Below are 57671 nucleotides of genomic sequence, written 5' to 3'. Positions count from 1 at the left end.
CCCAGTATTCCGAGACCGAAGGCTATCCGCAGGGCATCGTGCCCGGCCTGTCCGAAAAGCTCTCGGTGCCGCACCGTATTGGCACGCCGGCTGGAAGCCTGTCTGAGGCATGGCGGGCGCGCACCGGAGTCGGCGGTCGCGCGATCGTCGCGGTGGCGGTCATTGATTCACACGTCGTGCTGCCCGCGGTTGGGGCCGTGTCGTCCGGCTGTCTCGTCGGTGCGCTCGGGACTTCGGCTGTCTATCTCTTGTTGAACGAACAGTTCCGTCCTTTGCCGCCCGGCATTGAAGGCGTGGCCAAGGATGGATCGGTTCGTGATCTCTGGTGCTACGAGGCCGGGCAGGCCGGGTTCGGCGACACGCTCGCCTGGTTCGTGAAGGCCTTTCCGCGTGGTGCCGACGAAGCAGAAAGTTTCCGTGTCTACAATCGCGAGGCGGCCGGGCTCGAACCCGGCGCTAACCATCTCGTAGCGCTCGACTGGTGGAACGGCAACCGCGTGCCGCTCGCGGATTCAGACCTCAGCGGCATGCTTGTCGGCCTCACCACCGAGACCACGGGCGTCGGCATCTACCGCGCACTGATCGAGTCACTGTGTTTTGGCGCTCGCACGGTGGTCGACCTCTTCGAGGCCGGCGATTTTGCTATCAACCGCGTGATCCTGACGAGCGGGCTGGCTCAGAACAATCCATTGCTGGTGCAGATCATGGCCGACGTGCTGGGGCGTGTCGTAGAGGTTCCAAGCATTGCCCATGCAACGGCCGTCGGCGCGGCGGTCCATGGTGCGGTCGCGGCCGAACTGGTGAACGGTTTCGCCGAGGGCACGGCCCGGTTCGGCGCGCGCACCTTCACGCCCTATCGGCCCCGTCGCGAAAGCGCGGCCGCCTACCGGTCTCTCTACAAGAATTATCGGCAGCTCAGCGACAGCCAGGCCGTGCGCAAGGCCATGCACGATCTGAACAGGGCGGCGTCTCTCGACCGGCCGGCGGAAGAAACGAAATCGGTGGCCTGAAAGGACGATTGCCACCCCGTCGATTTCTGTTGCGGAATCGCATCCTCGTCATGCAGAGCGCGCCCGAGGCGCGGCTAACACCTACAATAATGTATAAAAACATACATAATCATGGATATAATGTTTGACGGTATGCAAAACGTATGCGTTACTCAGTGGGCCTTTGGGAGAAGGGTTCAACAACTCGGGAGGAGTTTCATGTCCACTTTGCCTATGTCGACCGGCACCAAATCCGGAACCGTCGTGAGATCAACCGTTGCGGGCCTTGTGTTCTTCGGGACTGCCTTTGCAGTGACCGCCCATGCCTCGGCCGAGGAAGTCATTGTTGGCCTCGTCACCAAGACGGAGGTCAACCCGTTCTTTGTAAAAATGCGTCAGGCTGCCGAAGAGGCGGCCAAGGCCAAGGGCGTCAAGTTGATCGCCCGCGCCGGCAAGTTCGACGGCGACAATGAAGGCCAGGTCACTGCGATCGAGGATCTGATCAGCGCGGGCGCCAAAGGCATATTGGTGACGCCGAACAATTCGACCGGCATGCTGGGTGTCATCAAGAAGGCGCGCGATGCAGGGGTCCTCGTGATCGCGCTCGATACCGCGACCGAGCCGGCCGATGCCGTCGACGCGACGTTTGCCACGGACAATTTCGAGGCCGGCGTGGAGCAGGGCGCCTATGCCCGCAAGGCGCTCGGCGACAAGAAGCCGGTGCTTGCCATGCTCGATGGAACGCCTGGCGGCACGGTCGATACGTTTCGGCACAATGGATATCTGAAGGGCTTCGGGCTCGCCGAAGGTGATCCGGCTATTGCCGGCTCGGCCATTACCAACGGTGCGCAGGACAAGGGCCAGGTCGGCATGGAAAACCTGCTCTCGAAGAATGGCGAGATCAATGCCGTCTACACCATCAACGAGCCAGCCGCCGCCGGCGCCTACGCGGCGTTGAAATCCTTCGGCAAAGAGGCCGATGTCATGCTGACCTCGATCGACGGCGGCTGTGCCGGCGTTCGCGACGTCAAAGCCGGCAAGATCGCCGCGACCGTTATGCAGTTCCCCTACAAGATGGCGGCCATGGGTGTCGATGCGGTCGTGGACTATGCGACCAACGGCAAGAAGCCGAGTGGGTTCGTCAATACGGGGTCGTTCCTGATCACCGACAAGCCGGTTGAAGGGATTGACTCCAAAAATACCGAATGGGGCCTCAAGAACTGCTGGGGCGACTGATTTCTGAATCCTCCCGGCGGGACCATGCTGGACAGGCCGTCGACAAGGCGGTGTATCTGTATCGGCATGGTCCCGTTCGTTTCCGGCCCAACCCTTGAGGTCGGGAAACGTGGCGACCGTTCCAGAGGGCGAGGGCACTATGAATTCGGCATCAGCACTCTCTTTCGGCAGGATGTCCAAGATTGCCGCGAGGTTCGTCGGCACGCCATCGGTTGGTCCACTGCTTGTACTGCTCGCTTTCGGCCTGATCTTTTCCCTGACCAATCCGCGTTTTCTCGCCACACAAAACCTGTCGATCATTCTCCAGCAGACGGTGATCATCGGTACCTTGGCCATTGGCCAAACCTTGATCATCCTGACGGCCGGCATCGACCTCGCAGTGGGGGCGATATGCGTATTGGGCACCATCCTTGCCGGAAAACTGGCCAACAGCGGCTATGATCCGATTGCGGCCATGGGCTTGGCCGTTCTCGCCTGCTCGGCGGCCGGTGTCGCGGCTGGAAGCCTGATCAGCGGTCTGCGCCTGCCGCCCTTCATCGTGACGCTCGGTATATTGGGCATCATCACCGCCGCGCTCAGGCTGATTTCGGCGGGCGGGGCATTTCCGGTCACCGACGAATTTCTCGGCTGGACGGGAAACACCGTCCGCCTGAACGGCTTCATCGTCACCTACGGCGTCATCATCATGCTCCTCCTCTATGGAATGGTCTGGTTCCTTCTCAACCAGACCCAATGGGGGCGACATGTCTACGCGGTCGGCAACAATCCGGAAGCAGCCAGGCTTGTCGGCATACCGGTCGGCCGACTTCTCCTCTCGGTCTACGTCCTTGCGGCGTTCATTTATGGGATCGCGGCCTGGCTGGCGCTCGGCCGGATCCCCAACGCCGACCCCAATGCCTTGCAGACCGCCAATCTCGATTCCATCACCGCCGTCGTCATCGGCGGCACCAGCCTGTTCGGTGGCCGGGGCGGATTGATCGGCACACTGATAGGCGCGCTGATCGTCGGCGTCCTGCGCAACGGGCTGACGCTCGCCGGCATTGATCCGCTCTGGCAGGATCTGGTCACAGGCATTCTCGTGATCGTGGCGGTCGCGCTAGATCAATTGACCAGAGGGAGGCGGTGATGACGCCTGTCGAGCCGAGAGAGCCGGTGGCGACCGCTCCAGTTGGCGTCGTCCTCGAAGCGCGCAACGTGATCAAACGCTACGGGCACATCACCGCTCTCGACGGTGTCGATTTCGAACTGCGCTCCGGCGAAATCCTGGCGGTCGTCGGCGACAACGGCGCTGGAAAGAGCTCGCTGATCAAGGCGCTGACCGGAGCGATCGTCCCTGACAACGGCGACATCCTGCTGGACGGCCAACCCGTCCACTTCAAGGGTCCGCTGGACGCACGCAAGCTGGGCATCGAGACGGTCTACCAGGATCTCGCCGTTGCGGCCGCGCTCGATATCGCCAGCAATCTGTTTCTGGGTCGGGAACGCCGCCGCCCCGGATTCCTCGGCAATGTCCTGCGCATGCTCGACAAGAAGGGCATGCGAGCAGAGGCAGAACGCAGCATGGCGGAACTGAAATTCCGCCTGCCGTCGATCGGCAGCGCCGTGGAAGCGCTGTCAGGCGGTCAGCGTCAGGGCGTCGCTGTTGCCAGAGCGGCACTATTCGCCAAGAAGCTTGCGATCATGGATGAGCCCACAGCAGCACTCGGCGTGCGGGAAACTGGCCAGGTTCTCGACCTGATCCAGGCAATCCGGCAGCGTGGACTGCCGGTAGTCCTGATCAGCCACAACATGCCGAACGTCTTCGAAATCGCCGACCGCATCCACATCATGCGGCTCGGCAAACGTGCGGCCGTGGTCAGTCCGAAAACCCACACCATGGCCGATGTCGTCGCCATCATGACCGGCGCGGCGAAGTTCGAAGAACCGGCAGCATCAGCTTCTCGGTAGGACCGCCGTCATAGGTCTCATCGGCAGGTATAGCCGCCATCGATGGGTAGCGACACGCCGGTGATCATCGAGGCCGTATCGCTGAGCAGGAACACGATCGGGCCGGCGATTTCGTCCTCTGTTGCCCACCGGCCGAGCGGCATCTGCTTCAGGAACGGTTCGGCGACATGCGGCTGGCTCCAGTGGCCGGATGAGATTGGTGTCATGACGACCGTTGGATTAACGCTATTGACCCGAATTCCGTATTTGCCCAACTCCAAGGCCGAACAGCGCGTGATGTTTTCGAGCGCCGCCTTCGAGGAGCCGTAGGAAATGTGCCCCTCGAGCGCGACCAGCGCTGCCTGGCTGGAGACGTTGACGATCGCGCCGCCCTTGCCGATGCGCACCATTTGCTGCGTTGCATATTTGGTGACCAACAACGCGCCACGCGCATTGATGGTGATGGCCTTGTCGAAAATCGCGATGTCGGTGTCCATGGGCGTTGCGATCTCGCCGCCGAAACCGCCGCAATTGACCACTCCCCAGAGTTCGAGGCCTTCCAGGGCAGTTCGGATATCGTCTTCCGAGGCAAGGTCGAAGGTCACGGTGCGGCAACCCGTCTCCTTGGCGATGGCATCAAGCGCTTCGCGGGAGCGTCCGGCAGCAATCACGTCGGCGTTCGCCCGCGCCAGGTGCCGAACGGTGGCGCCGCCGATGCCGCCGCTGCCGCCCGTCACCAGAATCTTTCTTCCCTGAAAATCCGTCATGATTTCCTCTTAGCCCCTGTTTGAAGTTTTAAGCTTGTGTCGCGGCAGCCCGATCAGTTGACACGCTCCTTGAGCAGGACGCGTTCCGCATGCGCGGCGGCTGCATTGGAAATTCTGTCTCCGGCCTCGTTGAAAAGGTGGCAGACGTCAGCCGGCAGCGTGATTGCGATGCGTTCGCCCGCCCGCACGATCCGGCCGCGGCTGTCACGAATGATCAGGCTTTCCTCGCGTTCATTGGCATGTATGAATGTGTCGCTGCCAAGCAGTTCGACCATGGAAGCCTGCACGACATGGGCATCGGCCTGTCCGTGGCCCGCAAGCACGACATGTTCCGGCCGAATGCCCAGCGTAACGCGATCGCCGGGCTCGACATGCCGCTCGACCGGAATGTCTAGTACCGGTCCCCAGGAAAGAGCCACGGTCACGACCATCTCGCGAATGGCAGCAACCTTGCCGTTCAGGAAATTCATCGCCGGCGAACCAATGAATCCGGCAACGAACAAATTGGCTGGCCGATGGTAAAGCTCGAGCGGTGTGCCGACCTGTTCGATGCGCCCGCCATTCATCACCACGATGCGGTCGGCAAGCGTCATGGCTTCCACCTGATCGTGCGTGACGTAGACCATGGTGGATGCCAGTTCAGCCTTCAGCCGCGCGATCTCCACCCGCATGCCGACACGCAATGCCGCGTCGAGATTGGAAAGTGGCTCATCGAGCAAGAAGAGTTTCGGCTTGCGTGTCATGGCGCGGCCGATCGCGACACGCTGGCGCTGTCCGCCGGAAAGCTCTCGTGGCTTGCGCTTGAGATAGGAACCGAGCCGCAGTTTCTCGGCAGCACGCCTTACGCGTTCAACGATTTCGGCGGCGGGCGTCCGTGCGATCTTCAGGCCGAAACCGATGTTGCGGCCGACATCCATGTGCGGATAGAGCGCGTAGGACTGGAACACCATGGCCACGCCTCTTGCCGGTGGCTCGGCACCGCTCATATCCGCGCCATCGATCAGGATACGGCCGGAGCTGATCGGCTCCAGCCCGGCGATGATCCGAAGCAGTGTGGACTTGCCGCAGCCCGACGGTCCCACCAGGACGCAGAACTCACCGTCCTCGATTGTCAGCGACAGTTCCGGAATGACGGTCGTATTGCCGAAGGCCTTGGTGACTTTGTCGATCGAAAGCGTTGCCATGGGTCTAGCCTTTGACCGCACCGGCGAGCAGGCCCCGCACGAAGGCGCGCTGCACCAGCACATAAAGGAGGATGAGGGGAAGTGCGATGAGCGTCAGGATTGCGAAGAGGGCGCCGGGATTGGCCATATAGAGGCCGGAGTACTGCATGGGCACGATGGTGAGCGTCTTCATCTCGCTCTTAGTGAGAACGATGAGGGCGAGGAAGAACTCGTTCCACGTCACGATGAACTGCCAGATCGTGACGAAGACCAGGGCCGGCCGCACCAGCGGCAAGGCCACGTGCCAATAGGTTTGCCAGGCGTTGCAGCCATCTACCCGCGCCGCCTCGAAGAGTTCACGCGGGGCATCTTCCATGAAGGACTTGAGGATGACCATGGCAAACGGCACGCCGAGCGCCGCGTAGGGCAGGATGAGTCCGATATAGGTGTTCACCCAGCCGAAATTCTGAAGGAGGATGGCGAGCGGCAGGACCATGGAGGCGAGCGGAACCATCAAGGTCGTGAGCAGCGTGGTGTAGAGGAAGATCGAGCCCTTCAGCCTCAGGATTGCGCAGGCGAAGGCGAACAGCGAGGAGACCGCGACCACGATCACCACTGTCGCAACCGTGATGATCAGGCTGTTCAGAAAAATGGCCCCCAGCGGATTGTCGCGAATGACGGTGACGAAGTTGTCGAAGGTCACCGGCCAGGTGAAGAGCTCTGCGTCGAAGGCCTGAGCCGGGGTGCGCAGCCCGATCGACAGCATGTAGATCTGGGGCACCATCCAGAAGCCGAGCACGATGAAGAGGACGGCATGGATGAGCATGCCGCGGATTCGGAGGCGGGTGAGGGGCATCATCACGGATGCTGCCTTGCCGCGGGCGTCAGGCGGGCGCCCAGCGCTGCGATCTGGATCAGCGAGAGGGTGAGCGCGATGACCAGCACGATGACGGAGAGCGCGGCCCCGCTGCCTGTGTCGCCCAGCACGAAGCTCTGCTTGAAGATGAATGTGCCGAAGACCTCGCTGGCCCGGTTCGGTCCGCCGCCGGTCATCAGGTGCACGATGGGGAAGGTCTGCAATGTGCCGATAACGCCCAGGAGCAGCAGGGATTTCGTTGCAGGGGCAAGCATCGGCACGATCACATGCACGGCAAGCCGCCAGCCCTTCGCTCCGTCTATGCGGGCGGCATCGAGCACTTCGCTCGGCAGGTTGGCGATGCCGGCGATGTACATGAGCATCGAGAAGCCGGTCCATTGCCAGATGTTGACGATGATCAGCGCATAGATCGCCGTCTCCGGGTCGCCGATCGGTGACGTCGCCATGACGATGCCGACGCGCTTCAAATACTCCTGGGCAATGCCATAGTAGGGCGCGTAAATTTGCACCCAAACCAGGCTGATGACCGAAACCGAGGTCACCACGGGCAGGAAGAACATGGTGCGAAAGAAGCCGCGAAGGGCGTGGGTATGGCGCTCGATGAAATAGGCGAGCAGCCCGCCAATCAGCATCTGCACCGGTATGGTGATGACGCCCCACAGAAACATGTTGCGCACCACGGTCCAGAAGGTCGGATCGCCGAGAACCGTCCTGTAGTTGGCAAGTCCGGCAAAGACCGCTCCGGCGCTTGTGCCGACATAGAGGCTCTGCCCGGCGACCCAGAGAATCGGATAGGCGATGAAGACGACAAACAGAAGCGTCGCCGGAAGCACGAAAAGATAGAGCCGCGAAGCTCTGGATGCCGATCGCCGCCCGACCTTCGCGATGGTGGATCCGGCTCGCATAGCTTCTGTGCTCATGATGCTTGCCATTTCAGAATGAAGCGACCGGGCGCGTCTGCGCCCGGTCGTTCGTCCCAGGTTACTTTGCAGCAAGTGCCTTCTCGGTCGCCGCCTGCACGGTGGCGAGCGCTGCTTCCGGCTCGATGCTGCCAGCCGCGACGCCGGCAAGCGCATTGTCGAGCGCCTCGGCGACTGCCGGCGAGGCAAAGCGCTGGTTTTCCGCCTTGGGCAGGTCTGCCATGAAGCGGGCCGACATCTCCTTCACGTGATCGGTAATGTCGCCCTTCGGCGAATAGCCCTCGAACGCCGGGAGGTCGTTGAGGTCATTCAACGCCTCCTGAAGGCCAACGCCGTTGGTGAGTTCGGCAAGAAAAGTCCAGGCTTCGGGGTTCTTGCCACCATTCTTGGTCAGGCCGTAGCCGATGTCGATGCCGCCGACGGGCGGGCTCGCTGGATTGCCGTCCTTGACAGGAGGCAGATAAAAAAAGTCGAAGCCGTCCATGTTCTGGACAAACTCGGACAGTGGGGGAGGGAACTTGCTTTCCTGCATCCACCAGGAGCCGAGCGCCATCATGCCGACCCTGCCCTGTGCAAAGAGCTGAGCGCCCGTCGGATAGGCATGCGCCCCAAGCGCTCCCTGTTGGAAGATGCCGTCGTCGAAAAGGCCTTTCCAGGCCTTCATCGCCTCGACGAGTTCCGGTGCTGTCCAGGGCGTTTCGCCCGCCTGGGCCTTGTCGACGATGCCCGGCGAGAACTGGTTGGCGAGCATGAGGAAAACGTTCTCGTTCTGCCAGCCGTCGGCCGCGCCCTGGAACATCGGAATATAGCCGTTGTCGGTCAGCGCCTTGGCCGCAGCTTTCAACTCGTCATAGGTCTTTGGTGCCGAAAGATTGAGCTTTTCGAAGACCTTGCGGTTGTACCAGATGCACAGAACCTGGGATTCCTGGGGGATGATGTAATAATTTTCGTCGCCCTTCGGATTGCCCATCAGCATCTGCTTGCGGTTGACCGGGAAGATCTTTTCCGCCCACTTGTCGCCCCACTGCTTGGCGGCGCGCTCGTTCACCGCTTCAAGATTTTCGCGATATTGTTGGGTGAGCGATCCCGGCTGCAGGCCGATCACGTCAGGCAGGCTCCCGGACGCCGCCGCCGCCTTCAGGGCCGTGATGTATTCAGGCGAATAGTTGTAGTAGGTATATTTCACCTTGACGTCCGGATGTGCCTTCTCGAAGGCGGCGATGGACTTGTTCATCGTGCTCTGCACGAACCATGACCAGACGGTCACCTCTTTCTGCTCGGCATTCGCCGAAGCAGAAAGAGCGGCGGCGAGGATCGTCGTCGCAAGAAACAGCATCTTCCTCATAGTATTCCTCCCTTTTTCTACCACGTAGTGAGCGTCGCGAGCCTCCTACTCGCGGGCGCAATGACCCATTGGAGGGTCGCTTTCCTAACCGACAGCGTTTTGCATGCGCCGCTCACCAGTTCCGGCGTCAGGCGGCCTTGGCGGCTGCGACCGTCAACACGTCTTCCGTGATCACCCGGTCGTCCGCGAGCGGGCGGTTTGGCGTCAGGCCGAGCTTCTGCAGGTCGCCGTGATAGGCGCGCACGGCTTCCTCCGGGCCAATTGTGCCGTCAGCAACCGCCCGCATCAAAACGATGAGGTGAAGCGGCGCCTCGGCGAGGTTGATCTTGCGGCCGAAGAGCGCCAGGCGAGCGCCATGGCGCTGCGACTGGGCGACGAGCTCGAACGTGTCGCGGGTGGTGCCAGCCCCGCCGCCGAGCACGCCGACGATCAACTCGGAATCGAAATTGGCGAGTTCTTCCATCGCCTTCGGCCCGTTATACGGTGTCTTCAGGAACAGCGGACGCTCGGCCTTCGGCACGCTCGCCAATGACTTGATGATGTTGTCGTTGACGAATTCGCCGATTTGCTCGCTGCTGAGACCGATATCGACGCTTGGATTGAAGACCTCGTAGAAATATTTGAAGTTGGTCCGAGCCGCCTCGGCGCGGAACTCGGCAAAGGCATTCAACGTGCGGATGTCGAGTTCGACATCGTTGCTGAAGGAAACTGAATAGAGAGCAAGGTCCGTGCCGCGCGTCGGATAGTTGGCGATAGCGCGCGAAAGATTGGCATCGCGGAATGGCGCCGACGGCTTCTGGGTATAGACGCCGTGACGCACGGCGCCCCAGCACATCGTTTCCAGATTGCCGCGGATCGCCGGTTTCATCTCACTGCCGAAGAAAGCGCCACGCTCGTCGAGAAGATCAAGGTTGGACTGCGACACCAGCATGATGTCGACGATGTCCTGTTTGATGATCTCCTCGATCTGGGCGATGAACTCCTGGCGGCTACGGCGGCGCGGCGGCTTGACCGAATAGTCGAAGCCTGTAGCGGTCACGCCGGCGCCAACGTCGCTGTCCTTGGCATCGGCAATGACGAAATCGGTCGGCTTGTAGCGGCCGGCGCGAATGTTTGCCAGCTTCCTGTCGAGTCTCGTGACCATAGTTGTTCCTCGGTGGACATTTTGGGCGGCTCTGTTGCCGCGCTCTTGCTTCGCCGTTCCAACGTCATAGGCAGATATTTCTCACAATCTGTCAATAGCTACCTAAATCTTTCTAATTTGCGTGATGAGGGCACGTGGCGGCGCGCCAATCTCATTCATCTGCCATAAGTTAGGATTTGCCTAGAATTAACACGTTGTTTTCATTATAAAATATTCAGAAGCCCCAACGAATGGCGCACTCTGAGCATTTGCACGAATTGCGTGCTGCGATGCCCCATGAGCGGCTCCGCAACGCCATTTCTGCGCAATTCCGGCGCGAAACTACAGAATTGCATTGACGCTGTGGAAGATAATGATAGCAATTGGCAGTGTCGGCAGAGGTGAGGAGGAGCGCGGCCGTGAGGGATGGTTTCGTCGCATCGTGCGCAGAACGCTATCGCGCCCTGATCGATCCGCGGTCCGGTTCGCTTGGCGCGGATGCCCTTTCGTGGGCGGGCCTGTTCCTGTGCGGCATCAGCGCATGCATCGATGCGCGGGTCGAGATGCACGACATGCAGCCGCTTCTGGGCGCACCGAACGGCAGCCCTGCGGCGCAACTCGCCGATCTTCTTCTTTCGCGTGCCGCGCGCGGGGTGGGCGGCGAGGTGCGGTTCGACTGGCCGGAAGGCCCGGCGTGGCTGCGCGAGCGCTTGCCGCTGCGCTATGCACTGGGCGGAACCGGTCCTCAGGCGGCTTGGGTGCTAGGGCAACTTGGGGTCCGCTCCCTGGTCGCCATCGAGGATCGTCACGCGGCAATGCTGCGGTTGATACCGGCCGGCGTTCTGCTGGCGGAAAGCGGGACGCTCAAGACGCCGGATGCAGTGTCCCCGGCTGGTCCGCACATCCCGGAAATCTTCATCTTCGAATTCACCGCCGGCCGCGCGATCGGCGCCGTCGTGCCGACCCGCTCCTCACGTGTCATCGTGCGCTTCTGCGACCGCGGAATTCAGCATGACCAGGATTTCGAGACCATGTCGCGCCGGCTGGCGCCGTCAGCCGCAGCCGGGCTTCTTGCCGGGCTGAACGACGAGGCGGTGGAGAATGTCGGCGCCGCCAGCCGGCACGTCTTCGCTCTCAGCCGCGACTGGAAGGCAGCCGGCCTCAAGACGATCCATTTCGAGCTGGCGGGCTATGCCACGCAGCAGGCAGTCGAGGAGCTTTTTTCCCATTCCCGCGGTGCGATCACCTCGCTCGGAATGAGCCATTCCGAACTGCTCGCCATGAGCCCGTCCGCCCACCATCCCATGGAGGCTCTTGTGGCGCTAGGCGAGCGTCTCGATCTCGAGCGGGTGTGCGTGCATGCCGATACATGGGCCGCCGCCGCAACCTTGAACGATCCAAAGGAAGAGGAACGCGCACTGATGGCAGGCTGCGCTATCGCCAGCGCCAGGGCGGCGAATGGAGAACCCGCGCGAACCATCGCGATCGCACCGACGGCCGAATTCCATCCACTTCCTTTCGAAACGCCCGTCCGCAAGGGACGCTGGACCTTCGTTGCCTGCGCTTCTCCCTACTTGGAGAAGCCAGTGACGACGCTCGGCCTGGGTGACAGCTTCACCGCAGGCTGTCTGCTCATCCTCGGACAACACCGTCACGCCGACGCCGGTCCCGCACTCCAACGCGCCTGAAGGACAAATTCCATGTTTCTCGAACGGTTCCGACTTGACGAAAAAACTGCCTTCATCACCGGCGGCGGCCGCGGCATCGGCCTGTCGACGGCCGAAGCGCTCGCGGAGGCTGGCGCACGGGTTACCATATCGGACATGGATCCTCAGGTGTTGGAGGCGGGGCGTGACGAGCTAAAGCGGAAGGGCCACCAGGTCGAAGCGGTACAGCTCGACGTAACCGATTCCAAGGCCGTTGCCGCAGCCGCTCGATCTGCCAATGAGCGTCACGGCGCGGTCGATATCCTGATCGCCAATGCGGGGATCGCCTGGCCCGACACAGGCGGGGAGGATATGAGCGACGACGTATGGCTGAAGGTGATCGACGTCGACCTGAATGGCGCCTATTGGTCATGCCGGGAATTCGCAAGACCCATGCTCGAACGTGGCCGTGGCGCGATCGTCACGCTGGGTTCCATGTCCGGATTGATTTCCAACAAGCCGCAGCGTCAGGTGCACTACAACACCGCAAAGGCCGCCGTTCACCACATGACACGCAGCCTTGCCGGAGAATGGGCCGAGCGCGGCGTGAGGATAAACTGTGTCGCGCCGACCTATGTCGATACTGTCATGTCGCGCGGCGGCTTCACTGACAACAAGCTGATGCCGGTGTGGATGGAGATGACGCCGATGAAGCGCGTTGCGCGCCCCGACGAGATTGCCGCTTCCATCCTCTTCCTTGCCTCGGATGCTGCGAGCGCTATGACCGGCGCGGTTGTGGTTGTGGATTGCGGCTATACGATTTGGTAGAGATTGAACGATCTGGCCTGAAATCCGTCGCCGTCGGCTACCGAGCGGGTGAAGCATGGACTCTCCAAGCAGACGCGTCGAGATGCTTCCCGCCAAGCGGCGGGCTCTCATCCTGGAGCACCTGCGGGTCAGCGGGGCGGCCAGCATCCAGGAGCTCGCCGACACGATTGGCGGATCGCAATCAACGGTAAGGCGCGATCTCGAACACCTGGTGGAAAAGGGGTATCTCGAACGCACCCACGGTGGCGCACATTTGCTGCAGCCGATGCGCGCCACCTTCGAACGCGAGATGACCGTCAATGCGGAACTGCAGCACGCCGAGAAGGTAGCGATCGGGCGCGAGGCCGCGCAGCGCCTGAGTGCTCGCGACAGCGTCATCTTCGACAGTTCCTCGACCGTCATGGAGGTGGTGCGCGCCGCCGCCGAGCGGGATTTGCCGCTGACCGTGGTGACGAACAGTCTCCAGATCGCCGATTTCGCGGCCGACATCAAATCCTGGCGCATCATCCTGCCGGGCGGCACTGTCCGTCCTGGCTATCGGCACCTTGCCGGTGAGCCGGGCGAGAGTTTCATCAGAACGCTTCATGCCGACCTCTGCATGACCGGCGCTTCGGCCGTCACGGGCACGCTGCTGACGGAAACCTCGCTCGAGGTGGCGTCGCTCAAGCGCGCCATGATCTCTTCCGCCCGCAAGACGATCCTGCTCGTCGACAGCTCGAAGTTCACCGCACCTGGTTTCTGCACGCTTTCGGATATTTCCGAAATCGACGAGGTGATCACCGACGAGGGCATTTCCCAGGACGCACTTTCGTCCTTGCGCTCCGCTGAGCGAAAAGTGACGGTGGTTAGCGCCAGCTCTTTGCCGGCTTCAGGGCGTTCCAAATTGTGATGGCCTGACGACGGGACGCTCGGTTGATTCGAGTGCATCCGACGCGGCAAAGTGAGCGTTGGCGGTCGCGACCTGTTCGCTGCAGGCAGGAATTTCGTTGTCCCGTAGAGTGCGCCTCGCCGCGCGCAGGCGTAAGTTGCATGTCGATTGGCACATTGAAACGACGCGGGAAATTCGCCGCGCTTCTCCATCTCGTAGTTGTTGAGGCTTGAAATGGCGCTGGTCGGTTTCCACACCGTCGCCGGGCAGCTGCAGCCCGTCTCGCGGACCTTCGAATCCTTCCATCCTTTCATCGGGAAGGCTTGTCATCGGGAAGGCTTGGGCGCTGATCCCCCGCGATGCTATAGCGAGGCGGGTTCGCGCATCACGGCAACATCTCTGGCCGCGAGGAATGCGATGATCTCGTCGTCGATCGCCTCCATGTTGGCTTCGCGAAACTTGTCGTGCGTGCCCGGGACGACAACGGTTTTTATCCTGGTTTTTTCAGACGCCCAGCCCCTGTATTGCTCCACCGTTGCGGCGCTCCATTCCGAACTGGCGAGAACCAGGATATCGCAGGGGTAAGACGAAGGCGAGAATCCGGCAGCGGCGCGGACGAGGGCGCTCTTGAATGCTTTCTGCCGGGTGTGACGCCCGATGCGCGTTTGTCCCAGCCCAGCGGCATGCAAGCCGTCGCGAAGCAGGCGCCAATAGACGACCTTGCGCGTGATCTGGCGCCGCCTGCTGGCGGTCATGCGGTCGTCCGGTATCGGCTTCAGCCAGGCCGAACCGAGCGGCGGCGGATCGATGAGCAGCAGCGCAGGCCGCTCGCCAGTCACTTCATAGGTGAGGCGCCCGACCTCGATCGCAAGCAAACCGCCAAGGCAGATGCCGCCGATTATATGTGGGTGTCGGCCTGTCACTGAGGTCAGGCCTTCAAAATAGTTGGCGCTTATTTCGTCCAGATTGGAATACGGTGTTTCGCCGGGCTCAAGACCCATGCCGCGCACGGCCATCACCGCGTATTTCTCCTTGAGGCGCTTTCCGAAGCGATTGGCGAACAGCGCCGATCCCGAAATGCCGTGGATCATTGCGATCGGCTCATGGCCGGAACCGCCGGATACCGGCACAATGAGTTGCCGTGCGGGGTGGGTTGGCGTCAAGGACGCGACCAGCCTGCCAAATTCACGCGGCGTCGGCGCCGCCAGCAGGACCGAAGTCTGGAGCTTGATGCCGAACCGGTTTTGGACGGCAAGAACGAGAGTTTCGGCGGTCAGCGAATCGCCCCCGAGATCGAAGAAACTATCGTCGATGTCCGCGGTCGGAATTTGCAGTTCCGTGGCGAAGATGCCGGCAATAACATGCGCGGGACCGTCGCTAGGTATCGCACGGATAGGCTGGATAATTGGCCGCACGTTCATCGGCAAGCCCCCTGGATCGATGATCGTCCGCCTTTTGGGAAGCGTGGCGGTACATCGAATGCTTGCGTGCTTTTAACTCACAGCCTGTGCGGCTAACAAGGACTCATCGCAGCGACCAAGCGGGCGCTGTTCCTTTGATCGAGAGACGCAGCAGGTATGCCGATCCTGAATGGTCGCTCGCCTTTCACCGAATACCAGCCCAGGCAAAAAGCCCTTTCCATCTCTTGATCAGTTTTGCAGTTGGCCCGTTCACTTTCCTGTCGGACGATTGCGCGGTCTGGCCGTTGTTGGTGGGGCCACTAGGTGCCTGCAAATATTGCTGCAGAAGCAGCCTGTCTATCTTGCCGGTTGGCGTCAGCGGCAACGACTCGATCGCGTGGATTCGGCTCGGAATTTTCCACTGTGGGAGGATCGACCTCAAGCTGGCCCTTAATGCGTCAGTCTGAAACAAGGCTCCCTGTTTTATCACGACGAAGGCGGCAAGGGAGTGCGCATCCTGGCGAAGTTCGGTGATGACCGCGACTTCATTCACCATTGGAAGCAGCAGGAAAGCCTGCTCGATTTCCCGCGTTTCAACGCGATACCCGCGAATCTTGACCTGGTCGTCGCGCCGTCCGAGGAATTCAAGACCGTTGCTCGATAAACGCCCGATATCGCCGGTGTGAAACACACGCTGGTCGGGAAAATTGAGGTCGGTGCCGAAATGCTTTGCCGTTTCGGACGCCTGCCGCCAATAACCGTCTGCCAGGAAAGCGCTGCGGACGACGAGTTCGCCGACGCCTCCCTGTTCGACCGGCTGGCCATCTTCATCGACGACCAGGAGAGACTTGTCCGCGACTGGTCGCGGCGCCGGTACCGTGCCTGGCGCGAGCAACTCGCCCGGAGCTACCGAAGCCACCGCGATGTGACCGGCTTCGGTGGAAGAGAAGCGATGGCGCAAGGCACAGGACGTCGCGAAGTGATGGCGCCATTGCTCGACGTCCGAGGCAACGACCGTTTGACCCGCCAGCGCCACCAAGCGTACCGATGGATGCAGGCCCGAGCCCGCGAGCATCGACAGATACTTGCGAAACAACATCACCGGAGGGTGCAGTAAGGTTACGCGACGCTTATCAATCCACGCCCCGAGACCACCGAGACCACCCGATGCAGCATCGTAGAGTTCCAGCGTGGCCCCGTTGAGAAGCGCGCCGAAGACGTCCGCCTCCGATGAGGCGAAACTGCAATATGTCAGGAGGGACTGCCGGTCTGTGGAGTTCACCCCGTCATACCGGGCACAAAGCCAGGCCCGATGCAGCACGGTGCGATGGCTTTTCACGACCCCCTTCGGCCGCCCGGTGCTTCCAGAGGTGTAGAAGATTGCGGCCGGGTCACCCGGGTCCATCGGAATATGCAACGCATCAGCCGAATAACGCGCGTCGATGTCCTCAACCAGGAGAACCCGCCTGTGGTCATCGACAAGGTCATGCGCGGCAGGCGCGTGAGACGCATCGGTAAGCAGCAGATCCGGCGCCGCATCGCTGAGTATGTCGCGCTGTGCTGCAAGCGGCATACCAGGATGGACGCAAAGGAATGCCTTTGCCGCCTTGAGCGCCGCCAGCGCGCAGATCACCATGTCCGGCGAATGGTCGACAAGATAGGCGACGCATCCGCGCCCGGGCTGCGTGTGCTCGAGGATTGCCCGGGCCAGCTGATTGGAACGTCGTTCAACGTCGTCGTATGTCCATCGATGCCGGTCGCCGCCAATCGCCACGTGCGAGCCATACCTGCGGACCACTGTGTCGAAACGCGCCGGGATGGTCTGCTCCAGCTCGGCCCGGTCGAACGCCATCATGCGACCATTCAGATCGGGCGCGGGATCGTGCAAGTGTTCAGCCATGGCCCTCTGCAAGCTGGTTTTCGGTCACGGCACTCAGTTCGGCGTCGAGCTTTGCCTTCCGTCCATAGGCGACGAGAGCCCTGTAAGTTGATGAGCGCAACTGCACTCCTTCCCTCAGGCTCTCCTCGCGGGCGCGCAATTCCATTTCGCCGGGGATCAGGATTTCGGTGGCGCCTTCGGCACGTTCGCCGTTCCTGGTCTGCTCGATCAGGCGGTCGACGCGCTCGGTGAATTCCGACGCCGGCATGAATCGCTGTGGATCCAGCGCCATGAAGAAATGGCCGTAGTCGGGCGCCTGGGCGCTCTCGCGCAATCTGTCCTGATGGTGATCGCTGCCAAAACCCGCGCCGCTGAGCACGCCCGCAAGCACCTCCATCACCAGGGCCAGGCCATATCCCTTGTGTCCGCCGATCGGCACGCCAAGCCCTGCGGCGAGATCGCCGAGATCGGTCGAAGGGCGCCCCGACCGGTCGAGTATCCAGCCCGGCGGCAACGGACTGCCTTCCGCCACGGACAGGCCGATCTTGCCGCGAGGCGCGACGCTCATGGCGACGTCGAGAAGGATAGGGAAATGTCGCCCTGCCGGAATGCCGACACCGAGCGGATTGTTGCCGAATGTCGGCGTGACCCCGCCCGTTGGTGCCAGGATCAGCGGTCCGTTGGTCGTGCAGAGCCCAATGAGACCGTTCTTCGCTGCCTGCCAGACATAGTGGCCGGCGGCGCCGAAATGGTTGGAGCGGCGGACGCCGACAATTCCAACGCCGTGCCTGCCCGCCTTTTGAATGGCGAGGTCCATCGCCACCGTGCTGACCCACTGGCCCGGGCCGTTGTCGCCATCGATCCGCGCGATGGCGGCGGTCTCGTGCTCGATCCGTATTTGAGGATCGGCGTTGATCTTGCCCGAGGCAATCCGCACGGCATAACGCGGAATGCTGACCATGTCGTGCGTCGGCTGTCCGCGCAGGCTCGCCTCGAGTTGGACTTCCGCGACGATTTCCGCACCCTTGAGGCTCAATCCAGCCCGTGTCAGCGCTTCGCGACCGTAGGCGCGAAGGCTTTCAATCGTCACCAGAATTTTCCCGCCATTTCCGCTCGATGCCGGTGCAGCCGCGACGGTTGGCCCGATGTCATGCCGCGCCTGGGCGACTGCGCGAGCCAGATCGGTGATCGTCTGATGCTGATAGAGCTGACGCAGATCGACGTGCAGACCGGCCCTGCTGGCTTCGACAACAACATTGATGCTCAGGATGGAATTGCCGCCTAGGTCGAAGAAGTTGTCGTGTAGCCCAACCTCATCGAGCCGCAACACCTTTTTCCAGACCCCCGTCAGGATCGTCTCGTCATCGGTTGGCGCGACCACGCGCAGATCGACCCGGCTGGAGGGATGCGTCGCGACAGTTGACCGAGCCGTCTGCGCCTCCTTGGTGAGCAGTGCCCGTCGGTCGACTTTTCCGTTCGACGTGCGAGGCAAGCGCTGCAGCATGACGATGCGTTGCGGCAGCATGTATTCCGGGAGCTGCTGCTTCAGAAATTCGCGCAGGCGCCCGGACAGAGCAGGCACTGGCGCATCATGCTGCTCATTGGCCGCAACGAAGGCCACCAGACGTTTGCGATCGCCGATATTATCGTCTGCGGCAGCATCCTCCACCACGCCGACGACACATTCGCGCACGTCCTGGTGTGTGTGAATCGCAGCCTCGATCTCGCCCAGTTCGATACGGAAACCGCGAATCTTCACCTGTTCGTCGGCGCGGCCGAGAATTTCGATCGTCCCGTCAGGCCGGTATCGGGCCAGATCGCCGGTTCGATGGAGCCGCGCGCCGTCATGCGGGCTGAACGGATTTCGGACGAAGTTCTTCGCCGTATGCTCCGGATGATTGATGTAGCCGGCTCCTATACCGGCGCCGCCGACATACAAGTGACCGCCGATGCCAACCGGCACCGGGCGGCGGGACGTGTCCAGCACATAGGCCTGCGTATTGGCAATCGGCCGACCGATCGGGACGACCTTCGCCGCGCCGCCCTCGGCCGGGACGGGATAGATCATCACGATCCCTGTCGTCTCGGTCTGGCCGAACATATTGACGAATCTTGTCCCGGGTCTGCAGAGGTGCCGCCATTTTTCGATCAAGGCGCTGGGCAAGGGCTCGCTGGCTGAAAGCACGAGCCATAGCTGATTGTCGAGCAAGCTTGCCCGCACGGGTTGATCGAGCGACATCAAGACCTGCAGGCAGACGGCCGAGAATGATGGAACAAGGTCCAGCACTGATACGCGCTGGTGGCGTACCATCTCGAACAGCAAATGCGGATCGCGGAGTTCCTCGGCCGAAGCAACGGCCACGGCCGCACCGCAGGAGAGCGGAACGGCAAACTGCCGTATCGAGGAGGAAAACGAGAACGAAGCCGTGTGCAGGTAGATGTCGTCCGGACGGATTGCGACAGCGCGGACCATCGCCTGCGCATAGTGGCCGACATTCGCCTGCGTGATCATCGCGCCTTTGGGTTTGCCTGTGGAGCCTGACGTGTAGATCACGTAGGCAAGCGCGTCGGACGCAGGGATGGTGCCAACGTTGTGACTGTCCTGCAGCGCTAGGGAAGCATGGCAGGCGTCGATGCAGATGGTTCGGGTGTGGTCGGAGCTGTCGATGGCCATCGACTGAAACGTGGAGGGGAATTTTGGCAGCAGCGATGTCTCGGTGATGAGCAAGCTCACGCCGGCGTCACGCAGCATAAAAGCAATACGTTCGGACGGATGTTCGGGGTCGAGGGGCAGAAACGCACCGCCGGCCTTCCACACCCCGAGCAGCACCGCCAGCATCTCGGCAGACCTCGGCAGGCAGATCGCTGTCAATGTCTCGCGGGCAACGCCGCGGCTGCGAAAATACCGCGCGAACCGGCTGGCTCGCTCGTTGAGCTCCCGATAAGTGAACTGCCGGTCCCCGCCCAGCACGGCTGTGGCATCAGGTGTTCGCTCGACCTGCGCCTCGAACAGCTGGACATAATCCTGCCCCAGCAATTCGCTGGCTTCGGTGTGGTTCCAGTCGATTTCGATCTGGCGGCGGTCGACCTCAGGCAACAGGGACAGTTCCGACAGTCTTTGCCCGGGATCGCTTCCTATGCTTTCGAGCAAGGTCTGGAAATGCCGTGCCAGCCGGTCGATCGTGGCCGGCTCGTACAGATCAGCGTTGAATTGCCAAGTCGCGGACATCCCTTCCGGGGTTTCCGACAGGTACAGAGTGAGGTCGAACTTCGCCGTCACTTTGTCGATGCGCACAGGTTGCGCTGAGAGACCTTGCGCGAGATCGAAGCAAGGTCCCGCCACGTGATCAGTTGCCGACTGAGCGGGCAAGACCGAGCCTGGCAACCCCGGGATGTTCTGAAACGCGAACATGACTTGGAACAACGGCGCGCGGCGGGGATCGCGCGGGATATTCAACTGTTCAACGATGCGCTCGAGAGGAACATCCTGGTGCGCGTAGGCGTCAAGCGCCGTCGACCGGACGCGGCCGAGCAATTCCAGGAATGACGGGTCGCCCGCAAGCGGCGTTCGCAAAACCAGCGTGTTGGCGAAGAGCCCGATCAGCGGCTCCAACTCCTTGCTCGGGCGGTTTGCGATCGGCACGCCGACGGCGCAATCGTCTTGCCCGTTGTAGCGATGGAGCAATGTCTTGAAGGCCGCCAGAAACGTCATGAACACGGTCGCGTTATGGCTTTGACCCAGCGCCTTCAGTCGATCCGTCGTTTGACGGTCGATCAGGGCCTGTATGGTGCCGCCGCGATAGGATTGAATGGCCGGGCGAGGGCGGTCCGTCGGAAGCGTGAAGGCCGGCGGCATCTCGTTGAGCTGCCGGATCCAGTAACCAGTCTGGCGCTCGAATTCGCCGGCCTCGACGCCGTGCTGCTGCCAGGCTGCGAAGTCGCCGTACTGAAGCGGCAAGTCGTCGAGCGGCGACGCCCTGTCGTCATAAAATGCTTCGTACAGTTGCCTCAACTCGGTGTAGAGCACGCCGATCGACCAGCCGTCGGAAACGATGTGGTGCATCGTCAGAAGCAGGACGTGCTCGTCGGATGTCAGCCGGATCAGCTTGGCGCGAAACAGGGGACCTTGCGCCAGGTCGAACGGTTCGCCAGCGTCCTGGCTGGCGAGGTGCTTTGCCTCGGCGGTTCGTGCGTCCGCTTTGTGGCCGGACAGATCAATCGTCACCAGCCTGGTTTCCTGAAATTCGGAAACCACTTGCACTGGTCCGCCCTCGCGCATGTAAAAGGTCGTGCGCAGGATGTCGTGACGTCGGCGAATTTCATCGAGGCTCTGTGCCAATGCACGCTCGTCGAGCGGTCCTGTCAGCCGGAGCGAGGCCGACATGTTGTAGGCGCCGCCGGCACCCATTCGATCGAGAAAATAGACGCGCTGTTGTGCGGAGGAGAGCCGTGCGAGCGTGCCCTCTTGGCGCCGGGGAATGTGTTTCGTGGCCTGCGCACGGGTCGTCGATCCTTGCTCCAGTCGCGCTCTGCCATCCGCGACGAGATCGGCCATCTGCTCGCCGATGCGCTCCGAAAGTCGCGCAGTGGTCGGGCGTTCAAACATGCAATCGATCGGCAACGTAACCTGGAATATCTCCTGCAACCTGGCGAGAACCTGCATGGCGATAAGTGAATGACCGCCCAGGTCGAGGAAATCGTCATGAATGCCGGGCGGTTCGATTCCCAGAACTTCGGCAAAAACCGCCGCCACCCGGCGCTCAGTGGCGGTTCGGGCAATCACTTTGCCAGTCTGTGGCGGATCGCGTTGAGCGTTCTGTTGTTGCGGATCGAGCGTCAGGGCCAGATGTTTGCGATTGACCTTTCCGCTGGAATCGGCGGGGATCTCATCCACCACAACGATCCACTGCGGCACCTTCGAGCGTGCCAGCCGCTCGGCGACAAAGCCGCGGATCTGCTGAACCGGCGTAAATTGTTTCTGCCCCGCCTTGAGCACGACCGCTGCGGCGACCGTCTCGCCGAGCACCGGGTGGGGAACGCCGAAAACAACCGCCTGTCCGATCGCGGCATGCTGGAGCAGGATCTGCTCCACCAGCCGCGGCGAGATCTTTTCGCCGCCGTGATTGATGATATCCTTCAGGCGGCCGGTGACGAACAGATAACCTTCGGCATCGAGGTGGCCTATGTCGCCTGTCCGCAGCCAGCCATCGATGAAAGCGGCTTGGTTGTCAGTGCGATCATCATAATCGTGCATGACATTTGGGCCGCGAATGACCACCTCGCCACTCCCGCCGGGCGGCAACAGACGTCCGGCTTCATCCATAATGGCAATTTCTGGACCGGCAGCCTTGCCCACGGAGCCTGGCTTGCGTTCGAACGGCGGAAGGCGATTGCTCGCAATCTGCGGCGCCGCCTCGGTCATCCCGTAGGCTTCGACAAACGGTACGCCGAACGCGCTTTCGGTATCCGCGATCAGCTGTGGCGGCATTGGCGCCGAAGCCGAGCGAATGAAGCGCAATCCGCTCTGACGCGGGTCTTCGCGGCAGAGACGGATCTGATCGAGGATCGTGCGATGCACGGCCGGGGAAGCCGTATACCAGGTCGGCTTGAGGTCGCTGAGACAGCTAAAGAAGCGGTCGGCGGAAAAGCCCTCCACGCTGATATAAGAGCCTCCGCATACCAGCGATGACAAAAGGCTGCTGATGCCATGGATATGAAACAGGGGCATCATGCCCAAGCACCGGTCGGTGTGCCGGAGATCCACCGCCGCGCAAATGTTGCGCGCCGAAACGCAAAGGTTTCGATGTGTCAGCGGTACCAGCTTGGGCCGCGCAGACGTGCCCGATGTGAACAAGAGCAGTGCGGCATCGTCAGGCGCAGCCAACGGCTGGTCACCGCGATGCCCTCGACCAGCGGCTGTCAGCGAGAAGGTCCCGGCCGCCGCATCGGGCTGCGAAACGAGTTGCAGGATCCGGATGTTCAGAGACGCCGCCAAGGCGAGCAACGGCGATTCCCAGCCGTGCGGCACGATCAGGACTTGGGCACCTAGCGCGCTGAGCTGTGCTTCAAGCTCAGATGCGGGCCATGCCGGGTTCAGCGGAGCGCATGCCGCATTGGCTGCCACCGCCACGATCGCAACCGCTGCTTCCGCTCCTTCGGGCAGGATGAGCGCGACGCGGCCCGTTGGCCCGACAGCTTCCAGCGCCAGCTTTTCGCCGACATAGTGGATCTGGCGCCCCAGCCCTTCATAGGTGAGGGGTGGGCGTCCCGCGGCCAGAACGGCCACCGATTGCGGATTGTGTCCGGCATGGCGGTCCACATGGCCACGTATAGTGTCCATCAGATACCGCTCCGGGATCGAGGTTGATTAGGAATAGAGCCCATGCCGGGTTCACTGAGTGCTGGCTGGCTGCGTGGCTGTCAATGCGCAGAGACGTCAAAACACGAGAACAAGGTTCCATCGCTGTTGCCGAAGCGGCCTTCAAAGCAGCCATTGTCGGCCGCCGCCAGGCGGCTTGATCGAATGACCATGGCTTTGGCGTTCTCCACATCCAGTTCGATACGAACATCATGAAACGTCAAAAAGCGCCGGTTGAGCGGGAAATGCATTTTGTAGAAGGCTTCCTTTATCACGAACAGAAGCTTTGGCAGGTCGTAGCCTAGGCGCCCTTCGATCACGTCCCGCTCTTTCAATTCCGAAGCAAGCGACACCAGTTTTGTCAGTTCGTCGGAAAGCGGAGAATCTTCCTCGATGTCGATTCCGATGCCGAGGCAATCGGCGGACAATCCGACGGCGACAGCGCACAGGCTTCGGGTATGAGAGATTGAACCGACAATACCTGTCGGCCAGACCGGCGCCCGATCGTGTCCAATCGGGATGACGCTTTCAGGAATGCCCAGGCCCCGCAATGCCTGCCTTGCGTAAATGCGTCCGGCGCGAAACTCACGACGTCGCGCCGGCACGACATTGCCCAGAGACAGTTCTTCTTCGAGCAGCCAATCTCGATCTGCTGGTTTGAAATCGCCGCCCTCGATGACGATGCCATCCGCAACCAATTGTCGAATGGCTGCTATCAGGCGGACTGGCGAAGAGTCGTCGCGGACTTTCGGTTCACCAGGCAATACCACTCCTTCACCGATCCAAACTGCTGCTGTCTTGCGTTGTAACAGAACGTCGACGAACCGGGCAACGCCAGGTTGCCCAGGGCACCCGTTTAGCGAGGCCCGCCCGCCAAGGTGCGCGTCATCGTAGTGGATCGGTTATGACGCAATCGGCCTGTCGATGCTTTTCATCGCCCACGATCTTCGCGTGGCGTCGGTAATCGCCAGCCGCGTTGTCGTCATGCAAGGTGGAAAGATCGTGGAGAACGGGTCCGTGGAGCGGGTGCTTGCGCATCCTCAATCCGACTACACGCGTGCCCTGCTGGCTTCGGTCCCGGGACTTTCCTGGGAGCGTAGCCGCAGGGAACCAAGCCGGGATACTGCTCTCCACGCGAACCTGCCGAAAGCGAGCCAACTGCCAAACGACCACATAAGTTTATTCGTTTTTGACCAATACGCGCCGGCGAATTCCTGTAATCTTCAGAAAAACACCGGGCTAACCGGGCCAACCAGAAAGGTCGGGGAATGAAATACGTCGTCGATACGATCGGCGGTCCCGCAGGCGGTGATGCCTGGCAAGCCGCTGTTACCGAAGCCTATTTTCCGCTCGACACCGAGTATCGGAACCGTCGCGAATTTTCAGGCACGCTGGAAACCTTCTCTCTCGGGCTCGTCAGCGTGTCTAAAATGCGCTGCGATGCTGTAAGCTATCGTCGCCATCGCCGCCACTTCCTCAACGAGCGTGACGCCAGCCTGCTCATCACCATCCCGGAGATATCGGAGGTGAATTTCTCGCAAGGGTCGAGGACCGTCAATTGCGGTCCGGGGGGCTTCCTCGTTGAGAGGGGAGATGCGCCTTACGAATTCTGGCACGGCAAGCCAAACGCGCTGTGGGTCCTGAAGGTGCCGTCATCGAGCGTTCGGGCACGGATCGGATCCGCCGAACGGCTCAGCGCGCTCAGTTTCGACGCGACCAAAGGCATCGCCGCGCTCTTCCTCGACACGGTGCGAACCACGATCGGCCATGTCGATGACATTAGTGAAGCTGCCCGTGAGATGATGGGCAGGCACATCCTGGAAATGCTGTGCCTGTCGATCGTGAGTGACGATCGCGTGCTGGACAGCAGCATCTCGTCGATCCGGGCCGGCCATTTGCATCGCGCCGAGCAGTATATTCGCGACAACCTGAAGAATTCCGGCCTCGGCCCGCAGGCTGTGGCTGATGCCTGCGGCATCTCCCTGCGTTACCTGCAGGTTCTTTTTCAGGACAGCAACCAGTCGATCAACGGCTTCATCCGCGACGCCCGGCTTGAACTTTGCGCCGAGGAGCTGATGTCGGTGACCAACATCAGCAGCGTTGCCGAGATCGCTTACCGCTGGGGCTTCGCCGACCAGTCTCAGTTCTGCAAGCACTACCGGACGCGGTTCGGCTGCGCACCGACCGATACCCGTCGCGAAGCAGCGAGCCGGGCGGGTCGCGCTTCGACCTCGAGAGAGCGGCACTAGACCCGACGAAGTCCGGGCCAATTCCACCATTTACTGCGACGTCACCCCGGCAAGGGGCGATGGGGCCGGGCTTTGCCCGCAAAGACCCTACGAAGGAACTGTCATGAGCCGAATAAGAGTTGCCGTCGATGTCGGAGGGACCTTCACCGACATCTGTATCATGGACGAAGATAGCGGCGCGATCCGCATCGAGAAGACCGCCTCCACGCCTGATGATCCCATGCAGGCCATCATGAATGGCGTGGAGCAGGGCCGCATCGATCTTTCCGAGGTGACGATGTTCTCTCATGGCACGACGGTTGCCACCAATGCGCTGATCACCCGCCGCCTGCCACGCACCGCAATGGTCTGCACCGAGGGTTTCCGTGACGTTGTCGAGATCCGTCGCGCCAACAAGGAAGACCTCTGGGACACCTACAAGGATGTCGCCAAGCCCTATATCCCGCGCCGCGACCGGCTGACAGTCCGGGAACGGGTCAGTGCCGAGGGCACGATCCTGGAAGCGCTGGACGAAGAGGCTGCGCGCCGCGTCGCGGAAATTCTCGTGAAACGGCAGGTCAAGTCCGTAGCCGTCTGCTTCATGAACTCCTATGTCAACGGCGCCAATGAGCGCCGCATGCGTGAGATCCTGAAGGAGGCCATGCCGGATCTGCCGGTCTCGATCTCCTCGGAGGTGATGCCGGAAATCTTCGAGCACGAGCGTTTTTCCACCACCATGGCGAACGCCGTCTGCGCCCCGGTCGTCGTCGACTACGTGTCGCGTCTCGGAGAAAAGCTTGCAGCGGCCGGATACAAGCGAGATCTCCTGTTGCTGCACAGCGGTGGCGGGGTCATGACACCCGCAAGCGTCAGGGATTTCTCAGCTCGGCTCGCAGGATCGGGCATCGCTGCCGGCGCGATCGCAAGCCGCTTCATCGGAAATCTCTGTGGCTTCCCGAACTCGATCGGCTTCGACATGGGCGGTACCAGCACCGACGTCTCGCTCGCATGGAACGGGGAGTCGCGCATCACAAAAGACTGGTACATCGAATTCGGATATCCGATCCGCTTCCCCTCCATCGAGGTGCTGACCATCGGTGCAGGCGGCGGGTCGTTGGCATGGCAGGACGAAGGCGGCAGCTTACGCAACGGACCGCAGTCTGCCGGCGCTTTTCCAGGTCCGGCCTGCTACAAGAATGGCAACCGCACTGCCACCAACACCGACGCCAATGTCGTGCTCGGCCGTCTCGGCACCAGCCTTGCGGGCGGCAAGATCACGCTCGACCCCGCCTTGGCCGCCCAGGCGGTGCAGGAGACGGTGGCGGCACCCTTCGGCATGGAAATCCACAAAGCGGCCGAGGCGATCATCGCCGTCGCCAACGCCAATATGGGCAATGCCGTCCGGCTTCTCTCCATCAGCCGAGGCTATGACCCGCGCGACTTTGCGCTCGTCGCATTCGGCGGTGCAGGCGCCTTGCACGGAGCTGCCGTGGCGAAGGAGCTTTCGATTCCAACCGTGATCGTGCCGCCCAATCCCGGCGTCACCTCCGCGCTCGGTTGCCTTCTCGTCGACGTGCAGCACGATTTCTCCGAAAGCTTCATGGCCGATGCTTCGACGGTCTCGCCCGCCGAGATGCAGACAGCCTTTGTTCTGATGGAAGAACAGGCCGTTGAGCGTCTGACCCATGAGGGCGTGGCGCGGGAAGACATGGCGCTGCAGCGCACGGTCGAGATGATGTACCAGGGACAGTGGCGCTCGCTTGCGGTGTCAGCGCCGGCGCGGATCGAGAGCATCTGCTCGCTGATCGAGGCATTCCACAACGAGCACGAACGCGAGTTCAACTACCGCCGCGAAGAGGCGCCGGTGTCGATCTTCCGCATCGCGGTCAAGGCGATCGGCATCGTTCCGAAAGCCGAGATTCCGCGGCACGAAGTCTCGCCGCATGAGCCAGATCCGGTTGGCCGCCGCAGCGTCTGGTTCGACGGCGCATCCCATGACGCGGCCGTGTATGAGCGTGAGCAACTCAGCGCCGGCGCTGCCTTCACAGGGCCCGCCATTGTCGAACAGTTCGATTCCACCACCGTGGTTCCGCCGGGAATGAGCGCGACCGTCGATGGCTTCCTGAACATTCTCATCGTGACGAAAGGCTGAGACATGACAAAGCTGATTGAAACGAGCCCTGGCCTCGATCCGGTAACGTTCGAGGTGCTGAAGAACTCCTTCATCACCACTGTCGACCAGATGGCCGAACAGATGCTTCGCACCTGCTATTCCTTCGTCATCTACAACCGAGACTTTTCGAACGCCCTGCACGACGCCGATGGCAACTCAGTCGCCCAGGGCAACTATGACATCGCGGTCCATGTCGGCACGCTTCACAACACGTGCAAGGAGGTGATCCGAGTCTTCGAAGGCGATATGGCACCCGGCGACGTCTACGCAATCAACGATCCTTATGCCGGCGGTACGCATTTCAGCGATGTTCGGCTCGTCCGGCCGATCTTCGACGAAGACAAACTGATCGGCTTCTCCCAGTCGAACGGACACTGGTCGGATCTCGGCGGCTCGGTGCCGGGTTCCTTCGACGTCACCGCCCGAGACATGTTCCGCGAAGGCCTGCGGATCACGCCGTTGCGCCTTTTCCAGCGCGGCCGCTTCTGCTCCGACGTTGCCAACATGATTGCGGCCAACACGCGCGATCCGGCATCGATCATTGGCGACATCCATTCCCAGGCGCAGGCGACGCAGGCTGCCGAACGCGAGCTGTTGCGGCTGGTCAAGAAGTACGGGCGCGGCCAGGTCATGCGCGGTATGGAGGAGGTTCAGGACTACGTCGAACGTGCCGTGCGAAAGCGTCTCGCGGAGCTGCCCGACGGCACCTGGGAGACGGTCGACTACATCGACCGGGATCTCGGTGCCGGCGAAGGCATGATCCCGATCCGCATCAAGATGACGATCAAGGGCGACACGATCCACTACGATTTTACGGGAAGCCATTCGACCATTGCCTCGATGTACAATTCCGCGCCGGGCGCGACCTTCTCGGCCGTGGTCGCCGGCATGAAGACCTTCTTCCCGGACCTTCCACTCAACAGTGGGTTTTACCGGATGATCGAGGTGACCGCGCCAAAGAACAGCATCGTCAGCGCGGAATGGCCGGTGGCGGTGACCGGGTTCCTGATGCCGTTCGAAAAGATCATGAACGCGATCTTCGAGATGTGGTCGAAGATCATGCCCGAACGCGCTATCGCCTGCGCCTTCAACCTCGAATATCTGCTGGCCGGGGGACGGGACGCGCGCAAACCCGAAAAGCCGATCTTCATGTTCTACGAATGGCTGCCCGGTGGCTGGGGCGGGCGCAACGGCAAGGATGGTGCAGATGTCACCACCGCCTGCTTCGGAACCGGGCTGATGTCGCAACCCAACGAAGGCAACGAGCGGGTGAACCCGACTCGGACGGTCGAGTTCCAGATCAAGCAGGATTCAGCCGGGCCCGGCAAATGGCGGGGCGGCGTCGGCGTGCAGAAAACCTCGTTGTTGCTTGAGGCTGAAAATGCCGTCATGTCCTATATTTGCGACCGCGAGCGCGCTGTCGTCTGGGGTGTCGAAGGAGGCCTGCCGTCGATGCCACACGGCTTGACCATGAAGCGCGCGGGAGAAGAGACCGAGATCTGGCTCGGCTCCGTGTTCTCCGATTACTCCGTCCACACAGGCGACCAATTCGCTCGTCCGACGGCCGGCGGCGGCGGTTTCGGCGATCCACTGGAGCGCGAGCCCCGCAAGGTGATGGAGGACGTGATCGACGACTACGTTTCTCTGGAGCGCGCCAAGATTGACTACGGCGTGGTGATCCGCGAAATCGACCGCGACCTGTGCCAGTACGAAATCGACGATATGGCTACCGAAGCCTGCCGTGCCGACATCCGGGCGAAACGGAAGGACTGGGCACGCATGGATCCTGAGGAGGTCGCGCGCAAATACCGCTCCGGCGAGATCGATACGCTCGATGCGGTTCGGCACTATGCCGTGATCCTCGATTGGGAGACTGGCGAACTCCTTCCCAAAACCACCGCCCAGTTCCGTGAGAGCTTTGAGAAACGGACGGTCAGTCACTGGGCCTGAGCGCTAGAGAGCGCGCCCCAAACCTTGCGGGCGCTCGCAGGGAGTTATCTGTTTTTTAGATACCATTTTCAAGGAATTACTATTTCACAGGAGCCTAAAGCTGGAGCAACAATGTTGCAACGCTGCGAAAGTCGGCTGCTTCCGAGGGGTATGACAGATGGCAACAAGCGTGGGACGATTGTTCACCGCAGCCAGCACTATTGAAGAGGCAATGGCCGCACGCCGGCAAGGTGCGGCGGTGCTTGCCGGCGGCACCTGGATGATGCGTGATCCACGGCGTGGGGTCGACCTTCCCGAGGCGGTGGTCGCACTCCACCGAATACCGGCCTTGTCCAAGGTCGAAATCGGCTCGGACCATGTCGTGATCGGTGCGGCTGTTACCCACGCAGTCCTTGGTCGCGAGTTGCACGGGGCAGCGGGTTTCGAAGGTTTGGTTGCCGCGGCGGAGGGTGCGGCCAATCCCGGCATCCGAAGGGTCGCCACCGTGGGCGGCAACCTTTGTGCCCTCGACTTTGCCGCCGCCGATCTCGCCCCTGCGCTTCTCGTCTGTGAGGCGACGGTGGAACTGGAGACGTTCGAAGGCCCAAAACTCCTCGGTATTTCGGATTTCCTCAAAGACAGGCATACGTTGCTGGCCGAAGCGATTGTGACGAAAATTCATCTGCGCCGCGACCTGGTCGCAAGTGCTCATATCCGCCTGCCGCTTCGGAAAGCTGGCGACTATCCGGTCGCCATCGTCTCCCTCGGGGTGGACAAGGACAAACGATGTCGCATCGCCGTCGGCTCGGTGGAGCCGGTAGCGCGGCGCTGGACGGCGCTCGAACAGGCCATGAGGGCAGGCCCGGCCTCCGCGCTCGATCCGGAACGCGCCGCCGAGCTTGCACTGGAGCACAATGATTTTCAGGGCCGCGACGGCAAGGAAGCGGAGGGTTGGTACCGGCGCCAGGTTCTTCCGTCGCTGGTCAAGCGCGGTGTTGCCGCACTTCTCAAGACCGGGGGCGTGGCATGACCGTGAGATTCCAGCTGAATGGCGAGGACTGCCGCTTTGATGGCGATCCGATGACGCCGCTCGTCGACATCTTGCGGCAGGAACGATTCCTGACGGGGACCAAGGCCGTGTGCCGCGAAGGCTTTTGCGGCGCGTGCACGGTGCATGTCGACGACGAAGCGGTGCCGTCCTGCCTGAAGCCGGTTGGACTCGTCCATGGATGCGCGGTGACGACCATCGAGGGAATGAGTTCTGGAAACCAGGCGCTGCACCCGCTCCAGGTCAATTTCGAGGCGGCCGATGCCGTGCAATGCGGCATGTGTTTTCCGGGAATGGTCATGAGCCTTTCGGCGTTCGTGCGTGACAATCCGCATGCGAGCCGTCCCGAAATCAAGGCGGCGATGGTCGGCAACATCTGCCGCTGCACAGGATATGAGCGGATCGTCGACGCCGTGGCCGAATGCCTCGACCAAGCGCGGAAGGCTGGCCAGTTGGTGGGAGGCACCCATGTCTGAGCTGTCCGCCACGGTGATGAATCTTCCCCGCCGCGATGCGCAGGACAAGCTGCGCGGGCGGACGAAATACACCAACGACCGGATTCGCCCCGACATGTTGCATGCCGTGCTGCTGCGGTCGACCGTTCCCGCGGGGCGTATCCGCAAGCTCGACGTTTCGGCGGCACTGCGCTGTCCTGGCGTGCGCGCGGTGGCGACCGGCGCCGATGCGCCGGGACTCTACGGCATCGGCATTGCCGATCATCCGCTCTTGGCGATCGACACGATCCGCTATCACGGCGAGCCAATCGCCGTCATCGCCGCCGAGACGGAGGAGCAGGCGCGGGCGGCACTTGCCGCCATCATGCTCGAGGTCGAGCCGCTGGCACCGGTGTTCACCATGGCCGAAGCGCTCCAGCCCGCCGCCCGCCTCGTCCACGAGGGCTGGCGCGGCTATGAGGTGATCACGGAGGGCGGTGCACGTGCCGGCAACATCGCATGGGAGGCAAAATCCAGCCGCGGTGACGTCGATGCGGCCTTCGCCCGTCCCGATATACGCATTGTCGAGAGCAGCTTCACCGTCGGTCGGCAGAGCCATGTGCCCTTCGAACCGCGCGTTGCCATCGGCTCCTGGGAGGACGGCCGTGCTCACATCCAGACCTCGACGCAGGTGCCTTGGACCGTGCGCAACGTCACCGGAAGGGTCATGCAGCTTTCACCCGGGCGTGTGCGGGTCACTGTACCCCCTGTCGGTGGCGGGTTCGGCCTGAAGTTCGATGCGTCCATCGAGCCTATCACGGCACTTCTGGCGCGGATGACCGGGCGCACGGTGGTCCTGGAAAACACCCGGCAGGAAGAGATGGCAACCTGCCTCTGCCGCGAGAATGCGGAAATCCGCATTCGGTCCGCTGTCACCGCCGAAGGATACATCGCCGGGCGCGAAGCGGTCGTGCTGATGGATTGCGGCGCGTATGGCGGTGAGCAGGTCTTCCTGACGACGATGACGGCGCACACGCTGGGCGGCAATTACAGGGTTGGCGCAACGCGGCTCGTCAGCCGCGCCGTATACACCAACACACCACCCAACGGTGCTTTCCGAGCTTGCAACGGCGTCTACAACACATTCGCGTTGGAGCGACACACCGACGAAATCTGCGGTGCGCTAGGCTTCGACCCAATGGAGTTCCGGAAGAAAAATGTCCTGGGAGATGGTGATCTCGGTGCCACGGGCCAGGTTTTCGAGGCCGACGTGCTGGGTCCGATGCTCGATCGTATGGAGGCGTTGCGTGCCAGTACCGGCACATCCGAAGCGAAGGCCGACGGCAGGCTCTATGGAATTGCGACCACGGTCGGCACATGGTTCGTGTTTGTCGGACCCTCGGCGGCAACGGTGAACTTGAACGCCGACGGCAGCGCAACGCTGGTCACGTCGGGTGTGGAGATCGGATCGGGCACGATGGTGCAATCCCTGCCGCAGATGGTGGCTGGGCAGCTTGGCCTCGCTCCCGACCAGGTGATCGTGCGCGAAGCCGATACAGATGCCGCCGGCCTCGATGTCGGCGTTGGCGGTGGGCGCACCACCGTGTCCATTGGTGCTGCGAGCATCGCCGCCTGTGCAGAGGTGCGGGAGAAGCTGCTGCGGACCGCCGGCGGGATGCTCCAGACCCGACCGGAAGACCTGGTGCTGCGGGACGGTCGTGTCGAGATCACCGGACGTCCCGGTTCCGGCATGTCGATCCCCGCCGTCGTCGCCCATGCGCAGGCCACCATCGGCCCGATCACAGGAAGTGGAGCCTTTACCGCCAGGAACACTCCGGCAATGTCCGGCTGCGCCATGGGGCATTTCATCGATGCGCTCGACATCCCCGTCTTCGTCGTTCACGAGGCCGAGGTGGCGGTTGATCCGGACACCGGTCATGTCGAGGTGCTGGCCTATCGCGTGGTTCAAGATGTCGGCCGCGCGCTCAACCCACGCGCCATCCTGGGCCAGATACAGGGCGGCGTGGTGCAGGGGCTGGGCTATGCGTTGCATGAGGAGGTGACGCTCACCGCCGACGGACGCATCGCACAGGACGATTTCGAGACCTATCGCCTGCCGCTGGTGCAGGACGTGGTTCCGGTCGCCGCCGACCTCTACGAGGGCGCGCCGTCGATGGGGCCTCTAGGCGCCAAGGGCGCGGGCGAGGTCCCAATCCTGGCCGTGGGCGCGGCGATCGGCTGTGCGGTGGCGCGCGCCATCGGCAAGCCGGTGCAGCAACTGCCACTGACGCCGCCGCGCGTGCTTCGACTGCTGCACGAGCGCGAACCACCGCCGGAATTCCCGCACATCGCCCCCGGCTGGGCAGCAAACACTCTGGGCTGAGGCAAGCAAACCATGGTCACCCTGAACTGCGACATGGGGGAAAGTTACGGCAACTGGCGCTTCGGCGACGATGCCGGCATCATGCCTCATATCGATTGCGCCAACATCGCCTGCGGCTTCCACGCCTCCGATCCATGGACGATGCTGAAGACCGTGCGGCTCGCGCTTTCTCATGGAAAGCAGGTTGGCGCGCATCCTTCCCTTCCCGATCGCGAGGGGTTCGGTCGGCGCGAAATGAAACTTCAGCCGGAGGAACTGACAGCCGCCTTCCTCTACCAAATCGGTGCGCTGACAGGAATGCTGGCCGCCGAGGGCGGGCAACTCAGCCATGTCAAACCGCATGGCATCATCTACGGCATGGCCGCGCACGACATGGACACTGCCCGGGCGATTGCCGCGGCGGTCAAGCCGTTCGGCATCCCGCTCTTCGGCATGGCAGGAACCTGTCACGAGACGGCAGCAGTTGAACTCGGCGTTGCCTTCGTGGGCGAGTTCTTTCCCGATCTTGCCTACGCTCCCGGCGGCAGCCTGATCATCCCGCGCGTACAGTCGGCCATCGACCTGACGCTTGCCGAGCACCGCATGGTGGGGGCGCTTACCCGACGCGAACTCGTCACCACAGACGGCACGGTCCGCCCGGTCGACTTCGACACCGTCTGCATCCACTCCGATCCGCCGAATGCGCGCGACGTCGCCGCGCTGATGCGGCGGATCATCGACACCCATTCCAAAAGCCTCCCATGATTCATTTTTCCGAATCGTGAAAGCTTCACGCATGGGATCGAGGACTATCTCGAACTCACAGCCCAAACCATTTCCACAAGCCGCTGAGGACTTCCATGGAAGCGCTTTCCAACTCTCTCGCCGCCGCCGACATCGCTACCATCATGCATCCTTACACCAACCTGCGTCAGCACGAAAAAGCCGGGCCGCTGATCATCAGCCGCGGCGACGGCATCCGTGTGTATGACGAACGCGGCAAGGAATATATCGAAGGGCTCGCCGGGCTCTGGTCGGTGGCCGTCGGCTTTTCGGAAAAGCGGTTGGCCGACGCTGCCTATCAGCAAATGCTGAAGCTGCCTTACTACCACATCTTCTCCTCCAAGGCGCATGAGCCGTCCATCCGGCTCGCGGAGAAACTCGTGGAGATGACGCCGGAAAACCTGACGCGTGTTTTCTTCACGTCGTCGGGCTCGGAAGCCAACGACACCATCGTCAAGATGGTGTGGTTCATGAACAACGCGCTGGGCCGGCCCAAAAAGAAGAAATTCCTGGCACGGACCAAGGGCTATCACGGCATCACCGTCGCCTCCGGCAGCCTAACGGGCCTGCCGATCAATCATCGCGACTTCGATCTGCCGGCGATTCCCGTTCGCCACCTGACCTGCCCGCACTTCTATCGTTTCGGCTTGGAAGGCGAAGACGAAGCCGCCTTCACGGCGCGTCTGCTCGCCGAGCTGGAAGCTGTGATCGCGGAAGAAGGGGCTGACACTATCGCAGCCTTCATAGGAGAGCCGCTTATGGCAGCCGGCGGCGTTCTGCCACCGCCGGTCGGGTACTGGGAAGGCGTGGAGAAAATCTGCCGGGCAAATGATATCATTCTGATAGCAGACGAGGTGATCTGTGGTTTCGGGCGGCTCGGCACGCCCTTTGGCTGCCAGAAATTCAGCTTCACGCCCGATATCATGACGCTTTCCAAGCAAATTACCTCCTCCTACATGCCGCTGGCCGCGGTGATGTTCTCGGAGGCGATCTATCAGGCGATCGCCGACAACACCGCAACGATCGGCAATTTCGGCCACGGCTTCACGGCGTCAGGTCATCCGGTTGCCACGGCGGTGGGTCTCGAAAACCTCGCCATCTTCGAGGAGCGGGACCTGATCGGAAACGCGGCCCGCCTTGAGACGTCGTTCCAGGCCGGCATCCGCTCATTCGCCGATCACCCGCTTGTCGGCGAAGCGCGGGGCACCGGTCTTATCGGCGCCGTTGAGCTGGTGGCAGACAAGGCGACGAAACGCCCCTTCGCCAAGGTTGGGTGCGCAGGGACTATCGCAGGAGGGATCGGCCACGAGGAAGGCCTCATCTTCCGCGCCATCGGCGACCAGCTCGCGCTCTGTCCGCCGATGATCTCGACAGAAGACGATGTGAAGGAAATCATGACGCGCATGGGCCGGACGCTTGAGCGTCTGACCGGTGCGGTCGCCAAGGAGGGACTTGAATGACCCGTATGAAAGCCGAACCGGTCGTCCATATCGACGACGAACGCTTCCGGGTCACCGAATGGCGCTTTGCCGCCGGGGCCGAGACCGGCTGGCACATCCATGGCTATGACTACGTCATCGTGCCGCTTACGGACGGCAAGCTCGGTCTCGAAGGCCCGGACGGCGCGCAATCGCAAGCCGCTCTCACCCAAGGGGTGCCCTATTCGCGGCGGACAGGTGTGGCTCACAACGTCATCAATGCCGGCAATGCGCCGCTCGCATTCCTGGAGGTTGAGGTCGTGGAGGCTGGCGACCTCACAGCCAGGCGGCTCGCCGTGCTCGACCGGTTCCTCGCGGCCTGGAACGCCCGCGACGTGGGCGCGCTGATGGACTGCATGGCTGAGAATTGCGCTTTCCACGGCTCGGCCGGCCCCGATGCCGAAGGGCGCAAGCATATGGGGCGTGACGCCGTGCGCGTCGCCTATGCAGCGCTGTTCGATGCCTTCCCGAAAGCCGTGTGGACCAGGGGACGACACGTCGTGACGGGCGACAACGGGCTTTCATCATGGCGCTTCGTCGGCACCACGGCAGCGGGGCAGCAAATCGAAGTCGACGGCTGCGATATCTTCGCTTTTTCGGGGGAGCTCATAGCGCTCAAGGATTCCTACCGCAAAGCGCGAGGGTAGCGAAAATCTGAATTCATCGGCAATGAGGGCGGTCCAAGCGGGCCGCCCTCCTTTTTTGTTCAAAGGCAAGATACTCAAAAGACGAAAGGCCCTGTCGTCCCAAAGCAACAGGGCCTTTCGCATATCAAGGGCGGGATTATCCGCCCCATCTTCTCCTACTTGAGCAAGGCTTCCATCGGTACCGGCTCGGAAATCGTCCAGTTGCCTACAACACCCGGCTTGCCGGCCTTGGTCTCGACGATCAGGTACCGCGTCTGGTTCTGGTGATGCAGTTCGGGCGTGAAGGTGCGAGGCCCGAACAGCGTCGGCTCATTCTTCATCTTTTCCAGTTCCGCGACGACCGCGTCGGCATCGGTCGTGCCTGCACGCTCGACCGCCTTGGCCCAGACGTCGACCATGACGTAACCCGGAAAAACATACTGGCTCGAGGGATCGGCGCCTGTCTTCTCCTTGTATGAGGCATTGAACTTCAACACGGCCGGATTGGGATCGTCGCCATAGATCGATCCCTGAACGGGGACGTAGAAGTTCGTCAGATCGGACACGGCCGAGAGCCAATAGCTACCGTCGACGCCCGAGCCGTTCAGGATCATGGAGTTGATACCCGCGGCGCGAAGCTGCTTGATGGCCGAGACAGCGCCCGGCATCATCGTGCAAAGCATGATCGCATCCGGCTCCTTCGGCAGAGACTTGATGCGGGTGATCTGCGCGGCGATGGAGGCGTCCTCGTTCTTGAAGGTGTCTTCACCGACAAGCTTGGCGCCCTGGGCTTCGAGCTTCGGCATCATCCAGTCGAAGCCGTCGCAGATGCCCTTGTTGTAGGCCGTCCAGGTATCGAGCAAACGGTAGAAATCCTTTGCGCCCTTTTCCTTGAATGCCCACTCGGCCATGGTCGCTCCCTGCACGGCCGCCAGCACCGACGCAGAGAAGCTGTGCGGGCCGACACCCTGGATACCGGCCTTGACCGATTCCGCGCACAGGAAGAAAGAGATATGGCCGGCGTCCTCGGCCGCGAGCGCAGCCGGCGATCCGAAGTCGTAGTCGCAGGAGACGACCACGAGATCGGCGTCCTGGTCGAGCACGGAGAGGCCCGCCTTGGCGCCTTCGGCCCGGTCGGACTTGGTGTCGGCCTTGACAACCTTGATCTGCTTTCCAAGCAGACCGCCAGCCGCATTGATCTCGTCGATGCGAATCAAGGCCGCCTCCTGGGCAGGCTTGTCATAGGCTTCCATGAAGCCCGACTCCGCAGTGGCGAAGCCGATGACGATAGTCTCGTCATCCGCCAGGGCCGGGTATGCGATGGACATCGAGGCCAGAGCGGTTGCGACAATTCTCATTTTGTATGTCATGCACGTCTCCTTTTTTGTTTTCCGGTCGGGCTTGTGCCGCCGGTCACTTGTTGCGACTGCTGCGGGGTAAGGTGAGCTCGCGGTTGCCCATGAGTCCGGACGGGCGAAGCGCGAGGATCACGATCATGATGACGCCGAGGGCTATTTCCTGAACCCCTTTCGGGAGGGCGAAAGTGGACTCGCCGAGCGATACGCCTGCCTCCAGCCAGCGCAGCGCCTGGATGAGGGCGGACAGCAGGACGACACCCACTACACCCCCCGACAGGCTGCCCATGCCGCCGACGACGAGCATGGAAAGGGTGATGAAGGTGAGACCGAGATAGAATGTATCGGGTGTGACCACGCCGATGGAATGAGCCATGAGCGCACCGCCCAGTCCCATCACCGCGCCTGATACGACGAACGCCACCAGTCTTTCCCTGGGAATGTCGACTCCGGAAGCCGCGGCGGCGGTGGGCTCATCGCGGGCAGCACGAAGGGCCAGGCCGGACCGGGAGATCGCGTGCGCCCAGGCGATGAAGATTGCGACCACGGCGCCGATGAGATACGGCCAGATCACGCGCACGATCGGAATGCCGACGACCGATGAGGTCGCTCCGGTCACGCTCTCCCAGTTGGAATAAATTGTGTTGATCATGGCGAGCATCGCGAAGGTCGCGATCGATGCTGCGATGCCCGATAGCCGCATCAGCACCCGCCCGAAAATGAGAGCGGCGAGGGCGGCGAACAACGCCGCCAGCACAGCCGATTGCCAGTACGGCAAACGGGTCGCCAGCAGCCATTCGGGCAGTCCCGGCAACGAACCGCGTTTCATCATCGGATTGATGGTGAGCCACGCGGCCGCGTAGGCGCCAAGGCAGGTGAAGCCGATATGCCCGAAGCTGAGAACGCCCGAATTTCCGATAAAGATGTACAGGCCCACGACGAGGATGACACGGACGAACACGTCGATCACCGTCTGGTTGAAGGGCCGCGATCCGGTCATCACCGTGATCAGCGCGATGGCCAGCAGCAGCAGAGAAAGCAGGACCGGCGTCAGGATTGTGCGGCGGGCAAGCGCGAAGCGGGCGGGCTTTCGCTCGGCAGCCGCGGCACCGGCAGCGGTAGAGTTGGCAAGGGAGGCGGCGACAGCCATGAAATCAGACCCTTTCCTTGGTGCCGCGCGCGGCAATGAGCCCTTGCGGGCGGAAGAGGAGAACGAGGATGACCGCTCCATAGACAAAGGCATCGCGGAATGGCCGGGCGTCGATGGGCAGCATGACCTGCATGATCACCGAGGCGGCACCCAGCAGGAAGCCGGCGAGCACGGCCCCCCCGAGGCTGCCGAGGCCGCCAATGACGGTGGCGATGAAGGCCATCAACATGATCGAGGCGCCCATCTGGATGTCCAGCGTGCCTGTCTGGGCGCCAAAGATCAGCGCAATGGCGGCGGCCAACGCGCCGGAGAGGGCGAACGCGCCCATGATAACCCGGTTCGCACGCACACCCAGCATGCGGGCCATCGAGAAGTTCTCGGCCGCCGCCCGCATCTCCAGGCCGAAGCGGGTTTGACGCAGGAACAGCGTCAGGCCGATCAGGATGACCATCGTAGTGACGATCGTTATGAGCTGGAGGAGGGGAAGCCGGGCACCAAGGATCTCCACCGGTTGGGACAGTTCGGGCAGCAGCGAGATCGATTTCGGCCGACTGGAGAAAAGCATGAGCAGGAAGTAGCGAATTACGAAACCGAGCGCGAAGGAGGCGATCATCATCGTTGCCGGATTTGCCTGGCGGAAACGCCTGAAGACGACGATTTCGCACAGCACTGACAGCCCGGCGCCGCAGAGGAGAACGAAGGGCACCAGCAGGTACCACGGCAATTGGCCAGCCAAGACGATGGCCATTGCGTCCGTAGATGGCCACAGCAGTGCGAAGACGCAGAAGGCGATGACGTCGCCATGCGCGAAGTTCACGAGCCGCATGACGCCGAAGATGAGGGCAATGCCGAGCGCTCCGAGCGCGTAGAGCGAACCAAGCGAGAGTGCGTCAAACAGGATCTGGAGCATCTCAATGGTCCTCGTAACCGAAATAAGCAGCCTGGATCGCCTCGCCGTTGCCGAGCGTCCGGGCGTCGCCATCGAGCACGATCTGTCCGCCACGCATCAGGATCATCCGCCCGCCCACCATCATCGCCCGGGCCGAGCTCTGCTCAACGATCAGGAGCGTGAGCTGGCGCTGCGCACGCAGCGCGATCAGCCGCTCGTAGACCTGGTCGTTGATGTTGGGGGCGAGGCCCAGCGAAGGCTCGTCGATGGCTACAAGCCGCGGATTGGTCATCAGCGCGCGTCCGATGACCAGCATTTGCTGCTGCCCGCCGGACAGCAATCCCGCCTGCCCGTGCCGCCTCTCTTTCAGCATCGGGAAGGTTGCGTAGACGGCCTCGAGCTCGTCGGCAGCTCGGCTGCGCCAGCCGCGTTCGCGGGCATGCATGCCAGTTCCGACCAGGAGGTTCTCTTCGGTCGTCAGCGAGCCGAAGACATCGCGCCCCTCCGGCACCATGGAGAATCCGAGCCGGGCGATGTTCTCCGGCGCCTGGCCGGTGATCTCATGACCTGCAAGATCGATTCGGCCGCCCGCAACCGGCGTAACACCGGCGATCGCGCGCAGCAGTGAAGACTTCCCGGCTCCGTTCGGGCCGGTGATGAACAGGATTTCTCCCTCGTCCATGGAGAAGGAGACATTGCGGACCGCCGTGAGACGGCTGTAGCGGATGGTGATATCGGAAAGGGCGAGCAGGCTCATTCCATCGCCTCCAGCACAGGCAGGTCGGTGTTCGCGGCCGTGCCCATATAGGCGTGGCGCACCTTCTCGCTGTCGCGGATCGCGGCAGGCGGGCCTTCCTCGATGATCGCTCCGGAATCGAGCACGACGATATGCTCGCAAAGGCCGAGCACCAGCCCGACATTGTGCTCGATGAGCAGGACACCGCAGCCGAGATCGGCGGCGATGTGTCTTATCAGGGCCGAAAGCTCCCGCGCCTCCAACGCGCTCATGCCAGCCGCGGGTTCGTCGAGCAGGATGTATGCGGGCCGTCCCATCAGGGCGCGGCCAATGGCGACGCGGCGCTCGTCCGTATATGGCAACGTCCCGGCGATGCGGGTGCCCAGCGCACCGATGCCTATCCAGTCGAGCATCGCTTCCGCTTCGGCGATGGCAGCGCGCCGGCTCATTCCCAGACCAACGCCGGTTACCTCCAGGTTGTCCAGCACAGGCAGGTCGCGGAAGAGCCGCCCACCCTGGAAGGTGCGGGCAATGCCGCGCCGCCGGACCTGATGCGGCTTGAGACCCGTGAGTGCTGCCCCGTCGAGCTTGATGGTGCCTTCCGTCGGTGCCTGGAAGCCGGTCAGCACGTTGACGAGCGTGGTCTTGCCGGCGCCATTCGGGCCGATGAGGCCACTGATGCGGCCGGGCGTGATTTGGAGATCTACCGATGACAGGGCCTTCAGCCCCGCAAACGATACCGAGACGTTCTCCGCGCTCAGATGACTCATGTCCCTTTCCTTCTTTTTACCGACGGAAAGGCGCGAAGCATCCAGCCTTGCGGCCAGTCACGTTGCAAATGTCTTCCCCTGTCGGTTCCGGCGGTCTCTAGCGGACTGCTCGGATGCCAAATTCACGCCGTTGCCCGGCGTCGTCTTGTCGTTTCGCGCACCGGATTTTGTCTTCCGCCACGCGCGGTCGGTTTTGGCCGACCGATCTCCTCGCCTCCGGCTCCTCTGCCGGCATTTTCCCGGCTGATGTCAGCCGGCCAGATGCCCTTCAGCACGCGCCAGCGCGGCGCGCTGTTCGGTTCGCGCGGCAAGCGCGTCTTCCAGCGTCACCGGAACGAAGCGCGCCGGGGTGTGCGGCTGGAGCTGGGCGATCAGGTCCATGTCGGCCGATATTACCACGCCCAGCATCATGTACCCGCCACCCGAAACTGCGTCCCGGTGAAGAACGATCGGCTCTGTGCCACTCGGCACCTGGACGGATCCATAAGGATAGCAGGCATCGACGATGTTCGAGGGGTCGGAGCCTGCACCGAAAGGCTGCTCGCGCTCAACGAACTCCAGCGCCGTTCCGCCACGGAAGCGATAGCCGATGCGGTCAGCTTCGGGCGCGACCTTCCAGGTTTCCTCAAAGAACCGGTTGCCGGCAGCTTCAGTGATCCGATGCCAGTACATGCCGGGCAGCATTCTGAGTTCCGCCAAACTACTCCGCGCGCGGCGCAGATTTGCAGGCAGCGAAAGACCGGCTTTGCCGGAACCTTCGCCGACGGGAAGCTCATCGCCCGCCTTCAGCGTGCGGCCCTGATGGCCGCCGAGTGCGCCCAGAATGTAAGTTGAGCGCGAACCGAGAACCACCGGTACGTCGATGCCGCCGGAGACGGCCAGATAAGCGCGCGCGCCGCCCTTGAGGAAGCCAAAGGAAAGCCGGTCACCCGCCTTCACCGGAAAACTTTCCCAGGCCGGCCGTTCCTCGCCATTAAGTTTGGGTGGGAGGTCTCCTCCCGTGACGGCGATGATTGCGGATTGGGTGAATTCGAGTTCGGGGCCCATGAAGGTGGCTTCGAGCACTGCAGCATCCGGATCGTTGCCGACAAGCAGGTTTGCGATGCGTGTGGCAAAGCGGTCCATGCCGCCGCCTTCGGGAATGCCAACATGATAGTGGCCTGGTCGGCCAAGGTCCTGCACGGAAGTGGAGAGGCCGGGAGAGATTACCTTAACGGCCATTGATAAGCTCCATCAGCTTTGCATTGGTGCCGTAAATATCGCTGTTGAAGTCCTTTAGGCTGAAGGTGCAATCGCGAACCGTCGGCTGCCACCGATTGGCTTCGATTTCCTCCAGCGTGGCGTCGTAGTCATCGCGGCCAATGGCCTTGAACTTGACGATGTCGCCTGGCTTGAACAGGCACATGTCATCGGAGAGGTAGCGCACCTTCCTGGTCGGGTCGTAGATCGGGGCCGGGGTTATGCCATACATCTGGTAGCCGCCAGCGCCGCGCACCGAATAGATCGCTGCAAAGCAGCCGCCATGGCCAATGGTGAGCTTGGGAGTGTCGGTGCGTGGACGCAAGTATTTCGGCGCCTGAATCTGTTTCTTGCGCTCAACCATCTGGTACAGGAAGGGCAGTCCAGCGACGAAGCCGACCATGGATACGAACCAGGGCTGGCCGGAATAGGCAGCGATAAACTCTTCCACCGTGGCGTAGCCGTTGATGCGTGCCGAATATTCAAGATCGGTGGAGGACGGGTCCTGATGGCGCTCGCGGAAGCGCAAGCAGGTTTCACGCGTCCACGGATCCTGGAAATAAACCGGCAGTTCGATGATCCGGGTCTTCAGCACCGGGTCCGCCTTTGAGGCCGCCTCTTCCATCGACTTCAGTTCGCTGAGCAAATCCTGGGGCTTGACGATGTCGGGGTTGAAGCGAATCTGGAAGCTGGCGTTGGCTGGGCAGATCTCGGTGACACCTCGGATGCCTGCCGTACGCACCGCGTTGGTCATCGAAAGGCCGGTAAAGAAGGAGGTGAGCGACATTTCCTCGGACACCTCGCCGAAGATATGTTCGTCACCGCCGAAGTTGAATCGTATCGACATCGATCCTCCTTAACCCGCCAATGCTGCGGCGTTTTCGATGAGCCAGCCTTCCAGCCAGCGGGTATGCACGTCTCCCGCCCGCACCGCCGGATCGGCGGCCAGCGCAAGAAACAGCGGCTTGGTGGTATTGAGCCCGCCGATCTTCAACTCGTTGAGCGCGCGGATCAGGCGCACTATCGCCGCCTCGCGCGTCTCTGCATGCACGATCAGCTTGGCAAGCAGCGAGTCATAAAAGGGCGGCACCTGATAGCCTTGGTAGAGCATGGAATCGAAGCGTACGCCGGGACCGCCGGGAATGCGAAGCTCGGCCACCTGCCCGGGGAATGGAGCGAACTCCTTCGCCGGGTCTTCGGCATTGAGCCGGACTTCGATCGCATGCCCCTTGACGGAGACATCGCCTTGCCGAATCCGCAGCTTCTCGCCGCCGGCGATGCGAAGCATCTCCGCAACGAGGTCGATGCCGGTGATCGCCTCGGTGACCGGGTGCTCAACCTGGATACGGGTGTTCATCTCGATGAAGTAAAAGCGATCTGCTTCATCGTCATAAAGATACTCCACCGTGCCGGCACCAGAGTATTTGACCGTCTTGGCCAAAGCGACCGCCGAAGCGCAGAGCTCCTCGCGCAGCCTGTCGGAAAGTGCGCGCGACGGCGCCTCCTCCCAAACCTTCTGGCGTCGCCGCTGCAGCGAGCACTCCCGCTCGTAGCAGTGGATGGCGTCGCTTCCGTCTGCCAGTACCTGCACTTCGATATGGCGGGCCTTGCCGATCACCTTTTCCATGTAGAGACCACCGTCGCCAAAGGCGGCGAGAGCTTCTGCTTCGGCCTGAGGAAAGGCTTGTTCGAACTCTGCGAGCGAGTTCGCAATGCGGATGCCCCGCCCGCCGCCGCCCGCCGCAGCCTTGATCATCACCGGAAAACCGGTTTCGGTCAGCACCTCGTGGCCAGCCTTGAGGCCCTCGACTCGGCCAGCCGAGCCAGGCACCACAGGGACACCTGCAGCGGCAGCGGCCGATCGCGCCGAGACCTTGTCTCCCATCATCCGGATCGCATCTCCCGACGGGCCGACGAAGACCAATCCAGCGCCTGTGACCGCGTCGGAAAACGCGGCATTCTCGGCAAGGAAACCATAGCCAGGATGAACGCTGTCGCAACCGGTGTCGCGGGCAGCCTTCAGAATTGCTTCGACGTTGAGATAGGACTTCTTTGCTGCCGGTGGGCCGATGTTGACCGCTTCGTCTGCAAGCTGGACGTGGAGCGATCCCGCGTCTGCGGCCGAGTACACCGCCACGGTGGCGATGCCCAGATCTTGTGCGGCCCGGATGATCCTGACCGCTATCTCGCCCCGGTTGGCAACCAGAAGCTTTTTCAGCATCAGTCGAGATCCGCAATAGGTGCGCCGGCCATGATGGGGTCCTCATTGTCGGCAATGAAGCGGATGTTCGTGCCGGCCGTCTCGGCCCTCACTTCGTGGAACGACTTCATCACTTCGATGAGACCGATTACGTCTCCGGCAGAAACCGCGTCGCCATCCGCCTTGTAGGGCGGCTGGTCTGGCGAAGCGCTCCGATAAAAAGTGCCGGGAAGAGGCGAAAGGATCTGGGCCATAAAAAGCTCCGGAAAACTGCTGACAGGCTAATTTGTAACCGCCTGCGCGGGCGGTTTCGGTCGACTTCAGTGCCAAGGGGCGATTGCAGTGCGCACGGCCCTGGCTATTTCGATGGCGTTCGGCGTATCGGAATGCACGCAGATGGTTTCGCAGCGCACAGGGAAGAGACTGCCGTCCTCTGCGGTGCCCTCACCCTCGCTGATGGCGCGCACGCAACGCTCGGCCATCTCTGCGGGGTCCTTAGCGTCATGAACGCGTGTCAGAATCAGCTTGCCAGAGGCATCGTAGTCGAGATCGGCATAGAACTCGGCGACGAATGGGATACCGCGCTCTTGATAGATCTCCTCGTGCAGGGTGCCCGTCATGCCGAAGAGGGGTACGCCGAAAACCTCTGCCGCGTCGCACACGCCATGGGCGATTGCCTCCTGCTGCATTGCCATGAAGTAAAGGCTGCCATGCGGCTTGATATGGTGGAGTTCCACACCCTCGGCCTTGAGGAATCCGGCAAGCGCTCCCACCTGGTAAATGATGGTGTTCCTGACTTCGTCGCGGGTCAGCCGCATCTCGCGCCGGCCGAAACCCTGAATGTCCGGCAAGCCTGGATGGGCGCCGATCTTTACGCCACTCGCCTTGGCGCTGCGGACGGCGGCGTGCATGTGATCCGGATCGGAAGCGTGAAAACCACAGGCGACATTGGCAACGTCGATGATCGGCATCATGCCCACATCATCACCAACCTTGTAGAGGCCAAAGCTTTCGCCCATGTCGCAGTTTAGCGTCACCGCCATCGCATTGTTACCCCTCGAAGCTGCCGTCTTTGCGGCGTTGCAGCATTTTTTGCGCATGCGCGGGCATTTGTGAAATAGTAGTTTATTGATTGTCATATCAAAAAAACAGATAATGGTTCTGGGCCGGAGCGCACCATGACCATCACCTTGAAACAGCTTGATTATTTTATCGCGACCGCCGAGAGCGGACAGGTCAGTCATGCCGCGGTGGAACTCAACATCTCACAATCGGCGGTCACTGCGGCGATAAAGACGCTTGAGGCTGACCTGGGCGTACGGCTTTTGGAGCGTAACCACGCTGGCGTAAGATTGACGATGGAGGGCGCGCGGTTTCTTGAACATGCGCGTGTTATCACCGGGGCCGTCGCGGCCGCCGTCCGAAGCCCGTTGCGCGATAGGAAAGGCCTGGCGGGCAAGCTGCGGCTGGGCATGACCTACACGGTCGTCGGCTACTACATGTCGCGCCACTACGCGCGGTTTCGAAAGACCTATCCCGAGATCGAGGTCGAGGTGCTGGAACTGCCCCGAGACGCTCTCGAAAGCGGCTTGATGTGCGGGGACATCGACATGGCCGTGATGCTGGTGTCCAACCTGGAGCACACCGAGGAATTGGCGCAGGAGGTCTTGATGCGGTCGAACCGCCGGCTCTGGCTTTCGGCTGATCATCATCTGCTCGCGCGGCAGGAAATCAGCCTCGCCGATGTGGCGGCGGAAGATTATGTCATGCTGACGGTGGATGAGGCACGCACGACGGCCGCCCGTTACTGGGATGCCGCGGGCCTCTCGCTCCGCGCCGTCCTTACCACCAGTTCGGTCGAGGCCGTGCGGTCGCTCGTGGCTGCCGGCATGGGGGTCACTGTCCTATCCGACATGGTTTATCGCCCCTGGTCCTTGGAGGGGCAGCGCATCGAAGTGCGCGGGCTTGTCGAGCCGATCCCCACTATGGATGTCGGCTTGGCCTGGTCGCGTGACAGACCAATCGACCCGGCGGCGGCGGCCTTCCGGGCCTTCATGTCCGTGACCATGGGCGGCGGCGGCTAACCGCCGGCCCGTCAGACAGACGCTCTACCTCAGGCTCGCTGGTTGGACAGCGGATGGTCGTGAAATAGTCCGCGACGATCGCGTCCTTCTGCTCATCGGTCCAGTCACCAGCCACGGGCGCCCGGCATGGTCGGCGGGGCAGGAGGGCTGGATCATGCCAGCAGCTGCGTCGGCACGCCGAGCATCGGACCGGCCTCGGCAAGCCGCGGGTCGAGCGTGTGTACCGTGGCGCCATGCTCCGACGCTGTCGCTAGATGCAGAGCATCGCCGGCGCGAGGTCCGAGCGTATGCTGATCGGCGAACTTCGCCGCCGCCCGGAAATGCCCGCCCGTCACTGGCAGCACGTTGAAGCTCTCGGCGATCAGCTTGTTGAACATGGCGAGCGCCGCCGCGCGCTGCTCCAGGTTGACCTGCCCGGTCCGCAGCTTGATAGCCATCGCCGAGGACATCTCGGTGATGGTCCAGTCGCTGATCAGAAGCGGGGTTCTTCAGCCCATTCCATCCTGCGAACCTACTGCCGTGACGGAGAACAAGCTGTCCTCCAAATTGCACGCTTCGCGATGCACGCCCCTGATCGCTCGCCAGCACAAAGCCCGTGAGTCTTTAGGAGATGTAATATGATGATCGATCAAACTTCCTGCGAACTCCGTGATGTACACAGTTGGACTAGTGACGGATCGTTGATCCCGGACTGGGTGTGCAGTCAGCGATGACTGTGTCCTCGCTGACCTCGGTAAGCGCTGCGCCACCGGTCGCCGCCTTCTCGTTGTCGACGAGATCCGCCTCGTTCCGCTTCACCGACATCGACATGGCGCAGCTCTGCGCGTCGAGCGGCGCCATCGCTTCCCGCCAGGAGGCGCCTGGGAGCGGCTTCCCACTGGCGAGCCACGCTACAGGCGTCGCGAGTTGGTTCCGCGCCCGCCGGCGCGGTCGTCCGGGCTGAACCATTGCGCGACCATGTTCAGCGTAGGATTTCCTGCATTCTCGAGCTGACGGTCTGAAGCGCCGAGAGATAGCGCGCTGCGAGCTCTTCGATCGGCTCGCTGCGGGCCGGCAACCCGAGATTGACGGCAGCGACGATGACACGGCGTGCCGTCACCAGGGGAACCGCGATGGAGCGGAGGCCGACCTCGACCTCTTGGTCGATGACGGCATAGCCTTCTGCCCGAACGCGAGCCAGCTCGGCCATGACCGCCTCGGGCTCCGTAAGCGTATGCGGGGTGCGACGGGGCAGGGGGACGGAACCGAGCCGCTCCCGCGCCTGGGCCTCGGGCAGGGCGGCGAGCAGCACACGGCCCATCGAGGTGCAATAGGCCGGCAGGCGCGAGCCGGGCATCAACGTGATCGACATCACCTTTCGCTGCGCCGCGCGGGCGACATAGACGATCTCGGCGCCATCGAGGATCGAGACCGAGGAGCTTTCCCCGATCTCGTCGGACAACTGGTCGAGCAACGGCTGCACGAGTTGCGGCAGCGGCATGGTGGCGAGGCAAGCCGTGCCCAGCCGCAGCACGCGCGGGGTCAGCGTGAAGAACTTCCCGTCATAATCGGCATAGCCGAGATGTGCGAGCGTCAGCAGGCACCGCCGTGTCGTCGCCCGATCTAGCCCGGTGGCCGCCGCGACCTTGGAGATCGACTGGCGCGGGTGGTTGGGGCTGAACGTCTCGATCACAGCCAGGCCCTTGGCGAGGCCGCCCATCAGGTCGCGTTCGGACACGGTCATGCTGCTTCTTACGTCAATGTTGAGCGATATGCGAACAAATGCATCATATCGCACAAGCTGAATGGACGGAAGCTCGGGCCGGGCCTATCCCTCGCTTTGCCGCAGGCGTTTTGTGCCACGGAACTGAGAGGAACTCGGATGGACAAGACAGTCGCAGACCCCGCCACGGCGGTGGCGGGGATCGGAGACGGCATGACCGTGATGATCGGAGGCTTTGGGGGGGCGGGTTCGCCCATCGAGTTGATCCACGCGCTCATCGACCGTTTCCGCACCACGGGGCACCCGAAGGACCTGACGATCATCAACAACAATGCGGGCAACGGCCATGTCGGCCTCGCCGCGCTGATCGGGGCCGGGATGGTGAAGAAGCTGATCTGCTCCTTCCCGCGCTCTGCTGATCCGGTGGTGTTCACCGATCTCTATCTGTCCGGGAAGATCGAGCTGGAGCTGGTGCCGCAGGGCACGCTTGCCGAGCGCATCCGCGCGGGTGGGGCAGGAATCCCGGCCTTCTATACGCCGACGTCCTACGGAACGGATCTCGCGAAGGGCAAGCCGGTCGCTGAATTCGACGGACGGTGCTATGTGCAGGAACGCTGGCTGAAGTGCGATGTAGCGCTCGTGAAGGCGGAGATTGCCGACGCCCATGGCAATCTCACCTATCGGGCGGCCGCGAGGAACTTCAATCCGCTGATGTGCATGGCGGCGGCGGAGACCGTCGTGCAGGCGACGCGGATCGTGCCGGCGGGAGGGATCGACCCCGAAATCGTCATCACCCCCGGCATCTTCGTCCAGAAGGTGGTCGCGGTCGCCCATCCGCGGCAGGAAGAAGATCTGAACCGCGCGAACGCCGTCTATCCAGAAATTGCCTGAGATGATTGTGAAGCTGACCAACAACCAGATCGCCTGGCGCGCCGCGCAGGACATTCAGGACGGCGCCTATGTCAATCTCGGCATCGGCTTTCCCGAGAAGGTGGCGCAGTATCAGCCGCCCGGTCGGGAGGCGATCTTTCACACCGAAAACGGCATCCTGAACTTCGGCGAGCCTCCGCCGAAAGACGAAGAGGACTGGGATCTAATCAATGCCGGCAAGAAGGCGGTGACGCTGAAGCCTGGCGCCGCGTTCTTCCACCACGCGGACAGCTTCGCCATGGTGCGGGGCGGCCATCTGGATGTGGCGATCCTCGGCGCCTATGAGGTAGCCGAGAGTGGCGACCTCGCCAACTGGTCGACAGGGCCAAATGGGGTGCCGGCGGTAGGCGGCGCGATGGACCTCGTCCATGGCGCCCGGCGCGTTGCGGTGATTACCGATCACGTGACGAAAGACGGCAAGCCGAAGCTTCTGAGGCGCTGCACCCTGCCTCTGACCGGCGTCGGCTGCGTGACGCGCGTCTATACCTCGCTTGCGGTGATCGACATCGAGGGCGGGCGCTTCGTCCTGCGCGAGAAGCTGCCCGCATTGTCCCTCGATGATCTGCAGTCCGTCACTGGCGCCGAATTGCTGGTGACCGGCACTGTTGCCGACCTGATCGTCCCGGAACTCTAGGATGACGGACGTTTCCATTTGCGACTATATCCGCACGCCGATCGGCCGCTTTGGCGGGGCACTCTCTTCGGTACGGGCCGACGATCTTGGCGCCATTCCGCTCAAGGCGTTGCTAGCGCGCAACGGCGGCGTCGATTGGGAGGCCGTGGACGATGTGATCTTCGGCTGCGCCAATCAGGCGGGCGAAGACAATCGCAACGTGGCGCGAGCATTTTGCAGCCAAGTGGAATCAATTGGCGTCGCAGAAATGCAGCTAAAACAAATAGATAGAGCGGGACGCCCAGTTCAATTTGAATGCATCCCGCTCTAGGCTCCGATCGCCGTAATGTTGCTCAGCAGCCTGTCCGCGACACAGGTCGATGCTCCAGCCGCCATGAGCATCTGCGGCAGGATCAACCATTCCAGCGTCCAGGCGGCGCCAGAGCGCTCCTGCTCGTGGACGAGCGCATGATGCATCCCCGAGAGCTGGACGGCGTTGTAGCGGGCGAGCGTCACCAGCATCTCGGCATCGATGGGATTGCGCTTGTGCGCCATGGCGGACGATGAACCGCCGCCCGCCAGTTGCAGCTCGTCGCCTGCCTGCGCCATCAGCGCAATGTCCTGCCCGAGCTTGCCGAGGCCGCCCGTCACAAGCGACAGCCAGTTGGCCAGCTCAGCGATGCGGTCGCGCTGGCTGTGCCATTGCGGCGCGTCGCCGAGGCTCAGCCGCTCGGCCACCGCGGCACGGACGGCGGCTCCCTTGTCTGCGAACTTCTCGAGTGTCCCGACGGCGCCGCCGAACTGGATGACGAGAACCGATCTTCGCATCGATTGAAGCCGCTCGTGGTGGCGCACGAGCGGTTCGCGCCAGCTTGTGACGCGGTCGGCTACGGAAATCGGGATCGCTGCCTGCATTCGGGTTCGGGCCATCAGCGGGCGATCGCCAAACCGATGACCGAGATCGGCAAAGGCGACCACCAGTGCCGAAAGCCGTTCTTCCAACAGGTCGATACAGGCGCGAATTCGCAGGATCATGGCCGTGTCGATCACGTCCTGGCTGGTCGCACCGAAATGCACATGCTCCGAATGCGGCTCTCCCACGGCATGCCTGATCTGCCGCACCAGCTCCGGCACCATGACGCCGTCGCGCGCTGTCGCGTCCCTCAGGGCCGGGATTTCCGGCTGGAAGTTGTCGAGGACGCGTCCGATTGCGCTTGCTGCAGCCGCGGGGACGATGCCGAGCGCACCCTCTGCGTCGGCGAGCGCTTTCTCGAATTGCAGCATCGTCGCAAGTTCGGCCTCGACGCCGAGCAGCGTCGCCATCTTCTCATCGCCGAGAAGCCCGGACAGGAGGGGACTGTCGAATGCTGCGATCATATGTCGAAGAAGACCGTCTCGTTCATGCCCTGAAGATGAATGTCGAACTTATAGATGTCGCCATCGCGCGGCGCGACCAGCGTTGACACGCGCTCTCTTTGCTCAATACGCATCAGGACGGGATCCTCGGCGTTGGCCGTTTCCTCGTCGCCGAAATACATGCGGGTGTGAAGGCCAATGTTGATGCCACGCGCGACGATCCAGACTGTCAAATGCGGCGCCATCTTGCGGCCGTCAAAAAAGGGCACGCGACCGGGTTTGATGGTCTCGAACATGCATTCGCCCGTCGTCATGTCGGTGGGCAGCCGGCCCCAGCCGGTAAAATTCGGGTCGGCGGAGCCACGCAGATCCGAGGGCGAATTGTAGATGCCGGCGGCGTCCGCCTGCCAGATCTCCACAAGCGCGTCTTTCAGCGGCGAGCCGGCGCCGTCGATCACCCGGATGTTGACCCTGATGCGCTCGCCCTTGGTCTTGTCGGCGACCATCGCGGCGCCAAGGTCGCGTTCATAGACGCCCGAGATGCCGACAAAGTTGGGCGTCAGCCCTATATGGACGTAAGGTCCCGCAGTCTGCGAGGCGCTTTCCTTCAGCCGGCTGAGACCCTGGACCATCAGCTGCCCTCGATGCGGTTTTCGAACGGCGTCGAGCGGCGGCCGCGCAGCACGATGTCGAATTTGTATGCCCGCGCATCCATCGGCATCGTTGCCTCCATGTCGAGCGCGGCGGTGAGGCCTTCAATAGCGCGGCGGTCGTTGATGGTCCGCACGATCGGGCACCTCCAGATCATCGGGTCGCCCTCGAAATACATCTGGGTGATCAAGCGCTGCGCGAAGCCGTGCCCGAAGATCGAGAAATGGATGTGGGCTGGGCGCCAGTCGTTGGGTCCGTTGGGCCAGGGATATGGCCCCGGCTGGACCGTGCGGAAACAATAGGAGCCATCCTCGCCGGTGATGGTGCGGCCGCAGCCGCCGAAGTTCGGATCGAGCGGCGCGAGATAGGTTTCCTTCTTGTGTCGGTAGCGTCCGCCTGCGTTGGCCTGCCATATCTCCAGCAGCGCACCGGCGACGCCGATGCCGCGCTCATCGAGTACGCGGCCATAGACGAGGATGCGCGGCCCGATCGCGCTTTCGCCCGGCCCGGCAAAATTGTATATGAGGTCATTGTCCAGCTCACCGAGAATATTGTGGCCGAAGACCGGCCCCGTAAGCTCCGACAGGGTGTTGTCGAGGGAAAGAAGCGGCCGTTGCGGCGAGCGCAGCACCGAAGTCTTGTAGGCTGGCGTGAAAGCCGGCGGATGCCAGTTGCGGTCGCGCTGAAAGAAGGCGCCGATTTCCGGCGTGCGGTTGGCGGGAAAGCGCGACTTGGTCATGATTTGCCGGCTTGAGCATCCATTTCGTCGAACGTCTTCCTGGCGATCTTCATCGCGTGATTTGCCGCCGGCACGCCGGCATAGATTGCCACATGCAGTAGCGCCTCGCGTATGTCGTCGCGCGTCGCTCCGGTATTGACGCTGGCGCGGATATGCATCGCGACTTCTTCATCCTGCTTCAGCGCGGCGAGCAGCGCGATGGTGATCATAGAACGCTCGCGCTTGGTGATGTTCGGCCGCGACCAGACGTGGCTCCATGCAGCCTCCGTGATCAGTTCCTGGAAAGGAATGTCAAATTCGGTCTTGGCCGCCTCTGCGCGGTCGACATGGGCGTCACCCAGCACCGAACGGCGCGTCGTCATCCCTTCGACGTATCGGGCGCCGTGTTGTTGCTTGCTCATTTGCGCTCTCTTCGCATGTCGGTCAGGAAGCCACGGATCAGCCCGGCGAGCCTTTCCGGCTGCTCGACGCATGGGATATGGCCCGCACCGGCGATGACTTCGAAGCCTGCGGCGGGGATCGATCGGGCCAGCGCTTCCACCAGTTCAGGCGGCGTCGATCCGTCCTGATCGCCGACAATGCAGAGTGTCGGCACTTTGATCGCGGCGGTCGTGGCGGTGAAATCGGCGTCGCGGATAGCCGCGCAGGCAGCAGCGTAGCCGGCCGGATCCTGGCGCGTTAGCATCGTTTTATAACCCGCCAGTTCCTCGCTGCGATTCTTATGGAAATCCGGCGTGAACCATTTTTGCATCACGTCGTCGGCAAAGCTCGCAATGCCCTCCGACAGCATCGCGTTGATGCGCCCGTTCCACATCTCGGCCGTGCCGATCTTGGCTGCCGTATCGCAAAGGATCAACCCCTCGATCAAATCCGGCCGCGTCTTGTAAAGGCATTGCGCAATGACGCCGCCGATCGAAAGCCCGCAGATCACCGCGCGCCTTACGCCAAGATGGTCGAGCAGCCCTGCAAGGTCTCTCGCATGGGTCTCGATTGTTTGCGGCGCGTCACCCAGCTCGCTCAGACCGTGTCCGCGCTTGTCAAACGCAACGAACGTGCAGTCGTCGGCGAGCCTTCGCTCGACCTCGTTCCAGATGCGCATATCCGTGCCGAGCGAGTTCGCGAAGACGACCGTCGGCCTGCCTGCTGCGGGACGATGCCGATAGTGGATCGTCGCGCCGTTGATGCAAGCAAAGTTCATAGCGGTCATATCTTTGGCATTCCTTTGGGCCGCATCAATCGTTTTTGCGCGGCGATGCGGAATGGTGCGTTCGGCGCACCATATCCTGCATACGCGCCGCGCCGTTCAACAAACTCGATAATGAACCCCTCTCCGAATGTCGGCGCATAGAGCTGAAAAAATTCGCCGTTGTCGTCGCGGTCATAAAGAATATTGGCTGAGCGCAACCGATCGGCGACCTCCGGATCCAAACCGAAGCGCGGCTCTACGTCGTCGTAGTAGTTCATCGATATCTGAAGCGGTTCGAAGCCGTTGGCCTGCAGCTTCGCCGCCGTCGCAAAGATGTCATCGGTCGCGAGTGCGAAATGCTGGACGCCGGAACCAAAGGTTTCGGCGATGAAATGGCCAGCCAGGGTGCGGTGACTCTCGGCGCCGTTCAGCGTGAGGCGGAAGCGCTTGTCCAGACCTTCGATCACCTGGCTGCGCACGAGGCCGGCCGGATCGACGATGTCGACCATAGGGGTCTTGGTCGTCCTGAAGATCGAGACATAGAACAGCAGCCAGCTCGGCATCTCCTCCTGTGCCATGGTCTGCCCGACATGATCGATGCGGGTGAGGCCGACGCCATTGCCGGAACTTGTCGGCATGACCGGCGTGAACTCTATGTCCCAGACCTTCGCCAGGTCGGTCTTGGCGTCGAGGAAGTAGATCAGTCCGCCACCGACGCCGCGGATCGCCGGGATCGACAGCTCGCCAGGGCCGACCCGCTGGTGAAAGATCTCCGCGCCCAGCGCCTCGGCGCGCGCAACCGTGGCGGCGGCGTCCTCGACCTTCAGGCCCATCGCATATGCCGATGTGCCATGGACAACAAAGGAAGAATGGGCGAAGCCCTGCCGCTCCGTATTGATGACAATATTGATCTCGCCCTGGCGGTAGAGCGTGACGTCCTTCGAGACGTGTCGACCGGCCTCGACAAAGCCGAGCATGCGCAACAGCGATCCAAGCTGTCCGGCGTCCTGGCGATCGGCCGCGAACTCGATGAACTCGACCCCTCCAACCCAGATGCGGTCGGGCATGGGCGGGATAGCCACGTCAAGTGCCGGTTCTTCACGCCGCACCTGATCCATCAACCACACGAGCGAACGCCGTCCGTCGACGGAGATCGCCTTTGCCGACCCGCCACGGAACTGGTCGTTGAAAATCTCGAGCGACAGATAGCCATCATAACCGGTTGCTGCGACCGCCTGCATGAACTGTCGCACCGGCAGATCGCCTTCGCCTGGCATGTTGCGGAAGTGCCGGCTCCAATAGAGCAAGTCCATTTCGATCAACGGCGCGTCGGCGAGTTGGACAATGAAGATCTTGTCGGCGGGTATCGAACGGATGGAGCCGAGTTCAATCCTGCGGGCTAGCGTGTGGAAAGAATCGAGAACCAGCCCGATGTTCGGATGCGCAGTCCTGCGCACGATTTCCCACGCATCGCGATGATCGTTGACGTGACGCCCCCAGGCCAATGCCTCGTAGCCGACGCGCAGGCCGCGCTTGGCGGCGCGCTCGCCAAGCTCGTGAAAGTCCATGGCCGCCCGGTCGATCCCGCCAAGCGAGACCGGCGATACCGACGAGCATACCAGCATCAGGTCGGTGCCGAGTTCCTGCATGACGTCGAACTTGCGCTCGGCACGGTCGAAGGCGCGGCTACGCTGGGGCTCCGGCAAACCCTCGAAGTCCCTGAACGGCTGGAAGAGCGTTATGGTCAAACCTGCGTCATCAGCCATTCGGCCGACGTCGCGCGGTGAGCCGTCAAAGGCGAGGAAATCGTTCTCGAAGATTTCAACACCGTCGAAGCCCGCGGCGGAAATTGCCGCGAATTTCTCCGCCAGGTCACCGGCGATCGACACCGTCGCGATCGAAGTCTTCAAACGCGCCTCCTCCCTGGTTGTTATGAACGAACCAGTTCGTACATAATTAAGGCAACGCTGGCAGCACCGCAAGTTTTGGCGCGCTCAGCGTTCTGCGGGAGCTTCGTCCTTCGCGACAAAGCGCAACAGCATCTCCACGCTGTTGCGCTTGAGCCGCTCGAGTTGTGCCGGAGCGCCAAAGTCGCGTCCGAAGATCATCGAAAAGGTGGCGCGGTTGGAAACGTTGAAGAAGCACAGCGCGCTTACCTGCCAATGGAGTTCGACCGCGTCGAGCCCCGGCCGGAAGACCCCCTCTTCGACACCGCGTGAATAGATGCGAGAGATATGGTCGATCGCAGTCACGTTCAGTTCGCGGATCGCATCCGATTGTTCGAGATATTGGCCGTGATGGATGTTCTCGATCATCACCATGCGGATGAATTCCTCGTGTCGGTGATGGTGGTCGAACGTGAACTCCACTAGGCGCGTTAGTGCCGCCACGGGGGGCAAACCTTCGATATCGAGTTGGGCCTCGCCCTCGCGCACCTGGCGATACGCGTTCTCGAGCGCGCGCAGGTAGAGGCCCTCTTTGTCGCCGAAGTAGTAGTAGATCATGCGCTTGCTGAAGCGTGTGCGCGCCGCAATCTCGTCTATGCGCGCGCCCGACAAGCCGTTCAGGGCAAACTCCTTGGAGGCGATCTCCAGGATGTTGCGGCGCGTGCCCTCAGGGTCCTGGATACGCGTCGTGCTCGCGTTCGGCTTCGTCTTTCGTTCCTTCTTGATAACGGCCATGCAGTTTGAGTTCCCGCCCCGGCGCCAGCCGGCAATTGACTAAACTAACCAGTTAGTACATCATTCGCAAATCGCGACGGACTTATTTACCGGCGCGTTTGACGTGAACACAAGGGCGATCCAAGAATTGCCGCATTTGGGCCAGGAGGCGGCCCGCACAGGGAGGAATCTCGGGAGATGGGCGACAGCCTTGTCGACCTCCTTTGCCGTCTTGCGGACGAGCACAAGAGCGCTGCTAGCGGCGACAGCGAAAAGGTCGTGATTGGCCTTGTCGGACGCGGCATTCAGTCCTCGCGCACTCCCGGCATGCATGAGCGTGAAGCCCGGCGCCTTGGCATCGGCTATTCGTACCTTTTGCTCGATTTCGACAGGCTCGGATTTCCGGACGCGGCGATCGGCGACTTGATCGCGGCGGCGCAAATTGCGGGCTTTCAGGGCCTCAACGTCACTCATCCGTTTAAACAGGCTGTTATTCCCGTCCTCGATGCGCTGTCGCCAGAAGCGCGCGCGATAGGCGCGGTGAATACGATCGTGTTCGCTGGCGGACGCAAGGAAGGCCACAACACCGACGGCTGGGGTTTCGCGGAGAGTTTTCGCGAAGCGATGACAGGCGCATCGATGGGCAGTGTCGCCATGTTCGGCGCCGGCGGAGCGGGCGCCGCAGTCGCAAACGCGCTGATGGAGATGGGCGTTGGCCGGCTGTTCGTCGTCGACAGCCAACCCGATCGCGCCTCGGATCTTGCGTCGCGCATGGGCGCCTTGTTCGGCGGCCGCGTCGAGGCGTGGCCGGACCCGGCCGCAGCGGTGCGCATGGCAAACGGCATCGTCAACACGACCCCGGTGGGCATGGCGAAATACCCCGGAACACCGTTCGACACGGCTCTTCTGACGGCCGAAAAATGGGTCGCCGACATAGTCTATTTTCCGATGGAAACGGAGTTGTTGATCGCGGCCCGTAAGATCGGCTGCAGAACGCTGCCGGGCATCGGCATGGCGATCTATCA

50 protein-coding genes and 1 pseudogene (1 of these 51 running past the window's edge) are annotated in these 57671 nt (G+C 62.2%); 21 read left to right on the top strand and 30 right to left on the bottom strand.

The genetic code is table 11. The features are described 5' to 3' along the window. From EOB36_RS07750 to EOB36_RS07735, 4 genes are all read left to right on the top strand, one after another. Positions 1-1010 carry the 3' portion of an FGGY-family carbohydrate kinase gene (locus EOB36_RS07750; RefSeq protein WP_095483637.1) on the top strand. The gene continues 586 nt to the left of window position 1, outside the view, so 1010 of the gene's 1596 nt are visible here — the last part of the coding sequence; its start codon lies beyond the left edge, outside the window; its stop codon occupies positions 1008-1010. A 243-nt stretch (positions 1011-1253) separates the two neighbouring features. Next, positions 1254-2225, top strand: coding sequence for a substrate-binding domain-containing protein (locus EOB36_RS07745; protein WP_342587091.1), 972 nt, complete (start codon positions 1254-1256; stop codon positions 2223-2225). A 139-nt stretch (positions 2226-2364) separates the two neighbouring features. After that, positions 2365-3351, top strand: a complete 987-nt coding sequence (locus EOB36_RS07740) for an ABC transporter permease (RefSeq protein ID WP_095483639.1) — start codon at positions 2365-2367, stop codon at positions 3349-3351. Continuing rightward, positions 3351-4172, top strand: a complete 822-nt coding sequence (locus tag EOB36_RS07735; RefSeq protein WP_095483640.1) for an ATP-binding cassette domain-containing protein — start codon at positions 3351-3353, stop codon at positions 4170-4172. The genes EOB36_RS07740 and EOB36_RS07735 overlap by 1 nt, the downstream gene beginning before the upstream one ends. 17 nt (positions 4173-4189) lie before the next feature. Here EOB36_RS07735 and EOB36_RS07730 read toward each other — a convergent pair whose 3' ends face one another. The 6 genes from EOB36_RS07730 to EOB36_RS07705 form a co-directional block, all read right to left on the bottom strand. After that, positions 4190-4918 (bottom strand): SDR family oxidoreductase, encoded by a 729-nt coding sequence (locus EOB36_RS07730; RefSeq protein WP_126103579.1) that lies wholly within the window; start codon positions 4916-4918, stop codon positions 4190-4192. A 53-nt stretch (positions 4919-4971) separates the two neighbouring features. Further along, a complete protein-coding gene (gene ugpC, locus EOB36_RS07725) occupies positions 4972-6102 on the bottom strand; it encodes a sn-glycerol-3-phosphate ABC transporter ATP-binding protein UgpC (protein WP_095483642.1) in 1131 nt (376 codons plus the stop codon). A 4-nt stretch (positions 6103-6106) separates the two neighbouring features. Next, on the bottom strand, positions 6107-6940 hold the full coding sequence (locus tag EOB36_RS07720; RefSeq protein WP_095483643.1) for a carbohydrate ABC transporter permease: 834 nt from the start codon (positions 6938-6940) through the stop codon (positions 6107-6109). After that, complete coding sequence (locus tag EOB36_RS07715) at positions 6940-7878, bottom strand: sugar ABC transporter permease (RefSeq protein ID WP_095483991.1); 939 nt, start codon at positions 7876-7878, stop codon at positions 6940-6942. The genes EOB36_RS07720 and EOB36_RS07715 overlap by 1 nt, the downstream gene beginning before the upstream one ends. Positions 7879-7939: 61 nt before the next feature. Further along, entirely contained in the window at positions 7940-9223 is a 1284-nt protein-coding gene (locus EOB36_RS07710) for an extracellular solute-binding protein (protein ID WP_095483644.1), read from the bottom strand. 127 nt (positions 9224-9350) lie between these two features. Then, positions 9351-10367 carry a hypothetical protein gene (locus EOB36_RS07705; protein WP_128284601.1) on the bottom strand — a complete coding sequence of 339 codons (1017 nt, stop codon included), beginning with the start codon at positions 10365-10367 and terminating at the stop codon, positions 9351-9353. A 398-nt stretch (positions 10368-10765) separates the two neighbouring features. Between EOB36_RS07705 and EOB36_RS07700 the strand changes: the two genes are divergently transcribed. From EOB36_RS07700 to EOB36_RS07690, 3 genes are read left to right on the top strand one after another with little or no spacing between them, the layout of a single operon-like run. Then, entirely contained in the window at positions 10766-12034 is a 1269-nt protein-coding gene (locus EOB36_RS07700; protein ID WP_128241289.1) for an ADP-dependent glucokinase/phosphofructokinase, read from the top strand. 12 nt (positions 12035-12046) lie between these two features. Next, positions 12047-12820, top strand: a complete 774-nt coding sequence (locus tag EOB36_RS07695) for an SDR family oxidoreductase (protein ID WP_128284600.1) — start codon at positions 12047-12049, stop codon at positions 12818-12820. Positions 12821-12875: 55 nt separating this feature from the next. After that, on the top strand, positions 12876-13709 hold the full coding sequence (locus tag EOB36_RS07690; RefSeq protein WP_095483648.1) for a DeoR/GlpR family DNA-binding transcription regulator: 834 nt from the start codon (positions 12876-12878) through the stop codon (positions 13707-13709). 341 nt (positions 13710-14050) lie between these two features. On the opposite strand, the gene EOB36_RS07685 is transcribed toward EOB36_RS07690, so the two are convergent. The 4 genes from EOB36_RS07685 to EOB36_RS07670 all read right to left on the bottom strand — a co-directional run bounded on the left by EOB36_RS07685 (position 14051) and on the right by EOB36_RS07670 (position 24089). Next, positions 14051-15109, bottom strand: a complete 1059-nt coding sequence (locus EOB36_RS07685) for an alpha/beta fold hydrolase (RefSeq protein ID WP_128241287.1) — start codon at positions 15107-15109, stop codon at positions 14051-14053. A 184-nt stretch (positions 15110-15293) separates the two neighbouring features. After that, positions 15294-16988 (bottom strand): AMP-binding protein, encoded by a 1695-nt coding sequence (locus EOB36_RS07680; protein WP_128284599.1) that lies wholly within the window; start codon positions 16986-16988, stop codon positions 15294-15296. Then, a complete protein-coding gene (locus tag EOB36_RS07675) occupies positions 16981-23307 on the bottom strand; it encodes a non-ribosomal peptide synthetase (RefSeq protein ID WP_128284598.1) in 6327 nt (2108 codons plus the stop codon). Before EOB36_RS07675 ends, EOB36_RS07680 begins: the two co-directional genes overlap by 8 nt. An 80-nt stretch (positions 23308-23387) precedes the next feature. Continuing rightward, on the bottom strand, positions 23388-24089 hold the full coding sequence (locus EOB36_RS07670) for a 4'-phosphopantetheinyl transferase superfamily protein (protein WP_164897473.1): 702 nt from the start codon (positions 24087-24089) through the stop codon (positions 23388-23390). A 504-nt stretch (positions 24090-24593) separates the two neighbouring features. Here EOB36_RS07670 and EOB36_RS07665 point away from each other — a divergent pair. The 9 genes from EOB36_RS07665 (at position 24594) to EOB36_RS07625 (ending at position 36407) form a co-directional block, all read left to right on the top strand. Beyond that, positions 24594-25574, top strand: coding sequence for a helix-turn-helix domain-containing protein (locus EOB36_RS07665; protein ID WP_127289370.1), 981 nt, complete (start codon positions 24594-24596; stop codon positions 25572-25574). 103 nt (positions 25575-25677) lie between these two features. After that, entirely contained in the window at positions 25678-27705 is a 2028-nt protein-coding gene (locus EOB36_RS07660; RefSeq protein ID WP_127289372.1) for a hydantoinase/oxoprolinase family protein, read from the top strand. Between the two features lie 3 nt (positions 27706-27708). Further along, entirely contained in the window at positions 27709-29676 is a 1968-nt protein-coding gene (locus EOB36_RS07655; protein ID WP_128284597.1) for a hydantoinase B/oxoprolinase family protein, read from the top strand. Between the two features lie 157 nt (positions 29677-29833). Further along, entirely contained in the window at positions 29834-30685 is an 852-nt protein-coding gene (locus tag EOB36_RS07650; RefSeq protein ID WP_126103567.1) for an FAD binding domain-containing protein, read from the top strand. Then, positions 30682-31179 carry a (2Fe-2S)-binding protein gene (locus tag EOB36_RS07645; RefSeq protein WP_126103566.1) on the top strand — a complete coding sequence of 166 codons (498 nt, stop codon included), beginning with the start codon at positions 30682-30684 and terminating at the stop codon, positions 31177-31179. Before EOB36_RS07650 ends, EOB36_RS07645 begins: the two co-directional genes overlap by 4 nt. Beyond that, positions 31172-33520, top strand: coding sequence for a xanthine dehydrogenase family protein molybdopterin-binding subunit (locus tag EOB36_RS07640; protein ID WP_128284596.1), 2349 nt, complete (start codon positions 31172-31174; stop codon positions 33518-33520). The genes EOB36_RS07645 and EOB36_RS07640 overlap by 8 nt, the downstream gene beginning before the upstream one ends. 12 nt (positions 33521-33532) lie before the next feature. After that, a complete protein-coding gene (locus EOB36_RS07635; protein WP_128241279.1) occupies positions 33533-34264 on the top strand; it encodes a LamB/YcsF family protein in 732 nt (243 codons plus the stop codon). Between the two features lie 95 nt (positions 34265-34359). Continuing rightward, positions 34360-35742: an aspartate aminotransferase family protein gene (locus tag EOB36_RS07630; RefSeq protein ID WP_128284595.1), complete on the top strand. Its 1383-nt coding sequence runs from the start codon at positions 34360-34362 to the stop codon at positions 35740-35742. Further along, positions 35739-36407, top strand: a complete 669-nt coding sequence (locus EOB36_RS07625) for a nuclear transport factor 2 family protein (protein WP_128284594.1) — start codon at positions 35739-35741, stop codon at positions 36405-36407. The genes EOB36_RS07630 and EOB36_RS07625 overlap by 4 nt, the downstream gene beginning before the upstream one ends. Before the next feature lie 155 nt (positions 36408-36562). Here the strand turns inward: EOB36_RS07625 and EOB36_RS07620 are convergent, their stop codons facing one another. The 10 genes from EOB36_RS07620 to EOB36_RS07575 form a co-directional block, all read right to left on the bottom strand. Further along, on the bottom strand, positions 36563-37756 hold the full coding sequence (locus EOB36_RS07620; RefSeq protein WP_126103561.1) for an ABC transporter substrate-binding protein: 1194 nt from the start codon (positions 37754-37756) through the stop codon (positions 36563-36565). A 43-nt stretch (positions 37757-37799) separates the two neighbouring features. Beyond that, positions 37800-38891, bottom strand: a complete 1092-nt coding sequence (locus EOB36_RS07615; RefSeq protein WP_127203905.1) for a branched-chain amino acid ABC transporter permease — start codon at positions 38889-38891, stop codon at positions 37800-37802. A 4-nt stretch (positions 38892-38895) separates the two neighbouring features. After that, entirely contained in the window at positions 38896-39801 is a 906-nt protein-coding gene (locus tag EOB36_RS07610; RefSeq protein WP_128284593.1) for a branched-chain amino acid ABC transporter permease, read from the bottom strand. Between the two features lies 1 nt (position 39802). Further along, positions 39803-40537 carry an ABC transporter ATP-binding protein gene (locus EOB36_RS07605; RefSeq protein WP_027036290.1) on the bottom strand — a complete coding sequence of 245 codons (735 nt, stop codon included), beginning with the start codon at positions 40535-40537 and terminating at the stop codon, positions 39803-39805. Next, a complete protein-coding gene (locus EOB36_RS07600) occupies positions 40534-41286 on the bottom strand; it encodes an ABC transporter ATP-binding protein (RefSeq protein WP_095483665.1) in 753 nt (250 codons plus the stop codon). The genes EOB36_RS07605 and EOB36_RS07600 overlap by 4 nt, the downstream gene beginning before the upstream one ends. Before the next feature lie 249 nt (positions 41287-41535). Then, entirely contained in the window at positions 41536-42507 is a 972-nt protein-coding gene (locus EOB36_RS07595; RefSeq protein WP_128284592.1) for a biotin-dependent carboxyltransferase family protein, read from the bottom strand. Next, positions 42497-43372: a carboxyltransferase domain-containing protein gene (locus EOB36_RS07590; RefSeq protein ID WP_095483667.1), complete on the bottom strand. Its 876-nt coding sequence runs from the start codon at positions 43370-43372 to the stop codon at positions 42497-42499. Before EOB36_RS07590 ends, EOB36_RS07595 begins: the two co-directional genes overlap by 11 nt. 9 nt (positions 43373-43381) lie before the next feature. Next, positions 43382-44746: an acetyl-CoA carboxylase biotin carboxylase subunit gene (locus tag EOB36_RS07585; RefSeq protein WP_128284591.1), complete on the bottom strand. Its 1365-nt coding sequence runs from the start codon at positions 44744-44746 to the stop codon at positions 43382-43384. Next, positions 44746-44979, bottom strand: a complete 234-nt coding sequence (locus EOB36_RS07580; protein WP_013533152.1) for an acetyl-CoA carboxylase — start codon at positions 44977-44979, stop codon at positions 44746-44748. The genes EOB36_RS07585 and EOB36_RS07580 overlap by 1 nt, the downstream gene beginning before the upstream one ends. Before the next feature lie 66 nt (positions 44980-45045). Beyond that, entirely contained in the window at positions 45046-45768 is a 723-nt protein-coding gene (locus EOB36_RS07575) for a LamB/YcsF family protein (RefSeq protein ID WP_128284611.1), read from the bottom strand. 135 nt (positions 45769-45903) lie between these two features. Here EOB36_RS07575 and EOB36_RS07570 point away from each other — a divergent pair, with 135 nt between their 5' ends. Further along, positions 45904-46809: a LysR family transcriptional regulator gene (locus EOB36_RS07570; protein WP_095483669.1), complete on the top strand. Its 906-nt coding sequence runs from the start codon at positions 45904-45906 to the stop codon at positions 46807-46809. Positions 46810-46961: 152 nt separating this feature from the next. On the opposite strand, the pseudogene EOB36_RS07565 reads toward EOB36_RS07570, so the two are convergent. The 3 genes and pseudogenes from EOB36_RS07565 to EOB36_RS07555 form a co-directional block, all read right to left on the bottom strand. Beyond that, positions 46962-47288 (bottom strand): annotated as a pseudogene (locus tag EOB36_RS07565) (type II toxin-antitoxin system VapC family toxin); the annotation flags it as partial. A 187-nt stretch (positions 47289-47475) separates the two neighbouring features. After that, positions 47476-47649 (bottom strand): hypothetical protein, encoded by a 174-nt coding sequence (locus EOB36_RS34925; RefSeq protein ID WP_245467655.1) that lies wholly within the window; start codon positions 47647-47649, stop codon positions 47476-47478. A 121-nt stretch (positions 47650-47770) separates the two neighbouring features. Next, positions 47771-48532 carry an IclR family transcriptional regulator C-terminal domain-containing protein gene (locus EOB36_RS07555; RefSeq protein ID WP_095483671.1) on the bottom strand — a complete coding sequence of 254 codons (762 nt, stop codon included), beginning with the start codon at positions 48530-48532 and terminating at the stop codon, positions 47771-47773. A 138-nt stretch (positions 48533-48670) separates the two neighbouring features. Between EOB36_RS07555 and EOB36_RS07550 the strand changes: the two genes are divergently transcribed. The 3 genes from EOB36_RS07550 to EOB36_RS07540 are packed head-to-tail and all read left to right on the top strand — an operon-like array spanning position 48671 to position 50385. Next, on the top strand, positions 48671-49402 hold the full coding sequence (locus tag EOB36_RS07550) for a 3-oxoacid CoA-transferase subunit A (RefSeq protein WP_095483672.1): 732 nt from the start codon (positions 48671-48673) through the stop codon (positions 49400-49402). 1 nt (position 49403) lies between these two features. Then, complete coding sequence (locus EOB36_RS07545) at positions 49404-50075, top strand: 3-oxoacid CoA-transferase subunit B (RefSeq protein WP_128284589.1); 672 nt, start codon at positions 49404-49406, stop codon at positions 50073-50075. 1 nt (position 50076) lies between these two features. Further along, the gene (locus tag EOB36_RS07540) at positions 50077-50385 is read left to right on the top strand and encodes a hypothetical protein (RefSeq protein WP_206637145.1); all 309 of its coding nucleotides are present in this window, start codon (positions 50077-50079) and stop codon (positions 50383-50385) included. Here the strand turns inward: EOB36_RS07540 and EOB36_RS07535 are convergent. The 7 genes from EOB36_RS07535 to EOB36_RS07505 all read right to left on the bottom strand — a co-directional run bounded on the left by EOB36_RS07535 (position 50382) and on the right by EOB36_RS07505 (position 56667). After that, positions 50382-51431 (bottom strand): 3-carboxy-cis,cis-muconate cycloisomerase, encoded by a 1050-nt coding sequence (locus tag EOB36_RS07535; RefSeq protein WP_095483674.1) that lies wholly within the window; start codon positions 51429-51431, stop codon positions 50382-50384. The genes EOB36_RS07540 and EOB36_RS07535 overlap by 4 nt on opposite strands. Then, complete coding sequence (pcaG, locus tag EOB36_RS07530) at positions 51428-52042, bottom strand: protocatechuate 3,4-dioxygenase subunit alpha (RefSeq protein ID WP_095483675.1); 615 nt, start codon at positions 52040-52042, stop codon at positions 51428-51430. Before pcaG ends, EOB36_RS07535 begins: the two co-directional genes overlap by 4 nt. Beyond that, positions 52042-52800, bottom strand: a complete 759-nt coding sequence (gene pcaH / locus EOB36_RS07525) for a protocatechuate 3,4-dioxygenase subunit beta (RefSeq protein ID WP_095483676.1) — start codon at positions 52798-52800, stop codon at positions 52042-52044. The genes pcaG and pcaH overlap by 1 nt, the downstream gene beginning before the upstream one ends. Further along, positions 52797-53201 (bottom strand): 4-carboxymuconolactone decarboxylase, encoded by a 405-nt coding sequence (pcaC, locus tag EOB36_RS07520; protein WP_095483677.1) that lies wholly within the window; start codon positions 53199-53201, stop codon positions 52797-52799. The genes pcaH and pcaC overlap by 4 nt, the downstream gene beginning before the upstream one ends. Further along, a complete protein-coding gene (pcaD, locus tag EOB36_RS07515; protein WP_128284610.1) occupies positions 53198-53998 on the bottom strand; it encodes a 3-oxoadipate enol-lactonase in 801 nt (266 codons plus the stop codon). Before pcaD ends, pcaC begins: the two co-directional genes overlap by 4 nt. Before the next feature lie 5 nt (positions 53999-54003). Further along, on the bottom strand, positions 54004-55896 hold the full coding sequence (locus tag EOB36_RS07510; RefSeq protein WP_128284588.1) for a sugar phosphate isomerase/epimerase and 4-hydroxyphenylpyruvate domain-containing protein: 1893 nt from the start codon (positions 55894-55896) through the stop codon (positions 54004-54006). 84 nt (positions 55897-55980) lie between these two features. Beyond that, positions 55981-56667, bottom strand: coding sequence for a TetR/AcrR family transcriptional regulator (locus EOB36_RS07505; RefSeq protein ID WP_128284587.1), 687 nt, complete (start codon positions 56665-56667; stop codon positions 55981-55983). 177 nt (positions 56668-56844) lie between these two features. Here EOB36_RS07505 and EOB36_RS07500 point away from each other — a divergent pair. Beyond that, positions 56845-57671 (top strand): shikimate dehydrogenase (locus EOB36_RS07500; protein ID WP_128284586.1); only part of this gene is annotated, 827 nt, incomplete at its 3' end.

This window comes from Mesorhizobium sp. M6A.T.Cr.TU.017.01.1.1 (genome assembly GCF_004023115.1).
Lineage (GTDB): Bacteria > Pseudomonadota > Alphaproteobacteria > Rhizobiales > Rhizobiaceae > Mesorhizobium > Mesorhizobium mediterraneum.
This window is presented reverse-complemented; position numbering and strand designations above follow the sequence as displayed.

What these genes read in the sequence shown, in the direction of transcription:
- EOB36_RS07650 (WP_126103567.1), top strand. Translation starts at nt 29,834, where the DNA reads ATGGCAACAAGCGTGGGACGATTGTTCACCGCAGCCAGCACTATTGAA.
- EOB36_RS07620 (WP_126103561.1), bottom strand. Translation starts at nt 37,756, where the DNA reads ATGACATACAAAATGAGAATTGTCGCAACCGCTCTGGCCTCGATGTCC.
- EOB36_RS07645 (WP_126103566.1), top strand. Translation starts at nt 30,682, where the DNA reads ATGACCGTGAGATTCCAGCTGAATGGCGAGGACTGCCGCTTTGATGGC.
- EOB36_RS07735 (WP_095483640.1), top strand. Translation starts at nt 3,351, where the DNA reads ATGACGCCTGTCGAGCCGAGAGAGCCGGTGGCGACCGCTCCAGTTGGC.
- EOB36_RS07625 (WP_128284594.1), top strand. Translation starts at nt 35,739, where the DNA reads ATGACCCGTATGAAAGCCGAACCGGTCGTCCATATCGACGACGAACGC.
- EOB36_RS07640 (WP_128284596.1), top strand. Translation starts at nt 31,172, where the DNA reads ATGTCTGAGCTGTCCGCCACGGTGATGAATCTTCCCCGCCGCGATGCG.
- EOB36_RS07635 (WP_128241279.1), top strand. Translation starts at nt 33,533, where the DNA reads ATGGTCACCCTGAACTGCGACATGGGGGAAAGTTACGGCAACTGGCGC.
- pcaD (WP_128284610.1), bottom strand. Translation starts at nt 53,998, where the DNA reads ATGAACTTTGCTTGCATCAACGGCGCGACGATCCACTATCGGCATCGT.
- pcaG (WP_095483675.1), bottom strand. Translation starts at nt 52,042, where the DNA reads ATGGTCCAGGGTCTCAGCCGGCTGAAGGAAAGCGCCTCGCAGACTGCG.
- EOB36_RS07585 (WP_128284591.1), bottom strand. Translation starts at nt 44,746, where the DNA reads ATGCTGAAAAAGCTTCTGGTTGCCAACCGGGGCGAGATAGCGGTCAGG.
- EOB36_RS07730 (WP_126103579.1), bottom strand. Translation starts at nt 4,918, where the DNA reads ATGACGGATTTTCAGGGAAGAAAGATTCTGGTGACGGGCGGCAGCGGC.
- EOB36_RS34925 (WP_245467655.1), bottom strand. Translation starts at nt 47,649, where the DNA reads ATGGCGCCGCTCGACGCGCAGAGCTGCGCCATGTCGATGTCGGTGAAG.
- EOB36_RS07715 (WP_095483991.1), bottom strand. Translation starts at nt 7,878, where the DNA reads ATGAGCACAGAAGCTATGCGAGCCGGATCCACCATCGCGAAGGTCGGG.
- EOB36_RS07680 (WP_128284599.1), bottom strand. Translation starts at nt 16,988, where the DNA reads ATGGCTGAACACTTGCACGATCCCGCGCCCGATCTGAATGGTCGCATG.
- EOB36_RS07575 (WP_128284611.1), bottom strand. Translation starts at nt 45,768, where the DNA reads ATGGCGGTGACGCTAAACTGCGACATGGGCGAAAGCTTTGGCCTCTAC.
- EOB36_RS07685 (WP_128241287.1), bottom strand. Translation starts at nt 15,109, where the DNA reads ATGAACGTGCGGCCAATTATCCAGCCTATCCGTGCGATACCTAGCGAC.
- EOB36_RS07545 (WP_128284589.1), top strand. Translation starts at nt 49,404, where the DNA reads ATGATTGTGAAGCTGACCAACAACCAGATCGCCTGGCGCGCCGCGCAG.
- EOB36_RS07615 (WP_127203905.1), bottom strand. Translation starts at nt 38,891, where the DNA reads ATGGCTGTCGCCGCCTCCCTTGCCAACTCTACCGCTGCCGGTGCCGCG.
- EOB36_RS07535 (WP_095483674.1), bottom strand. Translation starts at nt 51,431, where the DNA reads ATGATCGCAGCATTCGACAGTCCCCTCCTGTCCGGGCTTCTCGGCGAT.
- EOB36_RS07690 (WP_095483648.1), top strand. Translation starts at nt 12,876, where the DNA reads ATGGACTCTCCAAGCAGACGCGTCGAGATGCTTCCCGCCAAGCGGCGG.
- EOB36_RS07710 (WP_095483644.1), bottom strand. Translation starts at nt 9,223, where the DNA reads ATGAGGAAGATGCTGTTTCTTGCGACGACGATCCTCGCCGCCGCTCTT.
- EOB36_RS07665 (WP_127289370.1), top strand. Translation starts at nt 24,594, where the DNA reads ATGAAATACGTCGTCGATACGATCGGCGGTCCCGCAGGCGGTGATGCC.
- EOB36_RS07675 (WP_128284598.1), bottom strand. Translation starts at nt 23,307, where the DNA reads ATGGACACTATACGTGGCCATGTGGACCGCCATGCCGGACACAATCCG.
- EOB36_RS07600 (WP_095483665.1), bottom strand. Translation starts at nt 41,286, where the DNA reads ATGAGTCATCTGAGCGCGGAGAACGTCTCGGTATCGTTTGCGGGGCTG.
- pcaC (WP_095483677.1), bottom strand. Translation starts at nt 53,201, where the DNA reads ATGAGCAAGCAACAACACGGCGCCCGATACGTCGAAGGGATGACGACG.
- EOB36_RS07570 (WP_095483669.1), top strand. Translation starts at nt 45,904, where the DNA reads ATGACCATCACCTTGAAACAGCTTGATTATTTTATCGCGACCGCCGAG.
- EOB36_RS07590 (WP_095483667.1), bottom strand. Translation starts at nt 43,372, where the DNA reads ATGTCGATACGATTCAACTTCGGCGGTGACGAACATATCTTCGGCGAG.
- EOB36_RS07740 (WP_095483639.1), top strand. Translation starts at nt 2,365, where the DNA reads ATGAATTCGGCATCAGCACTCTCTTTCGGCAGGATGTCCAAGATTGCC.
- EOB36_RS07660 (WP_127289372.1), top strand. Translation starts at nt 25,678, where the DNA reads ATGAGCCGAATAAGAGTTGCCGTCGATGTCGGAGGGACCTTCACCGAC.
- EOB36_RS07705 (WP_128284601.1), bottom strand. Translation starts at nt 10,367, where the DNA reads ATGGTCACGAGACTCGACAGGAAGCTGGCAAACATTCGCGCCGGCCGC.
- EOB36_RS07540 (WP_206637145.1), top strand. Translation starts at nt 50,077, where the DNA reads ATGACGGACGTTTCCATTTGCGACTATATCCGCACGCCGATCGGCCGC.
- EOB36_RS07580 (WP_013533152.1), bottom strand. Translation starts at nt 44,979, where the DNA reads ATGGCCCAGATCCTTTCGCCTCTTCCCGGCACTTTTTATCGGAGCGCT.
- EOB36_RS07505 (WP_128284587.1), bottom strand. Translation starts at nt 56,667, where the DNA reads ATGGCCGTTATCAAGAAGGAACGAAAGACGAAGCCGAACGCGAGCACG.
- EOB36_RS07630 (WP_128284595.1), top strand. Translation starts at nt 34,360, where the DNA reads ATGGAAGCGCTTTCCAACTCTCTCGCCGCCGCCGACATCGCTACCATC.
- pcaH (WP_095483676.1), bottom strand. Translation starts at nt 52,800, where the DNA reads ATGACCAAGTCGCGCTTTCCCGCCAACCGCACGCCGGAAATCGGCGCC.
- EOB36_RS07595 (WP_128284592.1), bottom strand. Translation starts at nt 42,507, where the DNA reads ATGGCCGTTAAGGTAATCTCTCCCGGCCTCTCCACTTCCGTGCAGGAC.
- EOB36_RS07695 (WP_128284600.1), top strand. Translation starts at nt 12,047, where the DNA reads ATGTTTCTCGAACGGTTCCGACTTGACGAAAAAACTGCCTTCATCACC.
- ugpC (WP_095483642.1), bottom strand. Translation starts at nt 6,102, where the DNA reads ATGGCAACGCTTTCGATCGACAAAGTCACCAAGGCCTTCGGCAATACG.
- EOB36_RS07610 (WP_128284593.1), bottom strand. Translation starts at nt 39,801, where the DNA reads ATGCTCCAGATCCTGTTTGACGCACTCTCGCTTGGTTCGCTCTACGCG.
- EOB36_RS07555 (WP_095483671.1), bottom strand. Translation starts at nt 48,532, where the DNA reads ATGACCGTGTCCGAACGCGACCTGATGGGCGGCCTCGCCAAGGGCCTG.
- EOB36_RS07720 (WP_095483643.1), bottom strand. Translation starts at nt 6,940, where the DNA reads ATGATGCCCCTCACCCGCCTCCGAATCCGCGGCATGCTCATCCATGCC.
- EOB36_RS07605 (WP_027036290.1), bottom strand. Translation starts at nt 40,537, where the DNA reads ATGAGCCTGCTCGCCCTTTCCGATATCACCATCCGCTACAGCCGTCTC.
- EOB36_RS07550 (WP_095483672.1), top strand. Translation starts at nt 48,671, where the DNA reads ATGGACAAGACAGTCGCAGACCCCGCCACGGCGGTGGCGGGGATCGGA.
- EOB36_RS07655 (WP_128284597.1), top strand. Translation starts at nt 27,709, where the DNA reads ATGACAAAGCTGATTGAAACGAGCCCTGGCCTCGATCCGGTAACGTTC.